General features: G+C 67.7%; 50 protein-coding genes (1 of these 50 running past the window's edge). 21 read left to right on the top strand and 29 right to left on the bottom strand.

Features of this window, described 5'->3' with window-relative positions; all coding sequences use genetic code 11:
- On the top strand, positions 1–583 hold the 3' portion of the coding sequence (locus tag OXM57_12625) for an HNH endonuclease family protein (GenBank protein ID MDE0353526.1). Its footprint begins 89 nt before the window's first position; only the last 583 of its 672 coding nucleotides appear in the window; the start codon falls outside the window, past its left edge; its stop codon occupies positions 581–583.
- A gap of 203 nt (positions 584–786) precedes the next feature.
- The gene (locus OXM57_12620; GenBank protein MDE0353525.1) at positions 787–1,527 is read left to right on the top strand and encodes a hypothetical protein; all 741 of its coding nucleotides are present in this window, start codon (positions 787–789) and stop codon (positions 1,525–1,527) included.
- Positions 1,528–1,627: 100 nt separating this feature from the next.
- Here the strand turns inward: OXM57_12620 and OXM57_12615 are convergent, their stop codons facing one another.
- Both OXM57_12615 and OXM57_12610 read right to left on the bottom strand, forming a co-directional pair.
- Complete coding sequence (locus OXM57_12615; GenBank protein MDE0353524.1) at positions 1,628–2,962, bottom strand: MFS transporter; 1,335 nt, start codon at positions 2,960–2,962, stop codon at positions 1,628–1,630.
- 208 nt (positions 2,963–3,170) lie between these two features.
- Complete coding sequence (locus OXM57_12610) at positions 3,171–3,953, bottom strand: enoyl-CoA hydratase-related protein (GenBank protein MDE0353523.1); 783 nt, start codon at positions 3,951–3,953, stop codon at positions 3,171–3,173.
- Positions 3,954–4,127: 174 nt separating this feature from the next.
- Between OXM57_12610 and OXM57_12605 the strand changes: the two genes are divergently transcribed.
- Complete coding sequence (locus OXM57_12605; GenBank protein ID MDE0353522.1) at positions 4,128–5,009, top strand: phytanoyl-CoA dioxygenase family protein; 882 nt, start codon at positions 4,128–4,130, stop codon at positions 5,007–5,009.
- Positions 5,010–5,267: 258 nt separating this feature from the next.
- Here the strand turns inward: OXM57_12605 and OXM57_12600 are convergent, their stop codons facing one another.
- Genes OXM57_12600 through OXM57_12585 form a run of 4 tightly spaced genes read right to left on the bottom strand, consistent with a single transcriptional unit; the run spans position 5,268 to position 10,935 of the window.
- A complete protein-coding gene (locus OXM57_12600) occupies positions 5,268–7,325 on the bottom strand; it encodes an acetate--CoA ligase family protein (protein MDE0353521.1) in 2,058 nt (685 codons plus the stop codon).
- Between the two features lie 6 nt (positions 7,326–7,331).
- Positions 7,332–8,492: an acyl-CoA dehydrogenase family protein gene (locus OXM57_12595; protein ID MDE0353520.1), complete on the bottom strand. Its 1,161-nt coding sequence runs from the start codon at positions 8,490–8,492 to the stop codon at positions 7,332–7,334.
- Positions 8,492–9,994: an L-carnitine dehydrogenase gene (locus OXM57_12590; GenBank protein MDE0353519.1), complete on the bottom strand. Its 1,503-nt coding sequence runs from the start codon at positions 9,992–9,994 to the stop codon at positions 8,492–8,494. Before OXM57_12590 ends, OXM57_12595 begins: the two co-directional genes overlap by 1 nt.
- 11 nt (positions 9,995–10,005) lie before the next feature.
- Positions 10,006–10,935, bottom strand: a complete 930-nt coding sequence (locus OXM57_12585) for a 3-keto-5-aminohexanoate cleavage protein (GenBank protein ID MDE0353518.1) — start codon at positions 10,933–10,935, stop codon at positions 10,006–10,008.
- A gap of 166 nt (positions 10,936–11,101) precedes the next feature.
- Here OXM57_12585 and OXM57_12580 point away from each other — a divergent pair, with 166 nt between their 5' ends.
- Positions 11,102–11,560 carry a peroxiredoxin gene (locus tag OXM57_12580; GenBank protein MDE0353517.1) on the top strand — a complete coding sequence of 153 codons (459 nt, stop codon included), beginning with the start codon at positions 11,102–11,104 and terminating at the stop codon, positions 11,558–11,560.
- A 115-nt stretch (positions 11,561–11,675) separates the two neighbouring features.
- On the opposite strand, the gene OXM57_12575 is transcribed toward OXM57_12580, so the two are convergent.
- The 7 genes from OXM57_12575 to OXM57_12545 form a co-directional block, all read right to left on the bottom strand.
- A complete protein-coding gene (locus OXM57_12575) occupies positions 11,676–12,272 on the bottom strand; it encodes a hypothetical protein (GenBank protein ID MDE0353516.1) in 597 nt (198 codons plus the stop codon).
- Between the two features lie 489 nt (positions 12,273–12,761).
- Positions 12,762–13,934: a multidrug effflux MFS transporter gene (locus OXM57_12570; GenBank protein MDE0353515.1), complete on the bottom strand. Its 1,173-nt coding sequence runs from the start codon at positions 13,932–13,934 to the stop codon at positions 12,762–12,764.
- Between the two features lie 320 nt (positions 13,935–14,254).
- Complete coding sequence (locus tag OXM57_12565; GenBank protein MDE0353514.1) at positions 14,255–15,820, bottom strand: trimethylamine methyltransferase family protein; 1,566 nt, start codon at positions 15,818–15,820, stop codon at positions 14,255–14,257.
- 1 nt (position 15,821) lies between these two features.
- Positions 15,822–18,239, bottom strand: a complete 2,418-nt coding sequence (locus OXM57_12560) for an FAD-dependent oxidoreductase (protein MDE0353513.1) — start codon at positions 18,237–18,239, stop codon at positions 15,822–15,824.
- Positions 18,240–18,377: 138 nt separating this feature from the next.
- Positions 18,378–21,716 (bottom strand): error-prone DNA polymerase, encoded by a 3,339-nt coding sequence (locus OXM57_12555; protein MDE0353512.1) that lies wholly within the window; start codon positions 21,714–21,716, stop codon positions 18,378–18,380.
- A complete protein-coding gene (locus OXM57_12550) occupies positions 21,709–23,175 on the bottom strand; it encodes a DNA polymerase Y family protein (GenBank protein ID MDE0353511.1) in 1,467 nt (488 codons plus the stop codon). The genes OXM57_12555 and OXM57_12550 overlap by 8 nt, the downstream gene beginning before the upstream one ends.
- Positions 23,108–23,752, bottom strand: coding sequence for a hypothetical protein (locus OXM57_12545; GenBank protein MDE0353510.1), 645 nt, complete (start codon positions 23,750–23,752; stop codon positions 23,108–23,110). Before OXM57_12545 ends, OXM57_12550 begins: the two co-directional genes overlap by 68 nt.
- A 601-nt stretch (positions 23,753–24,353) precedes the next feature.
- Between OXM57_12545 and OXM57_12540 the strand changes: the two genes are divergently transcribed.
- The gene (locus tag OXM57_12540; GenBank protein ID MDE0353509.1) at positions 24,354–25,340 is read left to right on the top strand and encodes an LLM class flavin-dependent oxidoreductase; all 987 of its coding nucleotides are present in this window, start codon (positions 24,354–24,356) and stop codon (positions 25,338–25,340) included.
- Between the two features lie 7 nt (positions 25,341–25,347).
- Complete coding sequence (locus OXM57_12535; protein ID MDE0353508.1) at positions 25,348–26,205, top strand: VOC family protein; 858 nt, start codon at positions 25,348–25,350, stop codon at positions 26,203–26,205.
- 1 nt (position 26,206) lies between these two features.
- On the opposite strand, the gene OXM57_12530 is transcribed toward OXM57_12535, so the two are convergent.
- From OXM57_12530 to OXM57_12490, 9 genes are all read right to left on the bottom strand, one after another.
- Complete coding sequence (locus tag OXM57_12530; protein MDE0353507.1) at positions 26,207–26,746, bottom strand: hypothetical protein; 540 nt, start codon at positions 26,744–26,746, stop codon at positions 26,207–26,209.
- The gene (locus OXM57_12525) at positions 26,743–26,997 is read right to left on the bottom strand and encodes a hypothetical protein (protein MDE0353506.1); all 255 of its coding nucleotides are present in this window, start codon (positions 26,995–26,997) and stop codon (positions 26,743–26,745) included. Before OXM57_12525 ends, OXM57_12530 begins: the two co-directional genes overlap by 4 nt.
- Before the next feature lie 243 nt (positions 26,998–27,240).
- A complete protein-coding gene (locus OXM57_12520) occupies positions 27,241–28,563 on the bottom strand; it encodes an amidohydrolase family protein (protein ID MDE0353505.1) in 1,323 nt (440 codons plus the stop codon).
- A gap of 190 nt (positions 28,564–28,753) precedes the next feature.
- Positions 28,754–28,933, bottom strand: coding sequence for a hypothetical protein (locus tag OXM57_12515; protein ID MDE0353504.1), 180 nt, complete (start codon positions 28,931–28,933; stop codon positions 28,754–28,756).
- Positions 28,934–28,945: 12 nt separating this feature from the next.
- Positions 28,946–29,371, bottom strand: coding sequence for a clan AA aspartic protease (locus tag OXM57_12510; GenBank protein ID MDE0353503.1), 426 nt, complete (start codon positions 29,369–29,371; stop codon positions 28,946–28,948).
- A gap of 131 nt (positions 29,372–29,502) precedes the next feature.
- Complete coding sequence (locus OXM57_12505; protein MDE0353502.1) at positions 29,503–30,246, bottom strand: ABC transporter ATP-binding protein; 744 nt, start codon at positions 30,244–30,246, stop codon at positions 29,503–29,505.
- Positions 30,246–30,992, bottom strand: a complete 747-nt coding sequence (locus tag OXM57_12500) for an ABC transporter ATP-binding protein (GenBank protein MDE0353501.1) — start codon at positions 30,990–30,992, stop codon at positions 30,246–30,248. The genes OXM57_12505 and OXM57_12500 overlap by 1 nt, the downstream gene beginning before the upstream one ends.
- Positions 30,989–32,044 (bottom strand): branched-chain amino acid ABC transporter permease, encoded by a 1,056-nt coding sequence (locus OXM57_12495; GenBank protein ID MDE0353500.1) that lies wholly within the window; start codon positions 32,042–32,044, stop codon positions 30,989–30,991. The genes OXM57_12500 and OXM57_12495 overlap by 4 nt, the downstream gene beginning before the upstream one ends.
- A 61-nt stretch (positions 32,045–32,105) precedes the next feature.
- Positions 32,106–34,391, bottom strand: coding sequence for an ABC transporter substrate-binding protein (locus OXM57_12490; GenBank protein ID MDE0353499.1), 2,286 nt, complete (start codon positions 34,389–34,391; stop codon positions 32,106–32,108).
- A 177-nt stretch (positions 34,392–34,568) separates the two neighbouring features.
- On the opposite strand from OXM57_12490, the gene OXM57_12485 reads away from it, so the two are divergent.
- The 7 genes from OXM57_12485 to OXM57_12455 all read left to right on the top strand — a co-directional run bounded on the left by OXM57_12485 (position 34,569) and on the right by OXM57_12455 (position 41,940).
- On the top strand, positions 34,569–35,441 hold the full coding sequence (locus OXM57_12485) for a xanthine dehydrogenase family protein subunit M (GenBank protein MDE0353498.1): 873 nt from the start codon (positions 34,569–34,571) through the stop codon (positions 35,439–35,441).
- Positions 35,434–35,925: a (2Fe-2S)-binding protein gene (locus OXM57_12480; protein ID MDE0353497.1), complete on the top strand. Its 492-nt coding sequence runs from the start codon at positions 35,434–35,436 to the stop codon at positions 35,923–35,925. The genes OXM57_12485 and OXM57_12480 overlap by 8 nt, the downstream gene beginning before the upstream one ends.
- Positions 35,922–38,297, top strand: a complete 2,376-nt coding sequence (locus OXM57_12475; GenBank protein MDE0353496.1) for a xanthine dehydrogenase family protein molybdopterin-binding subunit — start codon at positions 35,922–35,924, stop codon at positions 38,295–38,297. Before OXM57_12480 ends, OXM57_12475 begins: the two co-directional genes overlap by 4 nt.
- A 139-nt stretch (positions 38,298–38,436) precedes the next feature.
- Complete coding sequence (locus tag OXM57_12470; GenBank protein ID MDE0353495.1) at positions 38,437–38,832, top strand: Retroviral aspartyl protease; 396 nt, start codon at positions 38,437–38,439, stop codon at positions 38,830–38,832.
- Entirely contained in the window at positions 38,829–40,229 is a 1,401-nt protein-coding gene (gene hydA / locus OXM57_12465) for a dihydropyrimidinase (protein MDE0353494.1), read from the top strand. The genes OXM57_12470 and hydA overlap by 4 nt, the downstream gene beginning before the upstream one ends.
- A 66-nt stretch (positions 40,230–40,295) precedes the next feature.
- Entirely contained in the window at positions 40,296–41,132 is an 837-nt protein-coding gene (locus OXM57_12460) for an acyltransferase (protein MDE0353493.1), read from the top strand.
- Between the two features lie 25 nt (positions 41,133–41,157).
- Positions 41,158–41,940: an SDR family NAD(P)-dependent oxidoreductase gene (locus tag OXM57_12455; protein MDE0353492.1), complete on the top strand. Its 783-nt coding sequence runs from the start codon at positions 41,158–41,160 to the stop codon at positions 41,938–41,940.
- Positions 41,941–42,362: 422 nt separating this feature from the next.
- Here OXM57_12455 and OXM57_12450 read toward each other — a convergent pair whose 3' ends face one another.
- Together OXM57_12450 and OXM57_12445 are read right to left on the bottom strand one after the other, a co-directional pair.
- Positions 42,363–43,685, bottom strand: coding sequence for a hypothetical protein (locus tag OXM57_12450; protein ID MDE0353491.1), 1,323 nt, complete (start codon positions 43,683–43,685; stop codon positions 42,363–42,365).
- A 13-nt stretch (positions 43,686–43,698) separates the two neighbouring features.
- The gene (locus tag OXM57_12445) at positions 43,699–44,757 is read right to left on the bottom strand and encodes an LLM class flavin-dependent oxidoreductase (protein MDE0353490.1); all 1,059 of its coding nucleotides are present in this window, start codon (positions 44,755–44,757) and stop codon (positions 43,699–43,701) included.
- Positions 44,758–44,881: 124 nt separating this feature from the next.
- Between OXM57_12445 and OXM57_12440 the strand changes: the two genes are divergently transcribed.
- Positions 44,882–46,168, top strand: coding sequence for an aspartate aminotransferase family protein (locus OXM57_12440; protein ID MDE0353489.1), 1,287 nt, complete (start codon positions 44,882–44,884; stop codon positions 46,166–46,168).
- A 78-nt stretch (positions 46,169–46,246) separates the two neighbouring features.
- Here OXM57_12440 and OXM57_12435 read toward each other — a convergent pair whose 3' ends face one another.
- The 4 genes from OXM57_12435 to OXM57_12420 all read right to left on the bottom strand — a co-directional run bounded on the left by OXM57_12435 (position 46,247) and on the right by OXM57_12420 (position 50,752).
- Positions 46,247–47,392: a VWA domain-containing protein gene (locus OXM57_12435; protein ID MDE0353488.1), complete on the bottom strand. Its 1,146-nt coding sequence runs from the start codon at positions 47,390–47,392 to the stop codon at positions 46,247–46,249.
- Positions 47,382–48,218 carry a MoxR family ATPase gene (locus OXM57_12430; GenBank protein MDE0353487.1) on the bottom strand — a complete coding sequence of 279 codons (837 nt, stop codon included), beginning with the start codon at positions 48,216–48,218 and terminating at the stop codon, positions 47,382–47,384. The genes OXM57_12435 and OXM57_12430 overlap by 11 nt, the downstream gene beginning before the upstream one ends.
- A gap of 47 nt (positions 48,219–48,265) precedes the next feature.
- Positions 48,266–49,441: a thiolase family protein gene (locus OXM57_12425; protein ID MDE0353486.1), complete on the bottom strand. Its 1,176-nt coding sequence runs from the start codon at positions 49,439–49,441 to the stop codon at positions 48,266–48,268.
- A gap of 108 nt (positions 49,442–49,549) precedes the next feature.
- Positions 49,550–50,752 carry a hypothetical protein gene (locus OXM57_12420; GenBank protein MDE0353485.1) on the bottom strand — a complete coding sequence of 401 codons (1,203 nt, stop codon included), beginning with the start codon at positions 50,750–50,752 and terminating at the stop codon, positions 49,550–49,552.
- Between the two features lie 211 nt (positions 50,753–50,963).
- Here OXM57_12420 and OXM57_12415 point away from each other — a divergent pair, with 211 nt between their 5' ends.
- Positions 50,964–51,329 carry an EthD family reductase gene (locus OXM57_12415; protein ID MDE0353484.1) on the top strand — a complete coding sequence of 122 codons (366 nt, stop codon included), beginning with the start codon at positions 50,964–50,966 and terminating at the stop codon, positions 51,327–51,329.
- Positions 51,326–52,111 (top strand): SDR family NAD(P)-dependent oxidoreductase, encoded by a 786-nt coding sequence (locus OXM57_12410; protein ID MDE0353483.1) that lies wholly within the window; start codon positions 51,326–51,328, stop codon positions 52,109–52,111. The genes OXM57_12415 and OXM57_12410 overlap by 4 nt, the downstream gene beginning before the upstream one ends.
- A gap of 99 nt (positions 52,112–52,210) precedes the next feature.
- On the opposite strand, the gene OXM57_12405 is transcribed toward OXM57_12410, so the two are convergent.
- Entirely contained in the window at positions 52,211–52,489 is a 279-nt protein-coding gene (locus OXM57_12405; protein ID MDE0353482.1) for a hypothetical protein, read from the bottom strand.
- 103 nt (positions 52,490–52,592) lie between these two features.
- On the opposite strand from OXM57_12405, the gene OXM57_12400 reads away from it, so the two are divergent.
- From OXM57_12400 to OXM57_12380, 5 genes are all read left to right on the top strand, one after another.
- On the top strand, positions 52,593–53,705 hold the full coding sequence (locus OXM57_12400; GenBank protein MDE0353481.1) for a hypothetical protein: 1,113 nt from the start codon (positions 52,593–52,595) through the stop codon (positions 53,703–53,705).
- Between the two features lie 10 nt (positions 53,706–53,715).
- Positions 53,716–54,540 (top strand): 16S rRNA (cytidine(1402)-2'-O)-methyltransferase, encoded by an 825-nt coding sequence (gene rsmI / locus OXM57_12395; GenBank protein MDE0353480.1) that lies wholly within the window; start codon positions 53,716–53,718, stop codon positions 54,538–54,540.
- Between the two features lie 515 nt (positions 54,541–55,055).
- Positions 55,056–55,805 (top strand): TatD family hydrolase, encoded by a 750-nt coding sequence (locus OXM57_12390; protein ID MDE0353479.1) that lies wholly within the window; start codon positions 55,056–55,058, stop codon positions 55,803–55,805.
- The gene (gene rsmA / locus OXM57_12385) at positions 55,802–56,623 is read left to right on the top strand and encodes a 16S rRNA (adenine(1518)-N(6)/adenine(1519)-N(6))-dimethyltransferase RsmA (protein MDE0353478.1); all 822 of its coding nucleotides are present in this window, start codon (positions 55,802–55,804) and stop codon (positions 56,621–56,623) included. The genes OXM57_12390 and rsmA overlap by 4 nt, the downstream gene beginning before the upstream one ends.
- Positions 56,624–56,625: 2 nt before the next feature.
- On the top strand, positions 56,626–57,486 hold the full coding sequence (locus tag OXM57_12380; protein MDE0353477.1) for a hypothetical protein: 861 nt from the start codon (positions 56,626–56,628) through the stop codon (positions 57,484–57,486).
- Positions 57,487–57,671: the final 185 nt, after the last annotated feature.

The following is a 57,671-nucleotide window of genomic DNA, read 5'->3' as shown; positions in this document are numbered from 1 at the left end:
CGAAGGCAGTATCCGGATCCAGGTTCGGGCGGTCGACATTCTCGAAGGTTTGGTGGTTGCCCGTGAACGATGGGACGGGTATGACCGGGACCTGTTCGTCCATTGGACGGACGAGGACGCGGACGGATGTGATACCCGCCGGGAGGTTCTTCTGAGGGACGCCTATTCCGGCCTCCGACCGGGTAGCGGTCCGGAATGCCGCATCGTGTCGGGCGTTTGGTACTCGGTGTATGACGATACGTGGGTAGAAGGATCGCCGGCCGGTATACACGTTGACCATGTGGTGCCCTTGCAGGAAGCATGGGATTCGGGTGCTCATGCGTGGGACCCCGGTCGCAGGCGGGCCTTCGCCAACGACCTTGACGGCCTCGCTGCGGTTACGGCCGCCGTTAACGAGGCCAAGGGCGCCGGTGACCCGGCGCAATGGATGCCGCCCAATGCCGATCACAGGTGCGATTACGTTGCTTGGTGGATTGCGATCAAGGCCCGGTGGGATTTGACCGTCGATGGTCGGGAGGCGGGGTTTCTGCGCGACCTCCTCGGCGGCGAGTGCCGGGGTTTGGCGATATGGGTTCGCGAGTAGTCAGCCTGCCTGTCCGGCTCATCGTGGAGCCTCCTCCGACGCTCACCGCAGGTTTCGAGAGTGAAAATCGAAGAAAGGGATAGTTTTGTTGTCCGATGCTGTTAGCGTATTGATGCCCAGAACGCGAAAATCGGGCGGGGCGGCGGGTTTTCGCATGTCGAAATGACTGGGATCGGGTCTGCTGGCTGTCTGAAGGAGATGTCTTGAGAAAGCGGGCGTTACTAGTAGCAGCAATGGCTATGGTCATGGCGGCGTGCGGTGGAGGCGAGGACACTCCTCCCGAGACCACCGAGGCCTCCGCAGGGGTCACCGCCACCACCAGCCTGGTCACCACCACCTCGGCTCAGGCTTCTGCTTCCCCAGACGACTCCGGGACGTCGGGAACGGTCGCCACCGAGGAGGTAGCGGTGACCTTGGCCGAAGAGGTGGCCACGACGACCACCGCCACCACTGCGGCCCCGTCCACGGGCACTGCGGAATTGACCAGCGACGACGTCGTGACTCTGCGTGCGCTGGGTCCGGTCACGTTGGGTATGACGGTAGAGGAAGCCGTTGCCGCCTCCGGGTTGTCGCTTTCCCAGGACTTCGGCCGGGCATCGACCGACAACTGTTACTACGTGACCGCCGGCGCCGGCCTGCCGGGCGTGGCCTTCATGGTGGTCGACGGGGCCGTCGTCCGCGTCGAGATCAACGCTCCCAGCGTGATCGCCACCCGTTCGGGCGTCAGGATCGGCACTCCCGAATCCAGCGTGCGCGAGGTCTACCCCGACAACATCCAGCAGGCCAACGACGCCGTGTCGGAGGGCCAGGCCCTGGCCTTCGTTCCCAACGACGAGGCGGATGCCGACTACCGCATCTACTTCGCTATCGACGATGGCGAGGTGTCGAGCTACCGGCTCGGCATCCGGCCGGCGGTCGACAACCTGCTGGGCTGCCAGGGCTGATACCCGAGAACTCCACCTGGTCGGTGGCATTGCCACCTCGCGGTGCCCGTGATGTGACGATGGAGGCACCGGCAGGCACCGGCTGACCACCAGGACGCGCTCACTCCTTGTGGCCGGGCGCTCGTTTGTTCCTACCGGTCCCGCTGCGGGCCGTCCTCTCGCCCGGCTGCCGCATCCGGCGTGCCATCTGCACGATGACCGTGCCGGCACGGGCCGGAACCAGGGCAAACGGCCGCCGCTTGTCCGCAGGCACGCCTTCCCGGGTGAAGATCCGGAAGAGGCTGAACAGGGCGGTGACGAGGAACAGGACGCCTACGAACCAGTAGAGGCCGGCGGGTCCCAAAGCGTCCATGACCTGCGCGCCGGCGATCGGACCGATGACGGCGCCGATTCCGGCGGCGAGCGACAGCACGGTGCTGACTCCGACGGCCGACCCTGGAGGGACCCGGTCGTTGATGTGGCTGAGCGCTAGCGGGTACATGCTCAGTGCCAGCCCGCCGACCACGAAGGAGACCGCCAGCGCCCACCAGCCGAGCGGGTTGGCCTGAACCATCGCTAGGCACGCACCAGCACACACGAGGCCCGTACCCAGGATCAACCTTCTCCGTCCCATCCGGTCGGACAACACGCCGATGGCAGGCTGGAGCGCCACGCTTCCGACCACGGCGGCGGACGTGAACAAGGCGATCCGGTCCACGCTCATACCCGATCTCGCGCCGAACACGGCGCCGAGTGTCAGCAAAGCCGCTACCGCGGTGCCCTGGCTGAAGGAGGTGAGAATTCCCAGGGGCGCGGCGTGCCACACCTGGGCGACCGGGAGCTTGCCGGGAAGCACCGGCCTGGGAGCCGGCGAGGTCGACAGCGTGATCGGGATCACCGCCATCGACACCAGTATCGAGGCGGCGATGAACAGGGCGATCCCGGATGGATCACCCAGCACGATCAGCATCTGGCCCGCCGCCAGCCCTCCCATCAGCACCACCATGTAGATGGCGAGCAGGCGTCCCCGAGTCCGGTTGGTGGCAGCCTCGTTGAGCCAACTCTCTCCCACGATGAATAGGCCGCTCATGGCGAAGCCGGTGATCAGCCGCGCCAGTGACCAGACGGCGGGGGAGTCGTTCAGGATGTAGATGAGGGTCGAGGTAGATGCCAGCGACGCCAGCGCGGCGTACACGCGGATGTGGCCGACGTCCACCATCAGGCGCCGGGTTATCCACGCGCCCGCCAGGAACCCCACGTAGTAGAACGCCAGGATCGTGCCGGTGGCGGTGGTCGAGAAGCCTTCCAGTTCGGCCCTGATGCCGAGCAGGGGGTTCATCATCCCGTTCCCCAGCATCACGAAGAGGACGGCCAGGAGCAGGCCTCGCGATCCCAGGATGGTCCTGGTGGTGCCGCCGGAGCCGGGAGTGGGATCGGGGAGGGTCGACAATCTCATGAGGCACGTACCTTGAAGGGGCTCGGGTACAGACAAAAACAGCGATGCCACCGTGGCTATTCCGAACCACCCGGGTCGATCAGGAGATGCCCCGAATAGGGTCCGGTGTCCGCTCACATGGTAGTGAGAGGGGACGTTAACTCGTACCGGTACCTGATGTTCTGGGCCCGGCGTGTAGGGCGATCGACGCCGGTGTGGCGCGTGTGGGCTAGCGACCTTTCCAGACCGGGTCGCGCTTCTCCGCGAACGCTCGCAGTCCCTCCTCAGCATCCTCCGAATCCAGCATCTTGAGGTAGGTCTCGACCGCGCCGGAACGTAGGTCATGGAGCGCGGCGGATGCCGGCAGGCCGTCGCTCCGGCGGCCGATGTCCAGGATGGCGGCGACAGCCAGCGGGGCGTGGGCTGCGATCCGGTCGGCCAGGTCGTGCGCTGCGTTCATGAGATCCGTCCCGGGCACTACCTCGTTCACCAGGCCGAATCGATGGAGATCCTCGGTGTCCAATCGGCGCCCTGCCAGGAGCACCTCGTTGGCCAGCGGGGCCGGCAGCAACCTGGGAAGCAGGACGGATCCCACATCGGGGATCAGCCCGATCGAGGCCTCGGGCAGGAAGAAGGTGGCGTGTTCCGCAGCCACCACCAGGTCCGCGGCCATCACGAGCTCGAATCCGCCCCCGACCGCCATGCCGTTCACCGCGGCGATGACGGGCTTGTTGAGGTCCGGTAGTTCCGCGAACCCGCCGAAGCCGCCCGGTCCGAAGTCGCTCTCGTAGGCCTCGCCTTCGGCCCCTGCGGCCAGGTCCCATCCGGCGGAGAAGAACCGCTCGCCCGCGCCGGTGAAGATGGCCACCCGGAGGTCGGGATCATCCCGGAAGCCGGAGAAGACCGCCCCCAGGGCCCGGCTGGTGGCCGCGTCGATGGCGTTGGCCTTGGGCCGGTCGAGGGTGACCTCGAGCGTCGATCCCCGGCGGACCGCTCGGATGACGTCGTTCATCATGATCGAAGTGTATTGGCCCCGCACTTGCGCGGCGTGGGCCGGCGTCTCCACACCGGCGAAACCCCGCCGAGACCTATACTCGATCTGGTACGAAGACGCCGGGTGCCGGCCGTAGCCGCGTTCCGGCGATCCAGCCCTGGTAGCCCGAGAATCCCCGCGAGGAGTGCCTGTATGACACCGGAACAGGTTCTTGCCGAACCGCCGAGAGTGCTGACCCAGAAGCAGAGGGAGTCGTACTTCGAGGGCGGGTACGTGAGCGTGGAGTCACTCATCCCCCAGGAACTGATCGACCGGCTCAACGAGGTCACGGCGGTCTTCGTGGAGCGGAGCCGATCGGTCACCCGGTCGGGCGAGGACTACGACGTGGCTGATGATCACGGCCCGGACTCGCCCAAGATACGGCGTCTCAAGATGCCCGACCGCCTGCACGACACGTACTGGGAGTTCGCCTCCGGCCTGATCGCCGATGTCGCCGCCGACCTGGTGGGGCCGGACGTGGTGTTCCATCACTCCAAGCTCAACTTCAAGTGGGACGCCGGCTCGGACGATGTCAAGTGGCATCAGGACATCCAGTTCTACCCGCACACCAACTACAGCCCGCTGACGATCGGCACGTACCTCGCCGACACCGGTATGGATGACGGCCCCCTGATGGTGATACCGGGCAGCCACGACGGCCCCCTGTTCGATCAGTACGACGAGGAGGGAAACTGGATCGGATGCCTGTCAGCTGAAGACTCCGCGACCGTCGATGTCAGACGGGTCGAGTACCTCACCGGACCGGCCGGATCGATCACCGCCCACAACTGCCGGACGGTCCACGGCTCGCCACCTACCTCCAGGCCGAGCGGTCGGCCCCTGCTGCTCAACGCCTATGCCTCCGCCGATGCCTTCCCGTACACGGCCCACCCGCAACCGACCCGCAACACCGGCAAGGTGATTCGCGGGCAGCCCGCCCGGTGGGCCCACCACGATCCCCGGCCCTGCCTGATCCCCCCGGACTGGTCCGGCGGGTACGACTCGATCTTCGCCGCCCAGGAAGACGAAGGCTGAGCCAGGACCATCCGATCCTTCCGGCTTCTGTTGCCGTCAGGAGTGGCCTGTTGGTGTCACACCCCCGCTATATGGTGTTGGATACCGTAAGCACCTGAGGTCCGAAGTCGACCGGGCCGCCGGAGGGAACATATCGTCGGGCAACCCCGCCAAGGGTAGGGCGAACGCGCTCGACACCAAGGTGGTGGCGGTGGGGGAGGGCCCGGCGGGCGGAGCCCGCCTGCCGCGTTTTTCGCGTTCTTCCGTCGGGAGAGGACGCTAGGAGTTGGACCCGTCTTCCGGGTTGGTGGAGATCAGGGCGTCGACCGCCCATAGTGCATCCTCGGTGAGGATGAGGGGGTTTATCTCCACCTCGACGATGCCGGGGCGGCCGGCCACCAGGGCGGTCAGCCGGTCGATGATGTCGCGGATCGGTTCGGGATCGGAGACCAGACCGGGTACCCGGTGCTCCAGCATGCGCCCGATGCGGAGCCGGCGGAGCGCTCGTCGCAGCCCGGGCCGTGTTACGGGCGCCAGCAGGCCGGTGGTGTCCTCCAGCCACTCCACCAGGGTCCCTCCCGCTCCGAGTGTCACCACCAGACCGATCGGTGGTATCCGGCTCACCGACACGAGCAGCTCGGCAACGGCTCCCGTCACCTGCTCCTCGACCAGCACCTGGCGGCTACCACGTCCCAGACGCTCGATCGCTGCTTCGAGTTCCTCCAGGTCGGCAATCCCGGCGATCACCCCACCGGTCCGCGACTTGTGGACCGGCCCGACGGCCTTCGCCACCAGCGGGAAGGACAGGTGACGTGGCAACCGTGCCGGGACGCCGTCTGTGCAACCGTCCACGACGACGCCCTCGGGTACCGGTATTCCCGCGCTCGAGAGGATCGACTTGGCGGCCGGTTCGTCCAGGGCCAGGACAGGACCGGTCCAGGTCCCGGCGGGAAGGTGGAGCGACGGTGGCGGATCCTCGAGCCATCGGCCCCTTGAAGCTGCTGCCGCCAATCCGGCCAGGGCCTCATCGATCGACCAGGCCATGCCGAGACCCCGCTCCGTTGCGAAATCCCGGACGGGGCCGGGAAGGCTCTCCGGGAGCCCCGACACGATCACGCCGGCTCGGCCCGCTCGGTTGGTGGCGATGGCGAACGCCCGGAGCGCGGGCCACCAGTCCGTGTCGTCGTTCCCCTCCGACGGCCAGTCGATGACCAGCATGGCGGCGTCGAACGGCCCCGACACCACCTCGGTGAAGCATCGTTCCAGGGCCGGCTCATCACCCCAGATGAAGGTGTGGTAGTCGAGCGGGTTGGTGATGGCTACCAGCTGCGGCAGGGTGGCCGCGATCCGGTCCCGGTGCTCGGGGCCGAAGGCCGGGAAGGCCACCGCATAGCGAACCGACCGGTCGGCCACCAGCGCCGCCTCGCCTCCCGAGCACGAGAGGGAGACCAGCCGGTTGCCCGGGATCGGGCCGACCGTGTCCAGCAATCCCAGCGTGGCCATGAAGTCGGGTATCGACTCCGCCGTCACCACCCCGTAGCGCTCGAACAGGGCGTCGTAGGCAACAGCGGGGGCGGCCAGCGCGGCGGTGTGGGATGAGGTGATGCGCTCGGCTTCCTCCGACCTCCCGGTCTTGAGCACCACCACGGGCGTGCCGGTGTCCCGGCAGGCGAGCGCCGCTCGACCGAAGGCGATCGGATCGAGGATCGACTCGGCGTGGATGCCGACCGCAGTCACCTCGGAACGGGCTGCGAAGTGCTCCAGGCAGTCCTCGGTTGTGACCGAGGACTGGTTGCCCAGCGAGATCACGTAGCTGAACTCGATCCCGCGCCGGTTCATGGTGAGGTTGAGGGAGATGTTCCCTGACTGGCTGATCAGGGCCGGCCCGCTCCGGATCCGCCGGCAGCCCTGAACGTCGGGCCAGAGGGCGGCGCCCATCACCGCGTTGATGATCCCGTAGCAGTTGGGTCCGATCAGAGGCATCCCGTGCCCGTCCACCAGCCGTTCCTGTATCTCGGCGCCCTCCTCACCGGCCTCGGCGAATCCCGAGGCGTAGAGCACGGCCCCGCCACAACCCATTCCCGCCAGTTGCCTGACAACCTCGACCGTGAGCCGGCGGTTCACTGCCACGAAGGCGGAGTCAGGTGCTCCCGGCAGGTCGTCGAGCGACGGGTAGACGTGGCGCCCGGCCATGGTGGACCGGCTGGGGTTGACCGGCCAGATCTCTCCCTCGAAGCCGAGCCGGTCCGACTGGCGGATGGCTCGCTCGGCCGGGTCGCCCCCGACCACCACCACCGTCCGGGGACGCAGGAGGCGGTCCAAGTCCCGAACCGGCATGCCGGGCTACCCGCCGAGGGGTCGGAGCATGGCCCGGGAGATGATGTGGCGCTGGATCTCGGAGGTGCCGTCCCAGATGCGGTCCACCCGGGTGTCCCGCCACAGCCGTTCCAGCGGTAGCTCGTCCATCAGGCCCATGCCCCCGAAGATCTGGATGGCCTCATCCGTGACGAACTGGCACATCTCGCTGGCGTAGACCTTGGCCATGGCGGCATCGGTATCCGTCATGGAGCCCTGCCCGTCCTTCCACGCTGCCCTGAGGGTGAGCAGCTCCGCCGCCTCGTAGCGGGTTTGCATGTCGGCCAGCTTGAAGGACACCCCCTGGAACTTGCCGATCTGGCGGCCGAACTGGGTGCGCTCGGCGGCCCACCGGGTGGCCAGGTCGATAGCGCGCCGCGCCCTTCCCAGGCACACCGCCGCAACCTGGAGACGGGTCGATCCCAGCCACTCGTTGGCTACCCGGAATCCTTGGTGCTCCTCGCCGAGGATGGCGGACGAGGGCACGCGGCAGTCGTCGAACTGGAGGACGAAGTTGTGGTAGCCCCGGTTGGAGACCGCCCGGTAACCGGGCCGCACCTCGAATCCGGGAGTGCCCATGTCGACCAGGAAGGCGGTGATCATCTTCCTGGGGCCTCGGGGGCCGGGCTCCTCGCCGGTGGCGGCGAACAGGATGACGTAGTCGGCGAGGTCGGCGTGGCTGATGAAGTGCTTGGTGCCGTTGATGAGGTAGCCGTCGCCGTCCCGGACCGCCGAGCAGCGCATGCCTCTCAGATCGGAGCCGGCGTCGGGCTCGCTCATCGCCAGGCATTCCACCCGCTCTCCCCGAACCGTGGGCAGGAGGTACCGGTCGATCTGTTCGTCCCGGCAGGCCTGCAGGATGTTGGAGGGTCGGGCCACGATGTACTGGAGGGCGTAGGAGGCGGCCCCCAGCTCCCGCTCGACCAGTGCCAGCGTGAGCGGGTCCAGCCCGGCCCCACCGAACTCCTCGGGCATGTTGGCGGCGTAGATGCCGGCGGCGATGGCACGCGACCTGATCCGGTCGACCAACTCGGGGCGCACCCGACCGGAACGCTCCACCTCCTCCTCGTAGGGGAACAATTCCTTCTCCGTGAAGTCGCGGGCGACATCGATTATGAGGCGTTGCTCGCCGGTGAGTTCGAAGTCCATCAGCTCGTTTCCCTGGTCTTCATCACCCGGCCCAGAAAGCCGGGCCTGTCCATGGCAGCGTGTTCGCGGCGGATGGCTCGCAGCGCCCGGGCGGGTCGCCCGCCGATCGGGGCGGGACGGCCTGCCGCCGTGTCCATATGCAAGAGCATCTGCTCCGTCGTGGCCACCAGGTCCCCGGTGGCATCGTCGAACATCTCGTGATAGATATGCAGCCGCTTGCCGTCGAGGCCCACGACCAGGGTGGTGAAGCGTAGGGAGTCGTCGCCCGCCACCTCCCGCAGGTAGTTGACGTGGGTCTCCACGGTGTAGAAGGAGTGGCCCGCGGCACGGTAGTCCTCATCGTCGCCGATGTACCGGAACAGCGCGTCGGTCGCCCAGCCGAAGGCTGTGAGGTAGGCGGCCTCGGTCATGTGCCGGTTGTAGTCCACCCAGTCGGGTTCCACGTCGCAACGGTACAGCTCCAGCGGCGCCGGGACCGCGGCGCCTTCCGACCAGATCAGCGAGGTCTCGCCATAGCGACGAGCCTCCCGCCTGGCCAGGATCTCGCCGGCGCCCAGACCCACCGAACGCAGCGCTCTCATGGTCGCGATCAGGTAGTCGTCCCGGAGCCGTTCCAGTTCGGCGACGCTCCGTCCGCCGGCCTGCCGCCGGGTTCCCTCCACCATGGCGTCGACGAGGGACGTGGTGAGCTCCGGCGCCTCCAGCTTGCTCCAGGGGAGCGCGAGGGCGGGACCGAACTGTTCCAGCATGTGCCGCATGCCATCTCTCCCGCCGGCGAGGTGGAAGGTGAGGTTGGTGCCCATGCCGGCCCAGCGCAGGCCGGGCCCGTAGATGATGGCGTCGTCCAGTTCCGCGGTGGTGGCGATGCCGTCGTTGACGAGGTGGAGTGTCTCCCTCCAGAGGGCCTCCTGGAGGCGGTCCGACAGGTAGCCGGGGACCTCGCGGCGCACTACCAGGGGGTACATGTCCAGGAAGTCGTAGACCGCGGCGGCCCGCCCCACGGCGCCGGCGGAGGTCTCGGCGCCGCCCACCACCTCGCAGAGCGGGAGCAGGTAGACGGGGTTGAAGGGATGGCCGATCAGCACCCGGTCGGGGTGGGCGCAGTCGGAGGCGATCCGGGTGGGGAGCAGGCCGGAGGAGCTGGAGGCGATGATCGTCTCGGGCGTGGCGGCGGCGTCGAGGCGGGCGAGGAGGGTGCGTTTTAGATCCTCGTCCTCCGGCGCAGACTCCTGGATGAAGTCGGCGGCGTGGCACACCTCCTCCGGGGTGGCTGCGAACCGGATCCGGTCAGGCTCGGCGCCCGGGTACAGGCCGAGCCTCCGGACGGAGGGCCAGGCCCGGCCGATCGCCTGCTGCAGCCGGTCCTGGGCGCCCGGCGCCGGGTCCCAGGCCACCACGTCGATGCCCCGGCTCAGGGCCCTGACGGCCCAGCCGGAACCGATCACGCCGGTTCCGACAACACCGAAGGTCTTCGGCTGGAGAGCCCCGTCCGTGGATGTCATGAGCCCTGGGGCTAGAAGGCCACCTGACCGAGTCCCTTGAGGGCCAGGCGCCGGCGGGTCTCGGTCGGGTCGGCGGGTTCGCGGGACAGCTCGCGCAGGATCCGCACGATCTTGGCGACCTGCTCGGCGTTGGACTCGGCCAGCTTGCCCTTGCGGAGGTAGATGCCGTCCTCGAGGCCCACCCTCACGTTCCCGCCCAGCGTGGCGCCGGCGGTGACGATGTCGAACTGGAACCGGCCCCCACCCAGGATCGACCACTCGAGATCGTGCCCGAACAGCCGGTTGGCCACCGTCTTCATCGCCACCACGTTCTCGATGTCGGGGCCGATCCCGCCGAAGGTGCCCATGACGAACTGCATGAAGATCGGGGGTCTCACCAGCCCCCGGTCGGCGAAGTAGGCCAGCGTGTAGAGGTGGCCGATGTCGTAGGCCTCGAACTCGAAACGGCAACCGGTCTTCTCGGCGAGCACCGTGAGCATGTACTCGATGTCGCCGAACGTGTTCACGAACGGTTCCCACTTGGTGCTCTCGAGAAAGGGCTCCTCCCAGTCGTACTTCCAGCGACCCTCGTAGCGGGGGATCATCTGGAACAGCCCGTAGTTCATGGTGCCCAGGTTGCAGGTGGCGAGCTCGGGCTTCAACACCTCTATGACCCGGAGGCGTTCCTCGATGGTCTGGCCGGTAGCGCCTCCGGTGGTGATCGAGATCACGGCGTCGGACTCCGCCTTTATGCCGGAGCAGTACTCCCTGAAGACCCCGGGATCGGAGATGGGCCGCCCGTCGAGGGGATCCCTGGCGTGGAGGTGGATGACGGCGGCGCCCTCCCGCGCGGCATCGACCGACTGGCGGATGTGGTCCTCCACCGTCACCGGGATGTCGCTGTTCATGGTGGGGGTGTGGGAGGAGCCCGTCACCGCGCACGTGACGATCACACCAGCCACGGGGCACTCCTTCCGTTTCGCCGTACCTGGAACCAGGAGGGTAGGCCGTTTCACCGCCTGCCGTCGCGGATGATACGGCCCGGTCCGGACTATGAAGTCGGCTTGGCCGAGCGCACGGCCGGAACGCCATAATGTTCCCCAGTTAGCGGAAGGAAGAGGACAAAACGTGAAGGCGGGAGACAAGGCGCCTGATTTCGAGGCGCTGGACCAGCATGGCAACACGCTGGTGTTGCGCGACCTGCTCGATTCGGGTCCCGTGGTGGTGTATTTCTACGCGAAGGCGATGACTCGGGGCTGAACGCGTCAGAGCTGTTATTTCCGCGACCTGTCGGAAGAGTTCGCCCAACTCGGAGCCAGCATCGTGGGAATCAGCGCCGATCAGGTTGATCGGCAACTCGAGTTCGATGACGCCAATTCCCTGGGCTTTGCGCTGCTCGCCGACCCGAGCCGCGCCATCGCCCGCAGCTTCGGCGTGTCGCGGGGCCGCTTCCTCCCGGACAAGCGGCGCACGTTCGTGATCGACCGCGACGGCACAGTGCTGCGGACCGTGCGCTCCGAGTTGAACATGCGCCTCCACTCCGACCGCGCCCTTGAGGTGCTTCGCCAGGCGACGGGCGGTCGATGACCAACTAGAACCGGTTCCCACGGGCGGCGGTGGCTGAGGAAGCGCCAAGTCAGTGATCCAGGGGTTAACGCGCCACCGTTCTCCTTGGCCACGCGGGGCACGTTGCTCTCGGTAGCTACGACTCCCCGCGGCAGGGCGCGCCGAGACCCAGTTCGCGGGCCTCGACCGTGGCGTCCGGCAGTACGACCTCGAGGGTGATGCATTCCGGGTCTGCCACCCACACGTATCCGGTGAAGAGCAGCCACTCGGTCTCGGACTCGCAAGGCCCGAATGCCGCTCGAAGCGAGGGACCGGATCGGCCGTAATCGAGAGCGACGCGATCATTGAAACGATCCGGAACCCGGAGCTCGAACGTAGCGCCACGCCGGACGAGCAGCGGTGTCTTGGACGCCAGACGGAGCGTGGGGTCGTCATAGAAGCCGTGCGCGGTGCCCTGAGCTCTTTGCCCTGAGGTCTTGCTGGTTCGTAAGGCGGCTACTCCGCCGATGATGTCGAAGTCAGGATCGACGGTGTTCAGGTCCGGTCCCGGAGGAGAGAACTCGGTGATCGTGTCCTCGCACGGAACCTCGATCAGGTCGACAACGGTCGCCCGCGTGGACGGCGCCAGTGTGGATTGCTGTGTTGCCGGCGGTTCCCGGAGTCCGCACCCCGGCAGGAGCAATGCGAGGCCCGATGCCAGAAGCAGTCTCCGAAGGCAAGCCCTAGGCGTCACCGGATCGCCCCGAGTCGGCAGGAAAGGAAATCGCGCTCATCGCGATCGAGGGTAAATCTGGCCTGTGTACGCAGCCTTGGTAGATCGCGACTCTGGGTCAGGCCTAGGAGGTCGAACAGGCACCCACCGGGCCGCGCTTGACCGATGGTTGCCTCCGGACGGGCCTTATGGCAGGCGCGCCAGGATGGTGATGCCCATGGCGACCACGGCTCCCAGAGTTGCCAGCCCTATGCCGGCAATCCACTGGGTCATTCGCAGCATGTCTCTGCGGAGGTCCGCCACGGCGTTCGCTATCTGCGTTTGGACTTCGACCCCTCACCGCGTCGTCCTTCGCGTCCACCAAAGATTCGGTCACTGTGGTCAAATCGTAGCCCCCTTGTTATCGCTGGACGGGACGTCTCGCCCGTGATGGCTGCTCTGTGGCAGCCTTAAGCATCTATTTCCAATAAGATATGACGTCAATTATCTATTAATTGAAGTAGCTAGGAGTCACCCGGTTATACGGGGGTGGGCACTCCTCAAAGGGTGCGCGACGGCTATAGCGGCCAGGGTGATGACCGCGAACACGACGGCGACCACGCCGAAGATCTCCGGGGTGCCGTCGTTGAAGAGGGCCACCGCGGCGCTGCCTGCTCCCCCTATGGCGAAGCGGACGAAGGTGGCGAATCCCGAAGCGCTGCCGGCCAAATGAGGAAACCCATCCAGCACCCCGGTGAGGGTGCCCGGCCCGACCAGGTGGGTCAGAGAGACCGCGAGTGCCGACGCGGCGACCACTCCGGCCAGCCCCCACAGATCGGTTCGCGTGACCCACCACAGGGCCGCCGACAGCACCGTCATGCTCACCGTTCCGATCAGAACGATCCGCCGGTATCCGATCCTCTCCACGTACCTGATGTTGACGACCTGCGACAGCCACGCTCCTATCACCGCTATGGCGAACAGCGCGCTGAACCATTGCTCTTCGAGTCCGTAGTAGTCGATGAAGATGAAGGGAGAGGCGGCGAGGTACGCAAAGAGAACACCCGCCGAGGAGCCGCCCGCTATCGCGTAGGCGACCGCCGTTCGCGACCGTGTGATGGATCTGTATCCCCGAAGGCTGGTCGCCAGGTCCAAGGTGCGGCGGCGATCCGGGGGAAGGGTCTCGGGAAGCCGGCGCCAGACGGTGAGTAACGCCAGGGCGCCTACCAGCGCCAGCACCAGGAAGATGGCTCGCCACCCCACAACGAGGAGCAGCAGGGTACCCATGAAGGGGGCCACGATCGGCGCCCCGAGGACGATCATCATCAGCACGGACATGGCCTTCGCCAAGGCGTCGCCCGAGAGGACATCGCGGAACATACTGCGGGCCACGGCGAAGGACGACCCGCTGCCGAGGGCCTGGATGGGCCGCAGGACGATCATGGCTTCGATCGTGTCCACGGAGGCGAGCGCCAGGCTGGCCAGCGTGTAGACGGTCAGAGCAACCATCACCGGCCGGCGCCGTCCTATCGCGTCCGAGACCGGCCCGGCCAGGAGCGGTCCGAACATCAACCCCAGGAGGAACGCCGTGACGGTCATCTGCGTCGCTCCATCGGACGCGTCGAGAGAGGCGGCCATCTCCGGCAGGGCCGGCAGGTACATGTCCACCGAGATCGGTCCCAGCGAAACCACCAGGCCCATCACCAGGTAGAACCTGCGGCTCGGGCCCGAAGGCCGCGAAGGGACTGTGCCGTCTGAACTCATGGCGCGTGACCGGAGGGAACTACCGGTCGAGCCGGTACTGCGGAGTACGGATAGGGCCCTCGGTCAGGGCTTGATGATCCGGCCGGCCGGGCCGCCTCGTCGGCGGTAGCGGTGCGACTGTGTTGTCGGATCTCATCCCTGTCCATTCCCGCCACCCGCCCGTGGCGCCCGTTGCCGTTTCCGAGTGGATGGAACTATAAGGAACAAAACACACAGGCCACGACCTGTTTAGATTTACCCGGAGAGTGTAAGACCGGGAGCTATAGCCAGCGGGTTCCTTGGCCGGTGACCTCTTCGACGGGGAGTGCGATCGGCAGGCGAGAGCGGATCTGCTCGTCCTGGGCGCGGGTGACGTGGGTGGGGAAGTGGGTACGCATGACCTCCCTGACGTGCTCGTGGGCCCGTTCTGCCGCGTTCTTGGCGCCGAGTTCGCGCCAGTCGTCGGGGCTGTTGCGATCGCCGATCACCGGGTACACGTACTCACGCTGCATCAGGTGAAGGGTCTGATCGCTACCCAGGAAGTGGCCCGGCCCCGAAATCGTCTCGCGGATCACGTCCATGGACAGGGTGGAGTCGTCGATGTCGACTCCACGGATGGTGCGGTTGGCGGATCCGAGCATGTCGTTGTCGATCACCAGGGCCTCGAGGGAGAAGGCGAGCAGGGAACCCAGCATCCCGGCCGACTCGTAGACCAGGTTGGCCCCGGCTTGCCCGGCCAGGACGGTGGTGATGCCCTTCTCGTACCCGGCCTGGTTGTCCGGAAGCTTGGAGTCGGCCATGCCGGCCGCCACGCCTGACGGCAGGCCCAGCCAGTTGGCCATCTGCGCCGCCGCGGCGTTCAGCACCGCCTCCTCGCCCGACCCGCCGCTCATGGCGCCCGTGCGCAGGTCTGAGACGAAGGGCCAGAGCCCCATCACGCAGGGATGCCCGGGGGAGATCAGGTTCACGCTGGTCAGCCCGGCCAGGCACTCGGCCAGCGCCTGGACCAGCGATCCGCCGAGGGCTGCCGGTGACGTGGCGCCCGCCTGCCCGGCCGAGAGCAGGTTGATGGGCATTCCCGTCGCGATCTGGGCGACCATGGCCTCGGTCGACTCGTAGGCGAAGCGCAGCGGCGGCACCACGAAGGTGTTGTTGACGCATACGAAGGGACGTTTCCGGAACTCGCCCTCCCCGCCCAGCACGTGGTCGTACATCTCCACCACCTCGTAGACGTGCTCAGGGCGGAAGAAGGAAGTGCCCTGCGGCTTGTCGGTTCCCATCATCGTGGCGTAGGCGGTGTTGATATCGACCTCCCGGGAGGTCTCCAGGTCGCGGGTCACCATGGTGCGCAGGAAGAAGTGGATGTGCTCGAGGGTGTTGTTGAGGCGGGAGGCGTCGTAGAGGTCGACGGTGGTGCTGGGACGGAAGGTCCGCTCGTGGTAGTCGAGCATCAGCACGGCGGCGCCGGCCGTCCCGTAGTGGACCTTGTTACCCGACAACTCGATGCTCTTGTCCTCGTCGATCCCGTGCCACACCCATTTTTTGGCGGCCACCTCCTCGACGATCCGCTTCACCACCGAGCGTGGGTAGTGCAGCCGGTTGTTGCCGTCCAGATGACCACCGGCGCCGGTGACGGCTTCCACGAACTCGGGTATCGGATCGCCCATACCCACGTCTTCGATCAGCTCAAGAGCGGCGTCGTAAACCCGCTCCATGTCGGACTCGGTCAGGGGCCGGTAGGCGCCTCCGCTCTGGCCGGGGCGTACCGCCCGCTCATCCTCGGTGGGACCGGCCCGGCGCGCCGCCACCCGGGCGGCACGTCCTCCTGCGCGTCTGCGGCGGGCCAATTCAGGCTCGCAACCGCTCGCTGCGGGGATCCCAGACCGCTTCGGCCAGCACCGTGGCGGTCCGGCGGCGGTTCATGACCCCCACCTCGAAGGTCGATCCTGGGGCTTCGCACCCGGGCGCCACGTAGGCGAACAGGATGCTGCGGCCGACCGAATGGGCCCAGGCCCCGCTGGTGGTGATCCCCATGATGCGGTCGCCGTCGTAGGTCGGCTCGTTGCCCAGGCAGTCGGCGTCGCCGTCGTCCAGCTCGGCGTATACGAGGACCATGCTGAGCGGCTCGGCCTGTTCACGCCGGGCAACGGTGGCGTCCTTGCCCTGGAAATCCTTGCTGTAGTCGACGAAGCGACCGAGCCGGGCCTCGACCGGGGTGATCTCGGTGGTGAGCTCCGAGCCGTGCGCCTTGTAGGCCTTCTCGATCCGCATCACGTTCATCGCCCGGCTGCCGAAGTCGACGATCCCGTGCGGGGCGCCTGCCTTATGGATGACCTCGTACGCCTCCACCATGTGTTCCAGGGGCATATGCAGCTCCCAGCCCAGCTCCCCCACGTAGGAGACCCGCAGGGCGATGCAGGGGGCGCCGGCCACCTCGATCTCCTGCCCCGTGAGCCAGCGGAAGCTCGGATTGGAGAGATCGGCGCCGGTCAGGCCGGCCAGGACCTCCCGGGAACGGGGTCCGGTGACGGCCAGGATGCCGGTCCGGTCGGTGACATCCGTCACTGCCACCCTCTCACCGTCCCGGATGTGGGAGGTCAGCCAGTCGAAGTCGTGCCATTGGGCCGTGATCGCCGAGTTGAGGTAGAAGCGCTCCGGTCCCAGCCGGGTGATCGTCATCTCCGACTCGATGCCTCCCAGGGTGGTGAGCATGTGGACCAGCCTGATCCCGCCGTCCCGGGCCGGCAACCGGTTGGCGGACAGGCGGTCCAGCAGGGCGGCGGCGTCGGGTCCGGTCACCTCGAACTTGGCGAAGGCGGTGAGGTCGGCGATCCCGACCCCTTCCCGGATGGCCCTCACCTCGGCGCCCACCTCGTCATGGGCGGAGGAGCGGCGGAAGGAGTAGGCCTCCGGGTCGGGGGAGAAGTACATGGCCCGTTCCCAGCCCCACACCTCCTGCCACCGGGCGCCCTTGGCATCCAGGATGTCGTAGAGGGGCGTCTTCTTCATCGGGCGTCCGGCGTCCCGGTACTCGTTGGGCATCCGCACCTGGTACATCTCGTGGAACTCGTCGATCGACCGCTCGTGGGTGTAGCGGCCGGGGGCGTACGGACCGAACCGGCGGGGATCCATGTTGGCCACGTTGATCTCGGTCTGGCCGTGGACCATCCACTGGGCCAGGTACTTGCCGGCCCCGGGACCTTGGGTGATGCCGATCGAGGCGCCGGCGCAGTACCAGTAGTTGGGCAGCCCCGGCGCCGGTCCCATCAGGTAGCCGGCATCGGGAGTGTGCGTGATCGGTCCCGACACCACCTGCTTGATCCCCGCGCCTGCGAAGCAGGGGAGTCGCTGGGCGGCGAAATCCAGCCACGGAAGCAACCGGTCCAGCTCCACCGGGGTGAGATGGAAGGTCAGGTCCCAGTCGATCCCCCCGACCCCGTACTCCTTCGCGTCGGCCCGCTCGTAGGGCCCGATGATGAGGCCGTCGTGTTCCTGGCGGTAGTAGCAGGAAGCCCGCGGGTCGCGCACCACCGGGTGCTCGGTTTCCAGGGCGGCCACCTCTTCGATCCGCTCGGTGACCAGGTACTGGTGGATCACCGACTCGATGGGCACGTCGAGACCCACCATCGCGCCGAGTTGCGGGGTGTAGGAGCCGGCCGCGTTGACCACGTGCTCGGCCACGATCCGGCCCTTCTCGGTGATGACCTCCCACCTCCCGTCGGGTAGCAGGTTCATGTCGGTCACGCGGTTCTTGCGGCTGATCTCGGCGCCCAGCCGGCGGGCGCCGATCGCCATGGTGTTGGTGGCGGCGGAGGGATCGGTCCAGCCGTCCCCTGGGGTCCATATGCCCAGCTTGATGTCCGGCTCGACATCGAGAAGGGGCGCCACCTCCGTGATCTCCGACGGCCCGAGGAGGTGGCATTCCACGCCGATGTAGTCCAGGATGCCCTTCACGTAGTAGAACCAGTCGACCTCGTTGTCGTACCGGGCCAGGCGTACCGCTCCACACCCGTGCCAGCCCGAGTGCATGCCGGTCTCCTGCTCGATCACCTTGTATAGATCGGCGGTGTCCCGGTGGACCTTGGCCACGTTGAGGTCGCCGATGAAGTGGGGGATCAGTCCGGCCGCGTGCCAGGTGGACCCGGAGGTGAGCTCGTCCTTCTCGATCAGGATCGTGTCGGTCCAGCCTTCGTGGGCGAGGAAGTAGAGCAGGCCGACGCCCATGGCGCCGCCGCCGACGATCGCTACTCGGACCTCATCTCGCATGCTCGCCCTCCGGCGAATCCGGCGTGTATGTGTGATTCCCTACACACGTGGTGTATTGCGGGCTCTACGGTAATCGCTGAACGGACGAGGATAGTTCTTCATAGGGGTCCTATTGGCTCCGTCTTCCCGTGGGGCGCCTTACCGGAAGTTGCGGCTGCGGAGAGGGTCGGTTGCTATGGGGACGAAGTCACGGGCCACCAGGTTGGTCACCCCGTCCCGGTATTCGAGGCGCCCTTCGATGATCAGGCCGGGATGGCGGCGGGCGGTCTTGTGGCGCCGGCTCCAGATTTCGGGTAGCACCACCACGTTCATCAAGCCGGTCTCGTCCTCCAGATTGAAGAAGATGACGCCTCTGGAGGTGGACGGACGCTGGCGGTGGGTGACCACCCCTCCCACCTTGATCCGGGTCCGGTTCCGCCGTATGGCCAGCACTTCGGCTATCGGAACGCATCCGGCTCGGCCCAGGGCCGGGCGGGCGAAGTGCATGGGATGGCGGACCGACACCCCGGTCGCCCACAGCGAGGCCTGGTGAGCCTCCCGGTCGCTCATCGGCGCCAGCGGGGGCGGGTCCGGATCTGGTACCAGCGGCAACCGTCCGGGTCCGGTACCGGCCAGGGCGCCAGCCATCCACAGACCCTGACGGGGGGCAACCCCGAACGATCCGAAGGCCCCGGCGACGGCCAGTCCCTCCATGGCATCCGCCGGCAAACCGGTCCGGTGGGCGAAGTCGGGCAGGTCGGTGAACCCTCCGCCGACCTGGCGGGCCGCCAGGATCCGCCGAGCTTCGACCTCCCCCAGATTGCGCACGCTGGACAGGCCCAGCCGGGCCGCCACCGATGCCCGGATCGGGTCGTCCACCGGGCCTCTTCCCCGGCGCCAGGCCATGCCGTAGTGCTCCGCCACATCGTCCTCGTCACACGCATATGGCTCGATGGTGCTCTCCTCCAGCGAGAGGTTCACATCCGGGCCGAGGACGACCACCCCGTGACGGATAGCGTCCTGCACCAGGCTGTTGGGGGAGTAGAAACCCATCGGCTGGGCGTTGAGCAACCCGACCAGGAACTCGGCGGGATAGTGGTAGCGCAACCAGGCCGACATGTAGACGATGTAGGCGAACGACACCGAGTGACTTTCCGGGAAGCCGAACGAGGCGAACCCCTGCAGCTTCTCCCAGATCTCCTCGGCGGCGGCGCCGGTCACGCCCTTGGTCCGCATCCCCTCGAAGACCTCCTCTCGCAGCTTCTCCATCTCCTCGTCCGACCGCTTGTGGGTCATGGCGGCCCGGAGTCGATCCGACTGCCCTCCGTCGAAACCGGCGCACACCCGGGCCAGTTCCATCAGCTGCTCCTGGAACACCGGCACTCCCAGGGTGCGCTCCAGGATCGGCTCGGCCAGCGGATGGGGATACCGCACCGGCTCCTCCCCGTTCCGCCGCCGCAGGTAGGGATGGACGGAAGCGCCCTGGATGGGGCCGGGACGGATCAATGCCACCTCTACAGCAAGGTCGTAGAAGGTGGCGGGTTTCAGCCTGGGCAGGGTCGCCATCTGCGCCCGTGACTCCACCTGGAAGAGCCCCACGGTGTCGGCATTGGTGAGCATCTGGTAGATGGCCGGCTCCTGGGGAAGGTCGGCCAGGTCGATCCGCCGCCCATGGGCTTCCTCCACGGTGTCCACCGCCATATGCAGGGCGCTCAGCATGCCCAGTCCCAGCAGGTCGAACTTGACGATCCCCATGGCGGCGCAGTCGTCCTTGTCCCACTGCAGGACGGTTCGGTCCTCCATGCGCCCCCACTCGATCGGGACCGCCTTCCAGAGGGGCCGGTCGGCGATCACCATGCCCCCCGAATGGATACCCATATGCCTGGGGAACCCGTCGAGGCGCCGGCAGATGTCGTAGACCAGGTCGGCGGTCAGCCCGGCCGGCAGGGGCTCTTCTAGGGGCAGCTCGGCCGGTGAGTGGGTGTCCACGTACCTGGTCAGGCCGTCGGTCTGGGCCGGGGTGAAACCGAAGGTCTTGGCCACGTCCCGCAGCACCGACCGGGCCCGGTAGGTGATCACGTTGGCGACCATGGCCGCCCGCTCCCGCCCGTACCGGCGGTAGCAGTACTGGATCACCTCCTCCCGGCGTTCCGATTCGAGATCCAGGTCGATGTCGGGAGGCCGGCCCCGTTCATCGGACAGGAACCGTTCGAACGGCAGCCCCAGCCGGAGGGGGTCGACCCGGGTGAGGCCCAAGCATCGACACACCGCCGAATCGGCCCCGGAACCACGGATCTGACACATGATGTCCTGGGACCGGGCGAAGTTGACGATGTCCCACACCACCAGGAAGTAGCCCGGGAAGCCCAACCGCTCGATGACGTCCAACTCGTGCTCCAGCCGGTCGATCGCTTTGCGGTCGATCCCCCCGGTCCGTCCGGAGACGGGGTAGGCCTGGCGAGCCCCTCGAAAAGTGAGATGGCGCAGGTAGTCCATCTCGGTGGCGAAGCCGTCCGGAAGCGGGAAGTCGGGTAGCCGGGGGACCACCAGCTGCAGGTCGAAGGCAAGTTCCCGCCCCAGGCGGGCGGCCCGTTCCACCGCTCCCGGATAGGTCCGGAAGCGGGCGGCCATCTCCGCCGGAGTCTTCAGGTGGCGCTCATCGGTGTCAGGTCGGAAGCCGTTGTGCTCGGTGAGCGGCCGCCGCCCTCCGATCGCGGCAAGGACGTCGGACAGGTCGGCGTCCCGGCGGTCGGCGTAGTGGACGTTGTTGGTGGCCACCACCGGCAGGTTCAACCTGGCGGCCACCTCCCACAGCAGGTCGTTGCGCCGGTCGTCCTGCGGCATCCGGTGATCCCAGATCTCGATGTGGAAACGCCGCCCGAAGGCTTCCCGCAGGCGGGAGGCTTCCCTCAGAGCCGCTTCCCGATCCCCTTGCCGTGCCGCGCGGGGGACCGCCCCCTGCCGGCATCCGCTCAGCGCCACCAGGTCTCCTCGACCGGCCGCCTCGGCCAGGTCCTGCCACCGGTACAGAGGGCGGCCCTTGGCGCCCCGCAACTGCGCTCTGGAGACCAGGTGGGCAAGCCGGGCGTACCCCTCGGGGGACGAGGCCAGCACCACCAGGTGCTCGGGCTCGAACCAGGTGCCCGTCCGGGTGCGGTACTTTCGCCCGGCCCTCCTCCGCTCCTGTTTCCCGGCCTCCCAGCGGAGGGCATCATGGCGGCCGGCTCTGTCGAAGGGCGAGATCGGGCCCTCATCGTCGCCGGGCTCGTGGTTTGGGGGGCATAGCGAGAGCTCCACCCCGTACACGGCCGGCAAGCCGGCCTGCCGGGCCGCCTGCCAGAACCGCACCAATCCGTAGAAACCGTCGTGATCGGTGACGGCCAGCGCCTCGTAGCCGAGCTCGGCGGCTCGCTCCACCAAGGCCTCGGGGTGTGAGGCGCCGTCCAGGAACGAGAAGTTGGAATGGGCATGCAGCTCGGCGTAGCGGTGCTCAGTCATAGACGCCCACCACGAAAGTCCGGCCGCCGGTCGCCCTGCATAGCATCGCGCCGGCCGAGGTGACGATCTGGTACAGGGCGCTCGGTTCCTCCTCGGCCCACCACTTGCCCTGTCTCCGCCACGGACCCGCCCATGCCAGCACCGGCTCCCATCGGGTGGAGAGGCGCACCCGGGTGGGGACCTCGGCGTCCCATTCCACCTCCAGACGCCGGGGACGGGGTGGGACCAGGCTGGGGGAGGGCGCCGGGACCTTTCCTGGCCATGGTGAGGCGAGAGAGCGGGCCGGCTCGGCGAAATCATCGCCCCATCGGGCCCACTGCACCCGCTCCGCCGGGTCCCTTCCACCCTGGGGGCGGGCCCGGAGAACCGAGTCGGGACCCAGGATGGTCCGGGTCCGCTCCAGCGCTCGTTCGGTTTCGATCCGGACCTCCCTTTGCTCGAACAGGTCCGGCTGGTAGCCCTCGTCGGACAGGCCGGTGGGTGACAGTTTCAGACGGGTCAGCCCGTCCGTGATCCCTCCCGTCTCGATCCAGGCCCGGAGTTGCCACCACACCCGTTCGGCCAGCGCTCGGGTATCGAACGGTTCGGCACTGCGCCACACCCGTGACCGTGTTACCCCGTCGGCAGCCTCGGCTTCCACTTCCACTTGGTGGAGGGCGACCCGGTGCCGATCCAGCAGGCCCAGGAGGTTCCCGGCCAGGCGGCGGGCCATGAAACCCACCTGCTCGACCAGCATCAGAGGTTCTTCGAAGACGACCTCCACGGTCAGATCGTCAGGAATACGGCGCGGTAGGACCGTCCGATCCTCGCCGCCGGCCAGACGATGGGCCTCCAAGCCTCGGGTGCCGAATCGGGAGGCCACCGCATGGCGGGGCAGGGCCGCCAGTTCACCCAGGGTGGTCACCCCCAGCCAGCGGAACGTGGCGACCAACTCGTCGACCTCCAGAGCGGAGATGTCCAGGCCGGACAGGAACGCCTTCTCGTCCTTCACGATCAGCGTCGGGTGGCCCGATCGGGCCGCCCAGTAGGCGGCGAACGGACCGTTAGCCACTCCGAAACGCCCTCCGGGCGCCAGGGGCTCCAACGTTGCGGCTATCCGGCGCACCAGGGCGCGCTCGCCGCCGTAATAGCGGACCGCCCCGTCGATAGGGACGAACACCCAGCCCGGCTCGACCACCTCCACCCTGGGTATCAGATCCTCGATGGCGTCGAGGATCGGCTCGAAACGGGTGGCTTCGGCGGCGGGGTCGCGCGCCAGGACCAGGGCCGAAGGGCAGAGCGCCTCGGCCGATCGGCGGGTCATGCCCACCTCGATTCCCGCTTCTGTCGCCCGGTCATTGGCGGCCGCCACCAGGGGATGGCCGTCCCGGCTCCCCACGACGAAGGCCGCCCTATCCGGCGGAGCGTCCGATCTGCGGAGTAACCAATCGGGAAACCACACGCACAGGACGCGCGCCATCGTCCTCCACCTCCACTACCTGATACCGGCCCGCAGCCCCCTTGCCGGACAGCTCGACCACCAGGGTGCGCCCACCCAGGCTGCCGCGTCCCTCCCGGGCGCCGGCCCACTCCACCCGGACCGCCCGCAGCCGCAGGAAAGCCATTCCGGAGGGGATCCTGCCCGCCAGAGGACGCAGGATCACGGTGGCGTTGCGGGCCCGGGCCTTGGCGCCGAGCCGCCGCAGCAGTGATTCCTTGACGCCCCGGGGAACCTCGGCGTAGATCACCTTCACCCCGTCAAGCAAGACGGCCAGGACTCTGGACCATCGATGGGCGTCATCGCACCGCACCACCGCCAGATGGTCGGGATCGATGCCGACCTCCCATGCCGCCAGCGGGCACAGCCATCCCCGAACGTCCACCACCACCCGGCAGGATGCCGGGGTCGCCGACAGCATGGAAAGGCCGATCCGGGTAAGTCCCAACCCGGTGGGGCCTTCCAAACCGATCACCCGTCCTGGATACACCGGAAAGCCGGTGGCATCCGCAGGCGCCGGCGGTCCATCGGGCGCTGCCCTCAAGATGCTTGCGGTCATCTCTCCGCTTTCGAGTTGGTTGGTTCCTTCGCGGTCTCCGTCCGGGAAAGGGCGTATGACTATACCCGAACATATGTTCGCTTGCCAATATAGGATGGAGATGTGACATCAGGTCGGGACGCCGGGTGACGAGCAAGCCTTACCAGTTGCCCTGATCCGGTAGTTCGTTGTCCATGCCAGAGACGCCGAGAACGCGAAAAACGCGAAAACGCCCTCCCCGGCGGGCCCATCCCCCAGCCACCACCTCCTTTGGTCCGAACGCGTTCCGCTATCCCCTGGCGGGTCCGCTCCCGAATTGATCCCGGTTCCGGTTTCCTCGACGTCGAAAAGCAGGAAATCGGCGGTGTTTGTGACTGCCGGACAGTATGCGGCGGGTATGTGACATGTTCAACCCCCTTGTTTCAGGCGCAGAGCCGGCGCCGTCCACTACGGCACAGGTCACAGAACGGGGCGAACCAAAGACAGGGGACACCAGGAGGGTGCTGAAAGACGAGGGTGGTTGGCCCGCGATGTCTCTACCTGGGGTTTCGTTGCCGGCAATCGGGCCGATTGGACATTTTCAGTACCCTCCGGCTTCACGAGGCAGGAGAGGAGAGGCCGGATGACCCGGATCAAGTACGGCCTCACGCTGTCGAACCGGAGCGTGCTGCTCGGGATGTCCACGGTCTCCGAGATGCTCGACCTGGCGGTGGAGGCGGATCAGGCCGAGGTGTGGGACTCGGTGTGGGTGGGGGATTCGATTTTCGCCAAGCCCCGCCTGGACGCCATGGTGGCGCTCGGGGCCCTGGCGGCGCGCACCGAGCGGGTCGGCCTCGGGGTGGGTTGCATGGCGAGCATGCCCCTTCGCGACGCCCTGCTGTTCGCCTACCAGTGGCTCAGCTTCGACTGCCTGTCCGGTGGCCGGTCCATCTTCGTGGCCTGCCAGGGTCAGCGGGAGGCGGGCGGCGGCAAGTTCGCGGAGGAGTTCGCCGCCTTCGGCATCGATCCGGGAACGAGGAGCCGGCGGATGGAGGAGGCGATCGAGATCCTGCGCCTCGTCTCCGAGACGGAGGAGGCCTCCTACGAGGGGACCTACAACCGGTTCGATAACGTGACGGTGCTGCCCAGGCCGGTCCAGCAACCCCTGCCGATCTGGGTCACCGCCAACCCCAACCCCGCCTTCCCGAAGCTGTCCGAGCGGGCACTGCGGCGGGTGGCCCGGATGGGCGACGGCTGGATGACCACCGCCAACACCCCGGAGACCCTCGCCACCAACCTGGCGGCTATCGGGCGGTACGCGGACGAGGAGGGCCGCCCCCTCTCCGAGGGCTTCGAGGCCTGCCTGTACTACAACATCCACGTGGCCGAGGACCGGGAGCGGGGTATGGAGGAGGTGGCCTCCTACCTGAAGGCCTACTACGGAGTGGACTACGACCGCGCCTTCCTGGAACGGTGGGTGGCGATAGGCGATCCCGGGCGGTGCATCGATCTGATCCGGGGGTTCGCGGACGCCGGGGCGACCAGCATCACCCTGCGGCTGGTGGGCCACGACGAGGCGGGGCAGTTCCGGAGGGTCACCGAAGAGGTGCTGCCGGCGCTGGTGGGGTGAGCGGACCGTGATCGAACGCTTCGACCACGCCGTGATCGGCGTTCCCGACCTCGAGTCGGCCATGGGCGCCTTCCGACGGCTCGGTTTCGAGGTGGCGGTGGGGGGCCGCCATCCCTCCCTCGGCACCCGCAACGCCATAGTCCGCTTCGGTCTCGACTACCTGGAACTGCTGACGGTGGAGGACCCGGCCGTAGCGAGGGCCCGGGGGCCGTTCGGGAGGGAGTTGCTGTCGTTCCTCGACCAGGGCTCGGGGCTGGTCGGTTTCGTTCTGGCCGGGACCGGCCTCGAGGACGAGGTGGAAGGCCTGCGAGGCCTGGGTATCGGCGCTGAGGGTCCGTTCGAGATGGACCGGATCCACCCGAAGGGTGGTCGGTTGGAGTGGAGGCTGGTCCTTCCGGGGGGATCCCCGTGGCGCAAGCCATGGCCCTACCTGATCGACTGGATCACCGGTGAGGGCGAACTGCTGGCCTGGGACCCGCCCGGTGACCATGGCAATCTGGTCACCGGTGTGGCCGGGATCGACCTGGTGGTCGGGGACCTGGATGAGGCCGCCCGACTCTACGAACGAGCCCTCGGGCTCCGGGCCGGAGACGGCGGGCATCAGCGGCCGGGAGCGTCGAGCCGCCAATACCGGCTCGGTTCCTTCCGGCTGGCGCTCTCCCAGCCCGACGGACCGGGACCCGTTGCCACCGAACTCGAGCGACGGGGGCCGGGCCCCTACAGCTTGGTGCTGGCATCGAGCGACCTGGACTCCACCGCCGAGATGCTGGCCCGCGCCGGAGTCAGGATCAGCCGGTCTCCCGCCGGTCTCGACATCGACCCCTCAGAGGCGGCGGGCGCCCGGATCAGGATCGTTCCCGCGTAGGTCAGTAGGGCAGTGGTGGCCGTTCGATGAGTCTGGATACCTGGCTGCGCAACTCTGCCTCCAAACCTTCGACTGCATCCAGGCGACGCGCGAGTGTGCCGGCATCCACCAAGCCTTCAGACATCAGAGCGGCACAGAATTCGCGATCCTTCAGACGGAAGGCGACTGCCTTGGATATCCACAGGTCGTGAATCTCGAGGCACCAGGCCACCACACCATTCGTACCCGGTGTCTCATATCTGACTAGACGGTCGCGCCAGCCTCGAGGGAGGACAGCCGTGGACTCGGTCACGCCCTGAACGTAGTAACCGAATGTTGTGTGAAACATCGACGCTTCGCCTATGGAACCATCAATCAAGTCGGCTTTCCGTTCGTGCGGGTCGTATAGAGCAGCAATGTCTGCCTCCAGGGATTGCTCCGCTTCGATCGGGACTTCAGAGACCGACGCGTGGACAGCCTGGCTTCCGATCACCAAGAGTTCGTTCTCGCCCAGGATGGCGCCGGAGGCCCGGATGGCGTGATCAAACGCCTCGCGGTTCATGCCGTTCCTGCGAACGACCTGTAGACATCAGCACGTCGGGTGGGGGTGAGAATCCCGCCGAAGGGGGTCACCTGTCGAAGGTCCTGACCGCGGAAGCCGGGATCGAGCATGCTGTCCACGATCTGGTCGATCGACCCCTGGAGAATCCTCTCCCACTCGTCCAGGAGGGGTGCGGCATGCGGATTGACCGACCGCATCCGGGCGATGTTCCGCCGGGCGATCTCGATGCCCTCGGATTCGCGAGACCTCAATTCCCGTGCTATAGCGGTGTGGAGAAACAGGCTTCTTGCCTGATCACGGGTCAGTTTCACCCCGTTCCGACGTGTAGTCACGGGGCTGATCGGCTGAACAGGTTCCATCTCCTCAGTCTATCTCCGACCGGGTATGTACACCATCGACCACGAGGCTGGCAGGAACTCGGTGATGCCTTGGACGACTCCCCGGACCACGGGTTCCAGCATGCCTCAGGCGGGTGCCCGGAAGATCAGGTAGCGCTAAGCGACTAGCTGGCCTCCCTTGTAGACGGCGGAGATCCGGCGGGTGTTGCCGATGTCGTCGAGGGGGTTGCCGTCGAGCACCACCAGGTCGGCCAGCTTGCGCTTCTCGACCGTGCCCAGCTCGTCGGCCTGGCCCAGCAACTCGGCGGCCCGGCTGGTTCCGGCCACGATGGCTTCGGTGGGGGTGAACCCGCATCCGTCCACCAGCAGGCGCAACTCCTCGTGCATGCTGTGGCCGGGCACCACGAAGGGGTTGGTGAGGTCGGTTCCGGCCGTCACGTTCACGCCGCCGCGCTGGGCCCGGCCGATGAAGGCCATCTGGTTCCGCAACTCCACCGGGGCCGCCTCCCAGTCCGTCTCGCTGTAGTCGAACGGGTAGGCGTACTGGCTCCACTGCTCGGCGACCGCCTCCGGCATCTCGTCGAGGCCGGCCGGACACGTTGCCGCCTCCGTGTTCCCGGCCAGGATGCTCTGGGAGAGGGTCAGGGTGGGCGTGATGAAGGTGCCCCGCTCGGCCATAAGCGCGATCAGGCCGTCGGCCAGGTCCGACTCGGGGTCGATGTAACGCCACGGCTGGAAGCCGACCAACGGATCCAGGATCCGCCCCGGCAGGGCCGCCAGCTCCGCCTGGCGCTTCTCGGGGACCAACTCGCGGCCCACCCGCACATGCTCGAGGGCGTCGACGCCCACCTTCACGGCCTCCTCGACGGTGACGGTATGCCCGACGTGGGCGGCGACCCGCACCCCCCGGCGGTGGGCTTCGGAGACCACCGCCCGCAGCACCGGCAGGCGGGCCCACACGTACACCTTGATGAAGTCCATCCCGGCCTCTGCCAGGCGGGCTGTCTCGGCGCGGGCGGAAGCCTCGTCGTCGATGATGGCCAGCCAGCGCCACGGCGCGGGAGGATCTGCCGGACCGTCCAGGATCGTCCCGGCGCCGAAGAAGCGGGGCCAGCCGTCCCGGCCCTCCTTGAAGGTGCGGAAAACCTCGTCAGGGTTGAAGTTGCCGGTGTCCCGGACGGTCGTCACCCCGTGGCCGAGCAGGGTGGTCATGAACTGGTCGGCGAGGGAGGCCGGGTCCTCCACCTGCAGGAAGGAGTTGTCGGCCAGCACCCCCACGTGGACGTGGCAGTCGATCAGGCCGGGTATCACCGTCGAGCCGGATATGTCCACCACTTCGGCGCCGGAGGGAACCTCCATGTCGCCCCTGCGGAACACGGCATCGATCCGCTCCCCGTCGATGAGCACCACGGCATCCTCGATCGGCGCCCTTCCCGTACCGTCGATCACCCTTCCGCCTACCAGCGCAGTGGCAGCCATCTTCCCGCCCTTCTCGTGTCCGGTCTCGGAGCCAATCTAGCGGTCTGCTCTAGTGGTCTGCCTCCGGAGTGGCGGTGTGGTACCGCCGGTTGCTACGAGTGACCAGGCTCGGTGCGAGGGAGCGGGATCGCTTCCGACGGTGGGATTGAGGTCGGCGAAGTAGACGGCTACCGCTTGGGGAAGTCCGCCATCAGTCCAATCCGTCGGCGGCAGTCACGTCGAAGTCGCTCCAGTCCTCCTGCTCGGAGGCCATCGCACGATAGGTCTTCTCCCAGGACAGTTTGGCGTCCTCGTTCCCCCTCAGGACGACACGGTCGTCCGCCTCCTCCAAGACCAGGGAGTCCTCCCAGCCATAGCGCCCCTGATCCATGGAGAGTCGGGGCTACGAGAGACCGGGCTCGGCCTGAGGGAGCGAGATCGTTTCCGATGGGTTCAGGATGAGCCTTCCCCTCAGGCTGATCGCCGCGTGTCTCGTGAGAGTCTGGTTGAGCGGATCCACTTCGATGCCCAACGACTCGAGAGCGGTGGCGCCGAGCAGCGGCTCGCTGCCGGCTTCTCCGAAGAGGATCGTCGCCCCGACGAATGTGTCCATGAACTCGATCCGGCCGACGGTGACATCCATGGTTACCTCGCTGGCGTCGGCAAGCGTGTACTTCCGTTGTCCTTCCGGTCTCAGGCCGATGGCCTCGAGATGGGGGCGCGGCACGAGGCAGTCGATGGCACCGGTGTCGACGAGGAATGTCCCCTCCCACACTCGATCCGGTTCGGCCGGATTCCGGATTGCAGCGGTGGTGCGGATGAGACCCATCGTGTCCTTTCAGGTAGCTAGGCAGAAACTCTTCACTGATTGATTCTATTATTATAGCATAAATAAGGCAATCTAGGCTACACGATTTTCGCGGATCGACGCAGCCGGAGGGATCCGCTCCGGCAACGGTTTCAACGCACGCCCAGGAAGGCCCTCCGTACCTCGGGGTCGGCCAGCAGTTCCCCCGCTGGTCCCTGGTGGCTGTTGCGGCCCATCTCGAGTACGTAGCCGCGGTGGCTGGCCTCTAGTCCCTGGCGGGCGTTCTGCTCGATCATCAGCACCGTAAGGCCGATCTCGCGGTTCAGCTGCCGGATGGCCTCGAACACCTGGCGGGTGACGATGGGCGCCAGGCCCGCCGAGGGTTCGTCCATCAGGACGATGCGGGGCTCGTGCATCAGGGAGCGGCCGATCTCGAGCATGCGTTGCTCCCCGCCCGACATCGTTCCGGCCTCTTGGCGGGAGCGCCGGGCGAGGCGCGGGAACAGGCCGTAGACGTAGTCGATCCGATCCCGTACCCGCGCCCTGTCGGGTTCCAGGTACATCCCTAGTTCCAGGTTCTCATGGACCGTCATCTGGGGGAAGACGCTGCGGAGCTGCGGCACCATCGCCATACGCGCGGTGCGCAGAGCGTCCTGGGGAGCGATGTTGGTTATGTCCACGCCATCACACAGCACCCGTCCGGAGCGCACCTCCGCCAGGCCGTAGATCGCCCTGAACACCGTGGACTTCCCGGCGCCGTTGGGTCCGATGACGCAGACGATCTCTCCCTCGGCCACCTCGAGGTCGATGTTGTGGATGACATCGTGGCCGGCGTAGTAGCCGGCGCTCACGTCCCGGACCTCGAGCAGCGGGCGCTCCGTGGCGGTCGCTACCACTATTCCCCCTCCGCCCCGAAGTAGGCCTCGATGACGGCGGGGTCCTCCATGACCTGGCCCGGCGTGCCCTCGGCCAGCTTGGCGCCGCGGTCCAGGACCACCACCCGGTGGCACAACTCGGCCACGAAGCCCACGTTGTGTTCCACCAGCAGGATGGCCACGCCGTCGGCGTTGACCTCTCGCAGCCGGTCGGCGATCTCGGCGACGAGGGTGGGATTGACGCCGGAGGTGGCTTCGTCCAGCAGCAACAGCTTCGGCTCGCTCATCAGGGCCATCCCGATCTCCAGGAGACGGCGCTGGCCACCCGACAGGGCGCCGGCGCGCTCGTCCCGGAGAGGGGCGAGCAGCAGGAACTCCAAGAGGGAATCCACCCTCCGGCGGGTCGCCGGGTCGGCACGGCCGAACAGGCGCGCCGCCCCGACCTGCGCCCATTGGATGCTCAGCTCCATGTTCTCGGAGACGGTCAGCTCGCGGTACACCCGGATCAGCTGGAACGTGCGCGCCAGGCCGAGCCGGGCCACCTGGTGGGGCCGGTGCCGGGTGATGTCGATACCGTCGAATCTGACCGAACCGGCGTCGAGGCTCGACACCCGGCTCAGGCAGTCGAAGAGGGTCGTCTTCCCGCTGCCGTTGGGGCCGATGAGCCCTACCATCTCGCCCGCGCCGACGCTGATGTCCACCCCGTCCACCGCGGTGAGACCGCCGAACCGCTTCACCACCCCGCGGGCATCGAGCAACGCGGTCATGGGTCTCTCTCCGGCTCATCCGGGCGGGCACTCCGCCCGATCCATCGCCGCCACAGGGCGGTGACCGAGGTGCCCCTCGGGTCGATGATCCCGACCAGACCCCTGGGAAGGAACAGGACGATCACGATCAGGAGCACCCCCTGCGCGATGAGGTGGTAGTCGAGCAGGTGGGCCCAGAGCAGCTCGCGCAGCCAGAACAGCGCGACGGTCCCGACGACGGGTCCGGCCACGGTGCCGAGGCCGCCCAGCATGGTGCCCATCACCGCGTCGACGGTCCGGATCTCGATGAAGGCGATGTCGGGGTCGACGAAGGTGTTCTGGTAGGCCCACAGTCCCCCGAACAGCCCGGTGGAGAACCCGGCGAAGCTGAACACGGTCACCTTGAGACGGGTCGTGTTGATTCCGCGCGTCTCCGCCCCCACCTCGTCCTCCCGGATGGCCACCAGGGCGGCGCCGAAGCGCGTGCCCCGCAGCCACCAGACGAGTGCGACCAGGCCGGCTACGAGCGCCAACTCGATGTAGTAGAAGAGCGGCCGGTTGAGGTAGGGAGGGAGGGTCAGCCCCACCCCGCCCCCGGTGAGCCCCCCGGAAACCCGCACGATCTCCCGGACGGCCACGAAGGTCCCCAGTAGGGCGATGGAGAAGTAGGGACCCTTCAGGCGCATAGTGGCCCTACCGATGGCCGCGGCCAGGACACCCGCCACCACGGCGCCCAGGATGATGGCGGGAGGGGCGGCCCAGCCGATCTGCGGGCCGTTGGTCTGGAGTGACATCAGGATCGCCGTGGTGTAGGCCCCGATCCCGAACCAGGCCGCATGGCCGAAGTCGACGTAGCCGGTGAACCCTCCGGTGAGGTTCCAGTTCACGGCCACCGCCACCGAGGTGAGCATCATGGTGAGCGTGAACAGCGCCGAGTCGCCGACACCGGGCAGGGCCGGCAATACCGCGAGCACGACCAGCAATCCGACCGAGACCCCGACTACGACCCGCCGGCGACCGGGGTTTCCCGGCCGGGCGCCGGCGGCAGGCTCGCCGGAGGTCGCCGGCCTCATGAGGTCGGTCCCCGGGCGCCTGGCACGAGGGTTACCGGACCTGGAGCGGGGCCGTTCCGGATCATGTCGCCGTCGCGTCCACGGGCCGGAGTCCTTTGAAGAGACCTTGGGGTCGCACCACGAGCGCCACTACCAGCAGCACGAAGGAGGCCACCACCGCCAGGTTGGTGCCTATCTCGGGGATGTAGACGGCCAGCCCGGCTTCGACGAGGCCGAGGACCATGGCGCCGCCCAGGGCGCCCCGGACCGATCCGAGGCCCGCCATGGCGGTGATGGCGAAGGCCTTGAGCGTGAGGGGCGGGCCCTGGAAGGGTTGCACCGCCAACACCGGGCTGATGAGCGCGCCGGCCACGCCGGTGATCCCGATGCAGATGGCGAACGTCACCGCGTAGACCCTGGCGACATCGATGCCGAGGATCCGCGCCGCTTCCCGGTTCTGGGCGGCGGCCCGGATGCTCTTGCCCAGCCGGCTGCGCGCCAGGAAAAGGCTGAGGCCTCCCGCTACGGCCAGCGCCACCACCAGGATCCAGAAGCGGGTGACCGGCACCGTCACCTCGCCCGCCACCTGCCAGACGCCGTCGAGCGCGGTGTCGGCGCGCCGGAAGTCGGCCGAGAACACCACCTTCATGACGTTCTGGAGGATGATCGCCACCGCGAACATCACCAGCAGCGAAACGAGATGGGGGCGGTCGATCACCCGGTTGACCAGCAGCCGCTGCGTTCCGAAGCCCACCAGCATCATCACCAGGAACACCAGGGGCACGGTCACGAACGGGTCCACGCCCCACAGGTCGTTGGCGAGCCAGGCCGCATAGGCGCCGATCATGACGAACTCGCCGTGGGCGAAGTTGATGACGCCCATCACCCCCCAGATGATCGAGAACCCCAGCACGAGGAGGGTGTACATACCGCCCAGGGCGATACCGTTGACCAGCGTCTGCGCCACCCGCTCGGCGGCCGAGGCCTTCCCTCCACCGCTCGCCCCGGCCAGCGGGTACACCAGGTCGGCGACCGCCGCCTCGCCGGGCGCCACCACCCGGATCTTTCCGTCCTGCACCTGCACCGTGCCCATCGGCTTGGAGGTGTTGACACCGCGCTCGTCGAACGAGATGGGACCGTAGAACGTGTCGGCTTCCAGCCCGTAGAGGGCCTCGCGAACCGCTTCGGTGTCGGTCGTCCCGGCGGTCTCGACGGCCAGGTGGAGGGCGAGGGCGGCAGCTGTGGCGCTGGCCGCCTGGTAGACGGGCGGCTCTCCCCACAGGCTCTCGTAGTAGGCGGCGTAGTCCGACGCGCTACCGAAGTACGGGCCCTCGTAGGCCATCACCGGCTCCCACTGGGTAGGTCCCAGTACGCCGTCCAGATCCTCGCCGAGCTCGTCGATCAGCTTGGGATTGGACGGGCCCACCGTGATGAGCATCCCGTCGGGAGCGAACCCGAGTTCCTTGGCCGCGTTGACGAACAGCACCGCATCGTTGTAGTGGCCGCCGCCGATGAATACGTCGGGATCCAGGTCGCGGAACTTGGTCATGATCGCCGAGGCGTCCTGGATGTCCTTGGGATAGGTCTCCATGGCCAGGACTTCGATCCCGGCGGCTTCCAGATGCCTCCGGGCCCCGTTGGCGACCGCGGTGGGGAAGGACGTGTCCTCGTAGGCGATCACCGCGGTGCGCGCCCCCCGGGCCGCCAGGGCCTCGATCGTGGACTTGGTGTAGTCGCTGGCGATGGTGGCCACCAGGAAGAGGTTCCGGAAGCCGCGCTCGAACATGGTGTCGGAGGTCCCGTTCCCCTCCACCATGATGACGTTGTTGGCCTCGGCGATGGCGCTGGCGCCGGTGGTGAGGCTGCTGGAGTATGGACCTAGCAGGAAGTCGACCTTGTCCTCGTCGATGAGCTTCTGGACGAGGTTGGCGGCCGTGTCGGCGTCGGACTCGTCGTCGTAGTAGACGATCTCGGCGGCGTAGCGGCGGCCGCCGATCTCGATGCCCCCGTACTCCTCGTTCACCCATCTCACCCAGGTGTCGTAACCCTCGCGAGAGTCGCGTCCCTCCACCGCGAACTTGCCGGTCTCGCTAAGGGCCGCCCCGATCCTTATCGTTCCGGCGAACGAGGAGCCGGTAGCCGCTTCATCGGGTGTAGCCGGCCCCTCTCCGTCCGTTCCGCACGCGGCCAGGCCGAGGATCAGGGTGGTGGCGGCAACCAGAGCGACGGCGAGGCGAATACGAACCCACTTTCCCAGTCTCGGCGGTGGTCGGTGGTCGAGGACGGGGTGTGCCAGATCATAGTCAGAGCGGTCTTCGGCATCGACGTACCGGTGCCCGTCCTCCGATGCCACGACCAGGGTGGCCACGTGACTCGTTGCGGGTCCGGGAGCGGCACGACGGGCCTCGATCCGACGGGTCTTCAGCACGGGCTCGGGCTTTGGGCGCGTATCACCGCACCCCCAGGTCGGGCGTGTCTATGATCCTGCCGGGATGGGAAATCGGCGGTCTGACCGGAGCGCCGTCACGCAGGAGGTGAACCGCCTATGAAACCAGCGGTCTTTGATTACTCGGCGCCGGAAAGCATCGGGGAGACCCTCGATCTTCTGGCCGAACACGGATCGGGGGCGAAAGTCCTTGCCGGCGGCCAGAGCCTCGTGCCGATGCTCAACTTCAGGTTGGCCAGGCCGGCCCACCTGATCGATGTCAACGGAGTCGACTCGCTGTCCTACATCTCGGCCAACGGGTCGCTGCGGATCGGTGCCATGACCCGCCTGACCGCGGTCGGTGAGTCGGGTGACGTGGCGGGGGCACATCCGGTCATCCCCGCGGCCGTCGCCGAGATCGGCCACCGGGCGATCCGCAACCGGGGCACGATCGGCGGCTCGGTGGCCCACAACGACCCGGCGGCGGAGCTTCCGGCCGTGCTGATGGCTCTCGATGCCGAGGTCACCGCCCGGTCGGTGGACGGCGAGCGGGTCATCGGGATGCAGGACCTGATCGAGGATCGCCTGTTCGACACGACCCTGGGCGACACCGAACTGCTGACCGAGATCCGGATACCGGCGGCAGCAGCGGGGAGCACTTTCGGATTCCAGGAGTTCGCCCGCCGGCATGGCGACTTCGCGCTGGCCGGGGTGGCGGCGGTGATCACGACCGATGGGTCGACCATCACGCACGCGGCACTAGGGGCTTTCGGGGGCACCCATGCCACCCGCCTACCCACCGCGGAGGCCGCTCTGGTGGGCGCCGAGACGGGAGACGCCGCGTTCGCGGCGGCCGGGGCCGGTGCGGCCGCGGACTTTCCCGCCACCTCGGATGTTCACGGAACGGCCGAGTACAGGAGTCATCTGATCAACGTTCTGACGGTACGGGCCTTGAATGATGCGGCCGGCCAGGCAGGAGGCGGAAATGGCTGAGAACATGAGTGTCGTAATCAACGTCAACGGCGCCGGCCGGGCGGTCTCGGTCGAGCCGCGCAAGACACTGGCGGATGCCATACGCGAGGACCTCGGCCTGACCGGGACCCACCTCGGGTGCGAGCACGGGGTGTGCGGCGCATGCACGATCCTGCTCGACGGCGAGGTCGTCCGATCCTGCCTGATGCTCGCCGTACAGGCGGACGGCGCGGAGATAACCACCATCGAGGGCATCGCCGACGGCGACGATCTCCACCCCATGCAAAGTGCGTTCTCCGAGTACCACGGCCTGCAGTGCGGCTTCTGCACGCCGGGGATGATCCTGGCCGGAATCGACGTGGTGTCACGGAACCCGGATCCCAGCCCACAGGAGATACGGGAGGAGATGGGCGGCAACATCTGCCGCTGCACCGGATACCAGAAGATCGTCGAGTCGGTGCAGGCGGCAGCTGCCGTCATGTCCGCTGAAGGGGGGAGCGCATGACCACCACGCAGGAAAACCGGTGGATCGGAGTCTCGGCGCCCCGCCGGGAGGATGCTCCGCTGATCCGGGGCCGGGGTCGCTACATCGCCGACATCGAGCCGGCCGGGACGGTCCACATGGCCATCCTCCGCAGTCCGTACGCACACGCCCGCATCAACGGTATCGACACGGCCGCGGCGGAGGCCCTCGACGGCGTCCACTGCGTGCTGACAGCCGCCGACTTGGAGGGCATCGGGGACTTTCCCACCATCTGGCGCCTTCCGGGCCAGAAGGAATGCACCACGCCCGCCTTTGCCCCCGGCAAGGCTCGTTACGTAGGTGAGCCGGTCGCCGCGGTGGTGGCCGACTCGCGCTATCTGGCCGAGGACGCCCTCGATCTGCTCGACGTGGACTACGAGATCCTCGACCACGTGGTCGACGTGGAGGCTGCCCTGGCCGATGGCGCTCCGGTGATCAACGAGGACATGGGCGACAACACGATCATCGAGTACACCTTCCCGGGGATCAACGCCCTCGGTGTAGCCGGTGACATCGACGGCGCCTTCGAGGAGGCGGACGAGATCGTCTCCGGACGGTTCAAGGTGGGTCGCTACTCGGGCGTGGCGCTGGAGACGCGCGGTCACGTAGCCGAGTGGGACGATCTTCGCCAGACCCTCACCCTCCACTCCGGGAGCCAGGTGGCCAGCCTGCTCCGCACGGAGTTGGCGGCCGCCCTTGGCATTCCCGAGACGTCGGTCCGGATCCTCACCCCCAACATCGGTGGCGCGTTCGGCAATCAATGGGACCGCTACCCCGAGGACATCCTCGTCTCGCTGGCGTCGATGAAGCTGTGCCGGCCGGTCAAGTGGATCGAGGATCGCCGGGAGGCGCTCCAGGCCACGGTGCACGGGCGCGAGCAACTCCAGGAATGGCAGCTCGCGGCCAACTCCGACGGGACGGTCCTCGGCCTCAAGGGCCGGGTGCTGAGCGACCAGGGCGCCCACCTGCATAGCGTGGGCATCGGGCCCGCCTGGGTGACGGGCGCCGCCGCGGTCAACCAGTACAAGATCGCCAACTACCACTGCGACGTGGTGGGGGTGGCCACCAACAAGACCCCGAACAGCACCTTCCGCGGCTTCGGAGGCCCGGAGGCCATGTTCGGTATCGAGCGGATGATGGACAAGACGGCTCGCAGGCTGGGGATCGACCCGGCCGAGTTGCGTCGCCGCAACATGATCCAGGCCGATGAGTTCCCCTACTTCAGCCCGGGCGGCGCCGTCTACGACAGCGGCAACTACCCCGCGGCGCTGGAGAAGGCCCTCGAGGCGGTCGAGTACGACAAGGTGCGGGAGGAGCAGCAGAGCCTGCGGGACCAAGGCGTATACCGCGGGATCGGCATCTCCTCCTACATCCACGTGTCCGGCTTCGGACCCTCGGCCATCCTCGGCATTCTCGACTACTACACGGGCGGCTACGAGGGCTCGACCGTGAAGATCGACCCCCACGGCAGGGCCACCCTGTACACGGGGATGATCCCGATGGGTCAGGGCACCGAGACCACGCTCGCCCAGGTGGCCGCCGATCACCTGGAGATCGACATCGCCAACGTGCGGGTCGTCTGGGGCGACACCGACCAGACCCCGTACACGGGTTTCGGGTCGGCGGGCAGCCGTTCCAACGTGGCGGCGGTGGCGGTCATCAAGGCCATCGAGGAGATCAAGGCCAAAGCGGTGCGGATCGGCGCCGGGCTCCTGGAAGCGGATCCGGACGACGTCGCCTACGCCGACGGCCGGATATCGGTGAAGGGCGCCGAGGAGATGCGGTCCCTCAGTCTGGCCGACGTGGCGCAGCAGGCCTATTGGGCGCACAAGCTCCCGGAGGGGGACCAACCGACCCTCGAGGCGACCTACGTCTACGACCCGGCCAACTTCACGACCGCCTGCGGGACCCATGTGGCCGTGGTGGACGTGGACATCGACACCGGCAAGATCGACTGGGTCAAGTACGTGGTGGTGGACGACGCCGGCACGATCATCAACCCGCTCCTGGTGGAAGGCCAGATCCACGGGGCTCTCTCCAACGGGCTCGGTGGCGCGATGCTGGAGGAGTTCGTGTATGACGAGGAGAGCGGACAGCTTCTGTCTTCGACCCTCATGGACTACCTGGTGCCGTCCTTCACGGATCTGCCCGACTTCGAGATCCATCACCTGGTGACCCCCTCGCCACACACCGAGGGCGGCTTCAAGGGCATGGGCGAGGCGGGATGCTTCCCGGCCGCCGGGGCGCTGGCCAACGCGGTGACCGACGCGCTGTCGCACCTCGGAGTCGAGGCGGACCAGACCCCGGTCACGCCGAGCCGCCTGTGGTCGCTGATCGACCAGGCCGGCGGCTAGCCGTATATGTGATCGTTCGCCCGTGCGCCCACTGGTTGGGGCACGGGCGCCGGTCTTAGCATCCTCCGGTGGCACGATGCCAGGGAGAGGGGCCACACGGCACAGCGTGGGCGGGAGAGCGCATCAGGAGGTGACGGCTGTGGGAGTACTTAACCAAACCGTACGCCTTGCGGCTGAGGATGGCGGACGGTCGCTGGATGTCGAGCTAATGGTGGACATCGGTACCCTCTTCACGATGGTTCCTGCCCCCCTGCTCCGGGAGTTGGGTGTTTCTCCTATCGACCGGTTCCCGCTTGTCCTCCAAGACGGACGCCGGGTGGAATACGACATGGGCCGGGCGATTGCCACCGTGGAAGGGAGGAGTATCCACACGCTCGTGCTGTTCGGGGAGAAGAAGGACCGTCCGCGCCTGGGCACCTACACCCTGGACGGTCTACGACTTGCCGTCGACCCGGTCCGGGGCAAGCTCGTTCCCGCCACAGGGTTCCTCGTTCCTGCCACCGAGTTCCGGGCGTTACGGGTGGCCGCGGCGTGACGACGCTCGTCGAGGGAGGCCGGATCGTCACGGCCACGGACGACTACGTGGCGGACATCCTCATTGAGGACGGACGGGTCCGCGCCATCGGCGACTTCGAGGGCACGGAGGCGGACGAGACCATCGACGCCTCCGGTCACCTGGTGTTCCCCGGCGGCATCGATCCCCATACCCATCTGGACACCCCGGTGGCGGGCACGGTGATCTCGGACGACTTCGACACGGGGACGCGTGCCGCCGCCGTGGGCGGTACCACCACGGTCATCGATTTCGCCATCCAGGAGAAGGGCGCCGACCCCAGAGCGTCTTTGATGCGATGGCACGGGATGGCGGACGGGAAGGCCGCTGTGGACTACGCCTTCCACCAGATCATCACCGATCTGCCCGACAGCCTGCTCCCGTCTCTCGACGGCCTGGTCACCGAGGGCGTGACCAGCTTCAAGCTCTTCATGGCCTACCCGAACGTCTGGATGCTGGACGACGGCGCCATCTTCAAGGCGATGCGGAGGACCGCCGAGAACGGCGGCTTCATCATGCTCCACTGCGAGAACGGCTACGCCATCGACGCGCTGGTCAAGGAGTCGCTGGCCCGCGGGGACACCGATCCGATCTTCCATGCCCGGACCCGGCCGTCCCTCGCCGAGGACGAGGCGACCCGGCGGGGGATCGCGCTGGCGGAGATGGCGGGCGTGCCCCTCTACATAGTCCACATGTCATCGGCCGGTTCGGCTCAGGCGATGGCCGAGGCCCGGGAGCGGGGGGTGCGCGCCTATGCGGAGACCTGCCCGCACTACCTGGTGCTGACGGACGAAAGGCTGGCCGAGCCGGGGTTCCGGGGTTCCCAGTACGTCTGCTCCCCGCCCCTCCGCTCCGCAGACCACCACGATCCGTTGTGGGACGCGCTGGCGGCCGGGGACCTGCAGGCGGTGGGAACCGACCACGCGCCGTTCTTCTTCGAGCAGCGCATGGTGGGAAAGGACGACTTCACCAAGATCCCCAACGGCCTCCCTGGCATCGAGTGGCGCATGGGCCTGCTGTATCACTACGGCGTGGCCCAGGGCCGGTTCTCGCTCAACAGGTTCGTGGAGATCACCTCGACCAACGCGGCGAAGCTGTTCGGCCTGTACCCGCGCAAGGGGGAGATCGCTCCCGGATCGGATGCCGACCTGGTGGTGCTCGATCCTGCCGCTACCACGACGCTGGCCCTGGACACCCAGGTCACCAACTGCGACTACAACCCCTATGAGGGCACGGTCTTGCAGGGCGCCATCCGGGAGGTGCTCCTGCGCGGCCGGGCTATCGTGCGCGATGGCAGGTACGTGGCGTCAAGGCCGGCGGGGAGCTTTGTGAGGAGCGCCGAGTCCGCCGCTCTGAGCAGCTCCACGCTCGTATCATGATGCGGTCTCTCGGCGAGATGATTCGGACCGCTATCCCACAAACAGACCACTGAAGGAGGCCCGATCGTGAGGACCGCACTCGTCCAGATGGGTACGGAGTACGACACGGAGAGCAACGTCAAGCGGGCCGAGCACCTGGTGCGTGAAGCGGCGGACCGGGGCGCCCGGATCGTATGCCTCCAGGAGTTGTTCCACACGGTGTACTTCCCCTTCGAGATGAACGCACGCCACCTCGACCTGGCCGAGCCGATCGACGGTCCCACGATGGAGGCCATGCGGGAGCTGGCCCGCGAGCTGCAGATCGTCCTGATCGCCCCCATCTACGAGAAGGCGCTCGACGGCCTGCTCTACAACAGCGCCCCGGTGGTCGGCCCGGACGGCGACCTGCTGGGCATCTACCGCAAGAGCCATATCCCCATCGTCTCGGTGCCTACCCTGACCGGGGTTGAGAAGTACTACTTCGCGCCGGGTGACACCGGGTTCATCACCTTCCCGACGCCCTTCGACGTGACGATCGGGATCCTGATCTGCTACGACCGCCACTTCCCCGAGGCGGCCCGCACCCTGGCGCTCAACGGGGCACAGATCGTCTACGTCCCCACCGCCACCACCGGCATGAGCCGCTACCTGTGGGAGCTGGAACTCCAGGCCCACGCGGTCGACAACATCTACTACGTCGGCGGCGTGAACCGCGTGGGGGTGGACCAGGGGGGTTCCGACTCGCACTTCTACGGGTCGTCGATGTGGGTGGACCCCAAGGGGAGGATCATCTCGCAGGCGAGCGACACCGAGGACGAGGTTCTGGTCGCCGATCTGGACCTGTCGGTTATCCCGCAGATCCGCAACGACTGGGGTTTCTTCCGTGACCGCAGGCCGGACCTGTACGGACAGCTGAGTACCTGATCAACCGATTACAAGGAGCGAACCGATGGACCTGGGCCTGAAGGACAAGGTAGTCGTGGTGACCGGCGCCAGCCGGGGGATCGGACGGGCGATCGCACAGGCGTTCGCCGCCGAGGGCGCCCGCGTGGCCGCACTGGCCCGGACGGGAGACGACCTGGCGCGCACCGTGGAGATGATGGAGGGGGGCGCGGGAACCCATCTGGCCGTCACCTGCGACGTGACCGACCCAGAGCACGCGATGTCGGCTCTCGACCGGGTGCGGTCCGAACTCGGCGGCCTCGACGTCCTGGTCAACAACGCCGGCCTACGGCAGAACTTCAGCCGGCTCGACACCCTCGAGCTGGAGGAGTGGCGCCTGGCCATCGAGGCCAACCTGTCATCGGTCTTCTACATGTCCCGGGCGGCGGTCACCTCGATGATCGAGCAGCGTTCCGGTTCGATCGTCAACATCTCATCCATAGCCGGCCCGGTGGCGTTCGCCAGCATCGGCGCCTACTCGGCCGCCAAGGCGGGGGTGATCGCCCTCACCAAGGTGATGGCGGTCGAATGGGCCGAGTTCGGCATCCGGACCAACTCGGTGGCCCCCGGCTGGACCGAGTCCTACATGAACTACGAGCTCCGGACCGACCCCGCCAACCGCGAGCTGTTCGAGTCGATCCGCGATCAGGTCGTGATGAAGAGGTTCGCCGACCCGTCCGAGACCGCCAACGCCGTGCTGTTCCTGGCGGGAGACTCGGCCAGCTACATCACCGGCGAGACCATCTTCGTCGACGGAGGCTGGACAGCCGAAGGCTGGACGGCGGACTAGCCGCAGCCGTCAAACCTGTAGAGCTCCCGCCGACCCCCGGCGACGCCCGCGGCAGGCGTCGGTACCCGTCTTGGCCGAGTACTCCTGGTGCCCGATGTCTTCGGTTGGCCGCGTTCTGTGAGCGTGGCCGTGGGCGGCGCGGGCTCTGTGTCCCGAACAAGGGTCTTGAACATGTCACGGGCCCGCCGCATACTGCCCGGCAGTCACAAGCACCACCGGTTTCTTGCTATTCGACGTCGAGGGAACCGGAACCGGGATCAATTCGGGAGCGGACCCGCCGGGGGATAGCGGAACGCGCACGGACCAAAGGAGGTGGTGGCTGGGGGATGGGCCCGCGGGTTGGGGGCGTGTCCCGGCGTTTTTCGCGTTCTCGTCGTTTGGGGTGGGGTAACGAACTACCGGATCCGGACACGCCGGAAGGTTCACTCTTGCGACAGGAGCCAGTCCACGAGCGCGTCCACGAAGGCGTCGCCGTAGCCGGGAGCATGGCTGCTCCCCACGCCCATCCAGAGCTCTATCTCGACTCCGTCGGCGCAGCCTGATTCCAGTCGGAATGCCCTGGTCTCGGCTCCGGCCACATGCCCGTCCAGATCGAGCGTGGCATAAGGCTGGGGTTGTCCGGACCATTCGCAGCCGGCCCGCCGGCTCCACCGGTTCACCATGTCCAGAGCGCCGGCGTAGAAGGCCCGTGTGCCGTCACCCTTCGTGTCCGGCTCGCTGTCGCCTTCGAAGCGGATCACGTCGTCCGCGGTGCCGTGGATGTGCAGCACGGACACGGGGGATGCGCCGTCGCAACTGCTGTCCTCGACGTAGCTCGTACCGGCCAGGCTGGCGACGGCGCGCAGGCCGGGCAGCCCCTTGCAGGCAATGTGGTATGACATGAACCCGCCGTTGGAGTAACCGAAGAAGTACACCGGCCCGAAGTCCATGACCTGCTGCGCTCCGGCTACCAACTCGGTCAGGTAGGCGACATCATCCTGGCCGCCCTTGGCGGAGTCGCAGCACTCGTCGGTGGGGTTCCAGAAGCGGTTGCCCTCGCTGTCAGGGATCCCGTTGGGGAGCAGCAGCGCGAACCCGTGGGTGTTAACCCGCTCGTGGAGGGGCATGTAGGTGGTCTGGTAGGAGGAATCCCCTCCGTAGCCGTGCAGGGAGACGATGAGCGGGGTCTCTCCGTCAACCACTGCGAGAGGCACCAGCAGAACAGCGGGGTCTTCCCGTTCGGGGTGGTCGATGTGGTGGACCTTGCCTCCGGACTCCGCCGCCAGCCGGACGGTCCTTTCCAGGACGGTGCCCTCCAGGAGCGACAAGGGATCGTCCTGTCCCTTGGCCCACTGCTCCACGGAGCGGAGGACCCACTCCACGGTGGCGGCGAGGTCCTCCATGTCCCGCACGCGGGCGTCCAGATCGTCCAGGCGCTCGAGAACGTCGGTCCGGCCGTCTTCGTGGATGGCCGGCTGCTTCTCCTGTCCCCCCTCCGTGTCGGCCACCTCTTGAGGCTCACTCGCTGACCCCGCGGCCTCACGCCTCTCCAAGGAACCGGCCTGGTCTGCCAGGATCGCAACTTCGTGCCTCAGCGCAGCGGTCTCGCTTGCCAGGGCTTCGATCGACTCCTCCAGCGAATGCACCTTCTCCTCCAGCGCGATCAACCGCTGGTCCGGGGCAGGATCCTGGCTCGAACCGGCACAGGCGAACGAGACGGCGGCCACCAGGAGGCAGACCGTCGATCTACCGAGAAGTCGCAGCAAGCCCACCCGAGACTCAGGCCACCGGGGATGCGGCAGTGGCACTAGGGGAGGAGCCGCCGGGATCCCGGCGGGGCGCGAACGCCTCGATGATCTCCTCGTAGTTCTCCGTGATCGGGAGCAGGGCCGGGTAGATGTTGGGCCGGACCGAGTAGGCGGCCACCTGCTCGCGGCATTGGTCAGGTGTTCCGGCTGCCGTCAGGGACCTGACCACCTCGATGGGTACCAGCGGCATGGCGGCCTCGATTCCCCCGTCCCTGGGTGGCCAGCCTCCCATTGCGTCCCTCACTTTGTCGAGCAGGTCGTGGTCGACGCCGCTCGCCAGGGCGATGTGGGGCTGCTGGCCCAGGTACATGGTCGTCATCCTGGTGGCCACCTCCAGCGCCTTCTCCTCGTCCTCGTCCATGGCGACCACGATGGTCTGGGGAAGGTCCAGGTCGTCCACCCGCCGGCCGCTCCGCCGGGCTCCCCGCTCGATGCGCCGGAGGGCGTCCGCCAGGTAGGTGACGGAGGTGAAGCCGTTGAGCATCACCCCGTCGGCCAGCTCGCCGGAGAGCGCCAGCATCTGGGGTCCGGTGGCGCCGACGTAGATCGGTACCCGCTTCGGGATGCGGGCCACGCCGTGCCCGAGGTCCAGGCGCAGGTCGCGCACCGCCACCAGCTCGCCTTCATATGTGACCGTCTCGAGCGCCAGCAGGCGGCGGGTGACCTCGATGTACTCCCGCATCTGCTTGACGGGTTTGCGCCGGTCGATCCCCTGCTTCCACGCCAGCGGGTCCCAGTAGGCGCCTATCCCGAGCAGCATCCGGTCGGGGGCCAGTTCGTCCAGGGTGGCGAAGGTGACCGCCATCAGCGACGCCGGGCGGGTCCACGAGTTGACCACCCCGCTGCCCACCTTGATACGGTCGGTCGCGTAGGCGATGGCGCCCATGACGGAGATGGCGTCTCGGGCGGTCCGGGTCTCGCACACCCACACCGAGTCGTATCCCAATTCCTCCATCCGGAGGGCCAGCCGTACCTGCCGCCGAGGGTCCGGACGGTCGAGATAACACATCCCCACGCGCCCACCGGTCATCGGAATGATCGTCCTCCCTGTCAATGCCGATCGATGGCAACTCTACCGGGAGTGCCCTCCCGGGCTGCTGCCGGGCGGTGCCGGCAGGCGGTAGGCTGGCCGGCAGTCTCTCGGGGAGGTGAAGGTGACCGCAGACTTCAAGTACACGGAAGCCCTCCGCCGGGTCAGCGACGAGTACGTGGCCCGGAATACTCGTTCCATGGAGATCGCCGAGCGGGCGGCGGTGGTCCTTCCCGGAGGCACCACCCGGACCACTACCTTCTTCGCGCCTTTCCCGCCCGTCCTGGTCCGGGGCGAAGGATCGGAGATAGTGGATGCGGACGGCAACCGCAGGGTTGACTACCTCAACAACTACACGTCCCTGATCCTCGGCCACGCCCATCCCGACGTGCTGGAGCGAGCCATGTCGGTGGCCCGCCGGGGGACCGCCTTCTCGTCGCCTACCGAGCAGGAGGTTGTCCTGGCCGAGGTGCTGGTCGAGCGGGTTGCCTCGGTCGACCAGGTCCGTTTCACGAACTCCGGAACCGAGGCCACCATGGCTGCCATGCGATTGGCCCGGGCCTTCACAGGCCGTCCGGTCGTAGCGCGCTTCGAGGGTGGCTACCACGGCACGCACGACTACACGGCCACGCCCGGGGCGGGGATCCCCGACCTGATCGGCGAGCTGGTGGTCACCCTCCCGTTCAACGACATCGCAGGTTGCGAGCAGAGAATGGCGGAGCTGGCCGACTCGCTGGCGGCGGTCATCATCGAGCCGGTGCTGGGCGCCGGGGGAGTGATCGCCGCCGACCACGAGTTCCTCGCCTACCTGAGGGACGCCACCGGCCGGATGGGCGCCCTGCTGATCTTCGACGAGATCGTCACCCTCCGCCTGCACACGGGCGGCGCCCAGGCGATCAGCGGGATCCGCCCGGATCTCACCACGTTCGGCAAGATCATCGGCGGCGGGTTCCCGGTCGGCGCCTTCGGCGGGCGGCGGGAGGTGATGGCCCTCCTCCACCCGACCGAGGGGACCATCGCCTGGGGCGGCACCTTCAACGGCAACCCGGTGAGCGCCGCGGCCGGCATCGAGACCCTGGAAGCTCTCACCGCCCCGGTCATCGACGAGCTGAACCGCTCCGGGGAGGAGCTCACGGAGCGCCTCGAGAAGGCCCTCCAAGCCTCCGGACTCCCGGCCGGCGCGACCGGCACGGGGTCCCTCTTCAACATCCACGCCACCGGCGAGGAGGTCACCGACCATCGCGCCGTGCGGCGAGCCGATCCCGAGCTGACCGAGCTCCTGCACCTGGGCCTGATGAACCGCGGCTACTTCCTGGCTCCGCGCGGTATGGGCTGCCTGTCCACCGCCATGACCTCCGAGCAACTGGACGGCTTGGTGGATGCCGTCGAGGACCTCGTCAACAGCCTGTGACGGTTGACGGCAGCCTTTCCGGGCCGCTTGCCCGTCCTTCCGATGGGACCACCGTGCGGTAACAGGCGACCGGTAGGGCTATGCCACCGCCCAGCCTTCCAGGACTCGGGCTAGGTCTTCCAGGCCTTCGATGCTATGTCCGGCGATGAGTTCGTCGACGAACGGTAGGGCTGCCACCAGCCCGCGGGCCAGCGGTTGGAACTTGGGGTCGCCTGCCAGGGGGTTGACCCATATGACGCGGTGCGCCTGGTGGGACAGGCGCCGCATGGCCCACGCCAGCCGGTCGGGCTCGCCCCGCTCCAGGCCGTCCGAGCAGATGATCACCGTGGCGCCGCGGTTGAGGCGGTGCTTGCCCCACCTTGTCACGTAGGCGCCCAATGACTCGCCGATCCTGGTGCCCCCGTCCCAGTCGACCACCAGATCGGTTGCCTCGTCGAGGGCCGCGTTGGGGTCGCGGACCCGCATGGCGTTCGTGAGGCGGGTGAGTCGGGTTCCGAAGCAGAACACCTCCACCCGTCGCGAGGCTCGGCTCATCCCGTAGGCGAACTGGACCAGGGCCCGCGAGAAGCCGGCCATCGACCCCGAGACGTCGACTATCAGGACGATGGGCCGGGGCCGCTCCATCCGGCGGCGCCGGCGGAGGTGGACCAGATCACCCCCGTAGCGAAGGGAGTGACGGACGCTGCGCCGCAGGTCGATCCGGGGGCCTCTCGGAGAGGGGCGGGTGCGCCGGGTGATCTTCTGGGGCAGCTGCAGGGTCGGTAGCAGCCGGGCCAACCGGCGGAACTCCTCCTCCGTCCAGCGGTCGAAGTGCTTGGTCCTCAGGATCTCGGCGCTCGAGGCCCGTGGTCCTCCGGCCGCAGGCAGTTCCTCATCGCCGGCATCAAGTACCTCGACCTCCTGGTGGTCGGTGCCGAAGGAGATGGACGCCGGGTCCCCGTCACCGCCGTCGGCGGTCGCCAGCGGCAGGATGGCAGGAGGGGAGTCGCTCTCCGAGCCGATGAAGAAGGCGTCGAAGGCGGCGTCGTAGACGGCCAGGTCGGCCTGCTGGTTCACCAGGGTGATCCGGCCCGTCCAGTAGAGGTCCTCGATGCCGGCAGGGTCGAGGTCGGCCACCGCGCTGGCGTAGGACACCACCTGCCCCGCCCCGACCTTAACCCCGTGGGTCCGCAACAACCGTCCGAATCGGACCAGTTCGGTGGTCGGTCCGGGCTCAGACTCCATCCAGCATCTCGGTTGCCCGGCTCCGGACCGTGGACAGGTCGTCGTGGTCCTTGATCACCGACCCCAGGCTGATGTCGAGGTTGTCGCCGGTCACCTCATGCTCACCGAGCTGGTTCAGCGCCCGGGCCCAGTTGATGGTCTCGGCGACGCCGGGTTGCTTCACCAGCTCCAGCCCGCGCAGCCTGGACACCACCCGGCTGGTGCTGCGAGCGAGGCGCGCCGGAACCTCGGGCGCGCGCGCCGCCACGATCTCCACTTCCCTCTCCAGCCCCGGGAAGTCGATCCAGTGATAGAGGCAGCGGCGCTTCAAAGCGTCGTGCAGCTCGCGGGTGCGGTTGGAGGTGATGATGACCTTGGGCGGGTCGGCTGCGCCCACCGTGCCTATCTCGGGAATCGTGATCTGGAACTCGGAGAGGATCTCGAGGAGGAATGCCTCGAACTCGTCGTCCGCCCGGTCGATCTCGTCGATGAGCAATACGCAGTCCGCGCCCTTTCGTATCGCCTGCAGCAACGGGCGCTCCACCAGGAACCGTTCGGCGAAGAGATCGTCCGATCCGTCGCCATCCGCTTCCGCCCCGGCGGCCTGTCTCAGGTAGAGGAGTTGGCGCGGGTAGTCCCACTCGTAGAGGGCCTGGTTGGCGTCGATTCCCTCGTAGCACTGGAGCCGGATCAGATTCACTCCCAGCCCTCCCGCCAGTGCTTTCGCCACCTCGGTCTTGCCCACGCCCGCCTCACCTTCCAGCAGGAGTGGCTGTGGCAGCGTGAGGGAGAGGTAGATGGCGGTCGACAGACCCCGGTCGGCCAGGTAGGCCTGACCGGCCAGCATCTCGGTGACGGTGGCTATGTCACCGGTGAACCCGCCGCCCGGTGCGGTCAAGGGCGTTCGAAGATCGCTGCCATCCCCTGGCCGCCTCCGATGCACATCGTGACGATGCCGCGCCGGCCTCCGGACCGCTCCAGGGCGTGCATGAGCTTGATGGCCAGGATCGTCCCGGTCGCGCCGACCGGGTGGCCCAGCGCTATGGCTCCGCCGGAGACGTTGGTCTTCTCCGGGTCCAGTCCTGCATCCCGAATGACGGCCACGGCTTGGGCGGCGAAAGCCTCGTTGAGTTCGATCAGGTCGATGTCGTCGAGCGTCAGGCCCGCCTTGTCGAGCACGGCCGGGACCGCCAGTGCGGGTGCGTAGCCCATCACCTCCGGATCGATGCCGCTCACCGCCCACGCCACCAGGCGCAGGCGTGGTTCGGCGCCCCGGGCCCGGGCCACCTTCTCGCTCATCAGGACCACGGAGGCGGCGCCGTCGTTGATGCCCGAAGAATTGCCGGCCGTGACCGTTCCGTCCTTGACGAACACCGGTCGGAGCCGGCCGAGGCTCTCTTCCGTGGTGTTCGGCCGCGGGTGCTCGTCCACCAGGAACGGGTCGTCCTTAGGCAGGTCCACCCCGACGATCTGGTCCTCGAACAGACCCTCCTTGATGGCGACAGCGGCCCGGTACTGGCTCTCGGCGGCGAACCGGTCCTGCGCGCTGCGGCTGACGTTGTAGCGCTCGGCCACTCGCTCGGCGGTGGTGCCCATCGGGTACCCGCCGAAGGGATCCGTTACCAGGGACAGGGTGCCGTCGATGGACTTCCGCGGGCCCAGCCTCCAACCGTCACGCGCCTGGTAGTCGAGGAACGGCTGGCTGCTCATGTTCTCGTTCCCTCCGGCCACGACGATGTCCGCATCCCTGAGCATGATCTGCTGGGCGCCGGTGATGATCGCCTGCAGACCGGACGAGCAGAGCCGGTTGACGTTCATGGCCGTGGTGGATGACGGAAGCCCCGCTTCGAGGGCACACCGCCGGGCGTTGTAGGCGTCAGGACCGACCTGGCCGATCTGGCCCATGACCACCTCGTCCACCTCTCCGGCTTCGACGCCCGCCCGGCTCAACGACTCCTTGATCGTTATGGCGCCGAGCTTGTAGGAGTCGATCTTGGCGAGCGACCCTCCGTACGTTCCGATGGCGGTCCGAGCCGCCCCGACTACGACCACCTGATCCGTATCAACCATGCCTGTTCCTTTACACGACCGCGAACACCCACCCCGGGCGAATGGGCAGTAAGTGATGCTAGTGGTCTGTCTGCGAAACAGTTTGGCGTGTTCTGCTTGCTGTAGAAGCTAACGGCTCTGGCTTATCAGCTGGTCGGCGATGGCGTCGAACCGGGCGGCTGCCGCGGCGTACCCGGCCGCCGCCGCCCGGCGGTCGGAGCCGTCATCCGGTTGGGGGAGGCGGAGGCCGGCCAGGACGTCTTGGGCCAGGGTGGACAGCTCACCGGCCAGTTCGATCGGGCCTCCCGGCCCTTCGTGAAGGTCGGCCAAGCCGACCGGCGGGGTCAGGTTCCGGACCGCGGCCTCGAGTGTCCGGGTCCTGTCGATGATGTCGAGGAGGGCGGCCTCCGTCTGGCGGTAGGAAGCCCCGATCTCCAGTTGGCCATCCCAGGCCCGGCTGGCATCGGTGAGGTCGCCGAGTAGCCGGGTGGCTGTGCCGGTCAGGCCTGACAGTTCTTCCAGATAGAGAGCCGCATCCTCTGCCAACCCGTCCGTGTCGTTCTCCGTGGTGGCGACTCCCAGGTTCCCGGGATCGTCCCTCACCCGGTCGATCAGCTCGTTGATAGCGGTCTCGAATCCTTCGGAGGCGGCGGCGTAGTCGGCGAGGGCCGCCCTGCGGGCGGAGCCGTCCTCGGGGAAGGGGAGCCTGAGCCCGGCCAGGACCGATTCGGCGAGGGGGACGAGGCGGGCGGTCAACTCGATCGGACCGCCCGATCCCTCATGGAGGTCGGCCAGGGCGGTCGGAACATCCACAGCAGCAGCCTGGCCGGCCAGAGCCCGCACACCGGCCACAACGGTACGGATGGCGTCACGGGTCATCCGGTAGTCCGGTCCGGTCGTGTGGCGGTTGTCGAAGACCCGGTTGGTGTCCGCCATCCCCTCGACCAGGAGCGTGAGGGTCCGGCGGGCCTCCGCCAGCCCGGCGGCGTATTCCGGACCCGCCGCATCGGCGAGGGTGGTGGTCGTGGCCCCGGCGGTGGTGCTCGTGGTGGGCGCGGTCGTGCTCGCGGTGGCCGGGGCTGTGGTCGTGGTTGGCGTGGCTGTGGTGGTCGTGGTTGGCGTGGTTGCTGCGGTGGGGGCCGCCGCATCGGCGAGGGTGGTGGTCGTGGCCTCGGTGGAGGGGGTCGCGGCCGGTCCGGTAGTCGTACCGCCGGATGCGATCGTCGTCGCGGGCGCGAGGTCGTCACCGCGGTCCCGGTTGATGAGGACGAAAACGAGTACTGCCACAAGCACCAGCCCCAGGATGACCTGGCCTAGCGCTCGTCTCCTCATGCTCGACCCCTCCGATCGGCAATCCTGCCCCCATGGTTGGCCGTCCGAACGCTCGGGTGGTCACATTCGGGCGCCACGGGATCCGAAGGCCGATCCTATCCGGGGAACCGTGCCGGATCGCGCCAATCAACATTGTGCCGCCCGAGCGCTACTTCGGGCCGGGCGTTTTGATAGATTCGGCGGCGAGAAGCCGGGAGCCTGGAGGTACAGGGTGATCAAACTCATAGGGACGGCCTACAAGCGGGACGATTTTACGAAGGAAGGATTCTTCGACTACTGGTTCGATGTCCACGCTCCGATCTCCGCGCAGCTTCCGGGGCTGCGTGGTTACGTGGTGTCCGAGGTGACGAGCAAGATCGGCGGCGAGTTGGAGACCGAGGCCTTCGTGGAGCAGTGGTATGACGATGAGGCGGCGTGGGACCGGGCATCGGCGACCGAACAGGCGGCCGCCGCCTGGGAGGACGTGGGCCGGTACGCCAAGACCACCGGTACCTTCTGGATCGTGAAGGAGCATGTCATCGTGCCCCCGCCGGACCGGGGCCCCGGGCTGGCCTCGACATGGGAGACGGGCTCGTGAGGCGGTTCGAGGGCAAGAACGTCTTCGTCACCGGCGCCGGCAGCGGGTTCGGGCGGCGTACGGCCCAGCGGTTCGCCGAGGAGGGCGCCCACCATGTCTACCTGGTGGACTACAACCAGGAACGCCTGGACGACACGGCACCCTCCATCGAGGCCCATGGAGCGGTGCCGCACAAGATCTGCCTGGACATGGCGGACATGGACAACTGCATAGACGCCGTGTCGCAGGCGCTGGCGGTCGATCCCAAGCTCGACGTGATGGTGTCGAACGCAGGCGCCTGGGTGGACGCCCAGTTCATCGACCTGTCGACCGAGGACTGGCGGCGGATCATGTCGGTCAACCTCGACGCCTACTTCGTCCTGGCGCGGGAGGCGGCCAGGGCTATGCGGGACACCGGAGGTGGCGTCATCCTGTTCACCTCCTCGATCGTCTCCCTCGGCCACGGGCGTGGTTTCACCGCCTATTGCGTGTCGAAGGCGGGGCTCATCTCCCTGGCCAGGGCCATCGCGGTGGAGTGCGCCCCGTACGGGATCAGGGCGAACTGCGTCAGCCCGGGGCCGGCCGACACCCAGCAGTCGGTGGACCTGGTCGGGGACCAGCTGATGGACAAGTGGCGGCAGGAGGGTTTCCCGGTCGTGCCGGCCAACCGCCTGGCCGACGACTTGGACATCGCCGAGGCGTTCCTCTACCTGGCGTCCGACGCCGCCAAGTACGTGAGCGGAGTCAACCTGGTCGTCGACGGCGCCCTCACCGCCCAGACGTACGACGTCCCGGACAACTGAGACTTCCCTCCGCCGATCGGTCTCCGCCGGGCGGTCGACCAGGAGGAGCGTGCTGACAGAGGCGGGATTGGTGGGCCCGCGGTGCCTTGATCCGGGGTCTCACTGCAAGCTATAGGGCCAACTGGACATTTCTCGGTACCCTCCTACCCTCACCACCGGGATGAGAACCGGAGCCGCGCCACGCACCATCGCGATCGCGGGTGCGTGGATGACGCTCATGCTGGGTGTCGCGGGCTGTTCCACGAGCCAACCCGCACCTCCGATCGAACCGGACAGCACGTCCTCGACCAGCACCCTCCCCCCGGCGACCACCACCTCCACCAGCCCGCCTACCACCTCGACGACCACCACCACGATCCCCACTACGACCACCACCACGCCGGTTCCTTGGGCGATTCCCGCCGGCCAGGTTGCCTATGTCGAAGAGTTGGTCGCCACCGTCGAAGCTCTGAGGGGCCGGTCCTTTGAGGAGCGACCCTGGGTGGAGGTCATCACCGCCGAGGACTACCCGGTCCGGCACCTGGCAGGTGCAGGCACGAGTTTCGGCGCCGGCGGTGTGGACTACCTGCCGGCCTTCTTCGAATTGCTGGGAATGGCATCTCCGGACGCCGACTTGGCGAGCTACTACGCGCGGCTCGAGAACGCGCCGCCCGGTCCCTTCTACGACCCGGTCGAGAGGGCGGTGCTGATCCCCGAACAGCTGCTCCCGCTGGATGATTACCAGAGCCTGGTACTGGTCGGAGAACTGACCAAGGCCCTGTCCCATCAGCACCATCCATCCGTGGTCGAAGTTCTCGTCTCGGCGGAAGGGAGCGACACGGATCGCTCGGCCGCCCACCGCGCCCTGCTGGAGGGTGAGGCCATCCTGGTCCAGACGTTGTACATAGACTCGTTGCCGCCGGAGCGGCGGGCGCTCCTCGCCGACCAGGCGCGCCGGGCCACGGAAGTCGATGATACGGGAGACGGTTCCGTACCCTCTCCGGAGGAAGTCCCCCGGCTCATGTCGGAAACGACTCGCTTCCCCACCCGGGCCGGTGCGTCGCTGGTCATGGACCTGTACCGGCAAGGGGGGTTCACCGCCCTCGATCAGGCCCTCGACCATCCGCCCGAGACCACCGAGCAGGTTCTCCACCCGGACCGCTACAAGGCCCTGGAGCCGGCGGTGGAACTGGAGCCGCTCGGGCTGGTGGTGAGTGGGTACGAGGTGGTCGATGAAGGGACCTGGGGCGAGTTGCGCTGGCGCGGTTTGCTGACTCATCACAGCGACCCGGTCAGCGCCGCCCGGGCCGCCGAGGGATGGGGCGGGGACCGTTACCAACTGCTGTGGGCCCCGGCCTCCGGGAAGCTGGCCTTCGCAGTCCGGCTGGCTGCAGACTCGTTCGTGGACGAGTCGGAGGTGAACGCCGCCGTACGGGACCTGATCAGGTCGGGGATGGATGTGGGCGCCTCGCGGGTGGTGGACACGGCCACCGAGTGGGAAGGCGCCGACTACGCCATGATCTCCTGGGATGTGGGCGTGATCACCTGGGTGGTCGCGTCCGACCCGGACGTAGGACGCCAGATCGCCGCCCAACTCGGGGTCAACCTCGCATGAGAGGCGGGCAATGACCGGCCGGTTGGTCCTGTGCGCCACGCCGATCGGCAATCTCGGTGACGCATCTCCGAGGCTGGCGGATGCGCTGGCCAGGGCCGACGTGATCCTGTCGGAGGACACCCGCCGGGCCCGGGTCCTGATGGACCACCTGGGAGTCGAAGCCCGCCCCGAGTCATACCACGCCGGCAACGAGGCCGACCGGTCCGGCCGGCTGGCGCAACTCCTCGAAGGGGGCGCGTCGGTGGCGCTGATCTCGGACGCCGGCACCCCCGCGGTCGCCGATCCCGGCCTCTCCGCCGTTCGCATCGCCCGCCAGGTGGGGGCCGAGGTGTCGGTTGTCCCAGGTCCGAGCGCGGTGGTGGCGGCGCTGGCCGTTTCCGGACTCCCGTCCGAACGGTTCGTGTTCGAAGGGTTCCTGCCGCGCAGGGGCAAGGAGCGTTCCGCGCACCTGGCCGAGCTGGTGGCCGAGGTCCGCACCATCGTGCTGTTCTCCGCCACGGCCCGGGTGGTGCAGGACCTGTCCGCCCTCGCCGGAGCCTTGGGCGACGACCGTCATGTCACGATTTCGCGGGAGCTGACCAAGGCGCACGAGGAGGTGTGGTCGGGCACTCTCGGAGGGGCGGTAGAGGAGTGGCGCCGCAGGCGGCCACTAGGGGAGTTCACGCTGGTGGTACAGGGAAGCCCCGGACGGGTCCCTCCCATCCAGAGGGCAATCGGCGAGATCAACACCCGGATCGAAGCGGGGGAGCCCATGTCGGAGGCGGTTCGTCGGGTGGCGGACGGGCTGGGTCTGTCCCGGCGGACCCTCTACGAGGCGGTGCTCCGCCAGGACTGACTCGGCTTCGCGGAAGCGGATCGGGAACGATCAGATGCTACCTCCTGGGGCAGGATCCAGGTGCCGCTCTGTATCCGATCGGAAGTGCTGCCCACCTGCCGGGCTCATCCCCTGAGGAGAGCGAGATTGTCGCGTTCTCGCCCACGACCCTGGATCTGTCACACCCCCGCTATACGTTGCCTGTTGCCAAGCACCTACACCGGCCTGAAGGCTCTCATCGATCGGTCCGGCCGGCCCGGAGGGAACAAACAAGGCTTCGTGGAGCGAACCGCCGTGTCACCCGGCATCCAGCCGGGCATGGCCGACCACGCTCCAAGCCAGGACAGGTGGTGGTGGGGGAGGGCCCGGTGCGGAGCACCGGTTTTTCGCGAGTTTTGCTCCCGGGGTCTCGGTTCTTGATGCACAGGACACCAAATATGACGCCCTGATCCTCAGGAACACCGCACCATATATGACGCCCTGATCCTCAGGTTCGGGGCGTCCGGCCACCTCCGGCCCGTCGCTACCCTCGCGCCATGGTCGAATGGGTTGACACGCACTGCCATCTCCAGATGGATACGCGTGACCCGGCCATCCTCCTCAACCGGGCCGGGCATGTGCGGTACGTGGTGGTGCCCGGGGTGGACGTGGCATCGAGCGTGGCCGCCCGTGATATCGCTCGCGGGGCGCCCGGGCGGGCCTTCTACGCCGCCGGGTTGCACCCGCACGAAGCCAGTCGCTGGAACACCGAACGGGACGGGCTGCTGCCGCTCATGGAGGAAGCGGTGGCCATCGGAGAGACCGGCCTGGACTTCTACCGCAACCTCTCACCGCCCGAGGCGCAGATGGAGAGCTTTCTGGAGCATCACCGGCTGGCTGTGCAGATGGCCAAGCCGCTGATCGTTCATTGCCGGGACGCATTTCAACAGGTCTACGAGGTCCTCGAACAGCACGGCGCCGGTCCTTGGGTGGTGCTCCATTGCTGGACCGGCGGGCCGAGGTGGTCCAAGCGGTTCCTCGAGATGGGCGTCACGTTCTCGTTCGCCGGACCGGTCACCTACCGGACGGGCGATACGATCCGCCGGGGGGCCGCGGTCATCCCTCCTGAACGGGCAGTGGTCGAGACCGACTCGCCCTACCTGGCCCCGGAGCCCCACCGGCGAGGCCCCAACGAGCCCCGCTACGTCAACCTGACAGGTGAAGCCCTGTCGCGGATATGGGGCATGGAAGCGACGGAGGTGGCCCGGTTGACCAGCGAGCGCGCCATCGGTGTCTTCGACCTGTGAGCCAGACCCGTTCCGAGATCAGAGCCCTGTTGCGGCGGCATGCCGTAACGCCTCGCAGGGGGCTCGGGCAGCACTTTCTGGCCGATCGCAACCTGGTGGCCAAGATGGTGGGCCTGGCCGGTGATCCGGCGCGGTCCAGAGCCCTCGAGGTCGGACCCGGTACCGGCACGATCACGCGGGCGCTTGTCGAAGCAGGATTCGCGGTGACGGCCTACGAGGTAGACGAGAGGCTCCGGCCGGTCCTGGAGGAGAGCCTGGCGGGCCTCGACGTGGACCTGCGGTTCCAGGACGCGACCCGTCTGGACATGAAGGAGTTCGGCGCAGGGACCGACTGGGTGCTGGTGTCCAACCTCCCCTACCAGGTGGGTACGTCGATCCTCCTGGATCTCTTGCAGGAGGCGGCCGGTCTGGGCAGGTGCGTGGTGGTGGCCCAGCGGGAGGTCGCAGAGAGGCTCATCGCGGGTCCCGGGTCCAAGGCCTACGGATTGCCCAGCGTGATAACCGCCCTGTACGGGCAGGCCCGGTTGGAGTTCCGCATCCCTCCCCAGGTGTTCCTGCCGGCGCCCAACGTGGACTCGGCGGCAGTGTCCATCCTGCGTGTCGCGCCGCCCGAACCCCTGCGGGGGCTGGCGGTGCGGATTGCTGCCGCAGCTTTCCGTAAACGACGCAAGATGGTCCGCTCGTCACTGCGCGGCGTGCTCCCGGCTCCGGCGGAGGAGATACTGCCCCGTACCGGGGTCGATCCCACCGAGCGGGCCGAGGACCTGGACCCCGCCGCCTACCTGTCCATAGCAGCGGCCATCCTCAAGGCCCCCTAGTGGTGGCCCGTCGGGCACTGGCGCCCGCCAAGCTCAACCTGTCCCTCCACGTGCGGCGCGTGGACTCCTCGGGCCTCCATCCCGTGCGAGGGCTCACCCTCTCGATCAGCCGGAACGACATCCTGGTCATGGCGCCGGCCGAATCGGATCATCTGGAGATCCACGGGGCGGACCTCCCCACCGGTGACGAGAACCTGGTGTGGAAGGCGGTGTCCGCGCTCCGGAGCGGCCGGACGGATCGCCCGCCGGTGAGGTTCGAGCTGTGGAAGCGGATCCCGGTGGCGGCCGGTCTGGCGGGGGGAAGCTCGGACGCGGCGGCCGCTCTGCTTCTCTACGCAAGCTTGACCGGAAGGGGCCGGGACCACCTCACGAGGCCGGCGGTGGCGATAGGCGCCGACGTCAGCTTCTGCTTGCGGGGCGGCCTCCGGTGGATCGGAGGTTACGGGGAGAAGATCGGCGACCGGCTGGATAGGGATGGCGACTTTGTCCTAGTTGTTGCCGTGCCGCCCTTCATGCTCGAGACCGCTCGGGTGTACTCGGCCTGGGATCGCATCGGCGAGCCGGAGGGCCGGGCCGTGGGCGGGACAGCCATCCCTCCCGGTCTCCGGAGCCACGGCCCGCTGGTCAATGATCTCTATCCGGCGGCGACCTCGATCGAGCCGGAGCTGGACGACTGGAGGGTCGAACTAGAGGGGCGCTGGGACCGTCCGGTGCTCATGTCGGGGAGCGGACCCTCCCTCTATGCCTTCTTCACCGACCAGGCCGAAGCCGAGGAGGGCCTTGAGTCGGTCCCCGAGGAAGCCAGAGACGCCTTTGTCGCCCTGGCCCAGGCCCAGGGGGCCCACCTGGTCGGGGATGGATGAAGAGGGTTACGGGCTGAACCAGGCCCGGGAGGCCATACCGGATGCGGGGCCGCTGGTGGATCGTCCGGCACCCTGAAAAGTGATCTGTCTGTGGAACAGCTAGGCGTGCTCTGGCGGTTAGCGGCGCCCCTCGCTGCGTTTCGCTTCCTCAACGTACCGCTGCGGGTACGCCTTCGTCAGCGGGC

This window comes from bacterium (genome assembly GCA_028820935.1).
Lineage (GTDB): Bacteria > Actinomycetota > Acidimicrobiia > Spongiisociales > Spongiisociaceae > Spongiisocius.
The sequence above is the reverse complement of the archived record's forward strand: the minus strand, read 5'-3'. Positions and strand labels throughout refer to the sequence as shown.

Excerpts from the sequence above, each read along its gene's own strand:
- OXM57_12615 (MDE0353524.1), bottom strand. The coding sequence starts at position 2,962 with ATGAGATTGTCGACCCTCCCCGATCCCACTCCCGGCTCCGGCGGCACC.
- OXM57_12610 (MDE0353523.1), bottom strand. The coding sequence starts at position 3,953 with ATGAACGACGTCATCCGAGCGGTCCGCCGGGGATCGACGCTCGAGGTC.
- OXM57_12605 (MDE0353522.1), top strand. The coding sequence starts at position 4,128 with ATGACACCGGAACAGGTTCTTGCCGAACCGCCGAGAGTGCTGACCCAG.
- OXM57_12600 (MDE0353521.1), bottom strand. The coding sequence starts at position 7,325 with ATGCCGGTTCGGGACTTGGACCGCCTCCTGCGTCCCCGGACGGTGGTG.
- OXM57_12595 (MDE0353520.1), bottom strand. The coding sequence starts at position 8,492 with ATGGACTTCGAACTCACCGGCGAGCAACGCCTCATAATCGATGTCGCC.
- OXM57_12590 (MDE0353519.1), bottom strand. The coding sequence starts at position 9,994 with ATGACATCCACGGACGGGGCTCTCCAGCCGAAGACCTTCGGTGTTGTC.
- OXM57_12560 (MDE0353513.1), bottom strand. The coding sequence starts at position 18,239 with ATGCGAGATGAGGTCCGAGTAGCGATCGTCGGCGGCGGCGCCATGGGC.
- OXM57_12555 (MDE0353512.1), bottom strand. The coding sequence starts at position 21,716 with ATGACTGAGCACCGCTACGCCGAGCTGCATGCCCATTCCAACTTCTCG.
- OXM57_12550 (MDE0353511.1), bottom strand. The coding sequence starts at position 23,175 with ATGGCGCGCGTCCTGTGCGTGTGGTTTCCCGATTGGTTACTCCGCAGA.
- OXM57_12545 (MDE0353510.1), bottom strand. The coding sequence starts at position 23,752 with ATGACCGCAAGCATCTTGAGGGCAGCGCCCGATGGACCGCCGGCGCCT.
- OXM57_12540 (MDE0353509.1), top strand. The coding sequence starts at position 24,354 with ATGACCCGGATCAAGTACGGCCTCACGCTGTCGAACCGGAGCGTGCTG.
- OXM57_12530 (MDE0353507.1), bottom strand. The coding sequence starts at position 26,746 with ATGAACCGCGAGGCGTTTGATCACGCCATCCGGGCCTCCGGCGCCATC.
- OXM57_12520 (MDE0353505.1), bottom strand. The coding sequence starts at position 28,563 with ATGGCTGCCACTGCGCTGGTAGGCGGAAGGGTGATCGACGGTACGGGA.
- OXM57_12515 (MDE0353504.1), bottom strand. The coding sequence starts at position 28,933 with ATGGATCAGGGGCGCTATGGCTGGGAGGACTCCCTGGTCTTGGAGGAG.
- OXM57_12510 (MDE0353503.1), bottom strand. The coding sequence starts at position 29,371 with ATGGGTCTCATCCGCACCACCGCTGCAATCCGGAATCCGGCCGAACCG.
- OXM57_12500 (MDE0353501.1), bottom strand. The coding sequence starts at position 30,992 with ATGACCGCGTTGCTCGATGCCCGCGGGGTGGTGAAGCGGTTCGGCGGT.
- OXM57_12495 (MDE0353500.1), bottom strand. The coding sequence starts at position 32,044 with ATGAGGCCGGCGACCTCCGGCGAGCCTGCCGCCGGCGCCCGGCCGGGA.
- OXM57_12485 (MDE0353498.1), top strand. The coding sequence starts at position 34,569 with ATGAAACCAGCGGTCTTTGATTACTCGGCGCCGGAAAGCATCGGGGAG.
- OXM57_12480 (MDE0353497.1), top strand. The coding sequence starts at position 35,434 with ATGGCTGAGAACATGAGTGTCGTAATCAACGTCAACGGCGCCGGCCGG.
- OXM57_12475 (MDE0353496.1), top strand. The coding sequence starts at position 35,922 with ATGACCACCACGCAGGAAAACCGGTGGATCGGAGTCTCGGCGCCCCGC.
- OXM57_12455 (MDE0353492.1), top strand. The coding sequence starts at position 41,158 with ATGGACCTGGGCCTGAAGGACAAGGTAGTCGTGGTGACCGGCGCCAGC.
- OXM57_12445 (MDE0353490.1), bottom strand. The coding sequence starts at position 44,757 with ATGACCGGTGGGCGCGTGGGGATGTGTTATCTCGACCGTCCGGACCCT.
- OXM57_12435 (MDE0353488.1), bottom strand. The coding sequence starts at position 47,392 with ATGGAGTCTGAGCCCGGACCGACCACCGAACTGGTCCGATTCGGACGG.
- OXM57_12430 (MDE0353487.1), bottom strand. The coding sequence starts at position 48,218 with ATGCTGGCCGGTCAGGCCTACCTGGCCGACCGGGGTCTGTCGACCGCC.
- OXM57_12425 (MDE0353486.1), bottom strand. The coding sequence starts at position 49,441 with ATGGTTGATACGGATCAGGTGGTCGTAGTCGGGGCGGCTCGGACCGCC.
- OXM57_12420 (MDE0353485.1), bottom strand. The coding sequence starts at position 50,752 with ATGAGGAGACGAGCGCTAGGCCAGGTCATCCTGGGGCTGGTGCTTGTG.
- rsmI (MDE0353480.1), top strand. The coding sequence starts at position 53,716 with ATGACCGGCCGGTTGGTCCTGTGCGCCACGCCGATCGGCAATCTCGGT.
- OXM57_12390 (MDE0353479.1), top strand. The coding sequence starts at position 55,056 with ATGGTCGAATGGGTTGACACGCACTGCCATCTCCAGATGGATACGCGT.